Below are 55,856 nucleotides of genomic sequence, written 5' to 3'. Positions count from 1 at the left end.
TCCAGGACGAAGCCGTGCTCGCCGGTGCGGCAGGCCGTCCCGCCGACCTCGGTGACGACGCCCTCGCCCAGCGGGTCACCGCCCGGGAGCACCCGGCCGGTGAACACCGTGCCGATGACGGACTCGTGCCGCAGCGGCTCCCCCGGCGCCAGCCGTCCCTCGGCGGCGAGCACCGCGAGCCGGGCGGAGGTGCCGGAGCCGCAGGGCGAGCGGTCGATCTGCCCGTCCGCGAAGACGGTGACGTTCCGCTGGTTCAACACCCCTTCCAGCGAGGGGAGTTCGCCCGGCGGGAGTTCGTCGTACAGGATCACCCCGTACACCCCCGACAGCCGGGGGTCGGTGGGGTGCGCCACGGCCTCCGCGCCGGCCAGCGCCGCCCTGATCTCCCGCCCCAAGGCGGTGAGTTCGGGTAGCTGAGCGGGTTCCACGGCCAGCCCCAGCGAAGCGGCCGGCACCGAGGCGTAGCAGGCGCCGGAGTGCGCGACCGCGACCTCCACCGTTCCGCGCGAGGTCTCCACCGGCAGTTTCAGCGCGCTCACCCGGGTGGGCACGTTGCGGAAGGTGACGCCGGTGGTCCGCCCGCCGGCCCGGTGCACCAGCGCGGTGACCCGGCCGGAGGGCACGTCGATCCGCACCCGCGCCACGCCGTCCTCGGGGGCGGCCACCAGTCCGGAGTCGACCGCCCAGGCGCCGAGCGCGATGGTGCCGTGCCCGCAGGCCGTCGAGTAGCCGTCCTTGTGCCAGAACAGCACGCCCAGGTGCGCCTCGTCGTCGTCCGGCGGCACCAGGAATCCGCCGTACATCCCGGCGTGGCCGCGCGGCTCGCGGGTGAGCAGCTGCCGGACCTCGTCCAGCGCGCTGGGGCGGGGCGCGGTGGCGCTGCCGCCGGCGCCGAGCGCGATGGCCCGCCGTTCGGCGACGGTGTCGCCGGGGATCACGGGCGCGCCGTCCAGCACGATCCGGAACGGCTCGCCGGCGGTGTGGTAGTCGACGGTGCGGACGTACATCAGGCGCCTCCGCCGGGCAGCACGCTGACGGTCCGGCTGACGGTGTAGAAGTCCAGTGCGGCCTGGCCCTGTTCGCGTTCGCCGTGGCTCGCGCCCTTGGCCCCGCCGAAGGGCAGGTGGAAGTCGACGCCGCTGGAGGGGGCGTTGACCCGGATCATCCCCGCGTCCAGCCGGTCGGCGGCGGCCAGCGCCACGTCCAGGCTGCCGGTGTGCACCGAGGTGGAGAGGCTGTGCGGGGTGTCGTTGGCGAGCGCGATCGCCGCGTCCAGGTCGGCGGCGGCGTGCAGCACGGCGATCGGGCCGAAGAACTCCTCGCGGGCCAGCGGGTGTTCGGCCGGCACGTCGGCGAGCAGGGTGGGCTCGACGTACCAGCCGGCCCGCTCGGGCACCCCGCCGCCGGTGAGCACGTTCGCCCCGGCTTCGACGGCCGAGCCGACGGCGCGGGTGAGCCGGTCCCGGGCGCCGGAGTTGACCACCGGCCCGCACACCGAGTCGTCGACCGCCGCCAGCGCCTTGACGAGGGCCTCGCGCAGCGGCTCGTACGCGGCGCCGACCGCGATCACCCGGCTGGTGGCGGTGCACTTCTGCCCGGCGTACCCGGCGATGGCAGCCGCGATGTGGCCGGCGGCCTGGGCGATGTCGGCGTCGGGAAGCACCAACGCGGCGTTCAGTCCGCCGAGTTCGGCCTGCACCGGCACCCCGCGCTCGGTCGCGGCGCGCACCACGGCGCGGCCGACCCCGGTCGAGCCGGTGAAGGAGACCACGTCCGCCGCGTCGACCAGCGCCGTGCCCTCCTCCGCCCCGCCGGGCACCACCGTGAACACCTCGGCGGGCAGCCCGGCGGCGAGAGCCAGCTCGGCGAGCCGCAGCGCGCACGCCGTCGCCTCGGGGGCCGGCTTGAGGACCACCGTATTGCCCACCGCCAGCGCCGGAGCGGCCTTCCAACTCGGGATCGCCAGCGGGAAGTTCCACGGCGCGATCAGCCCGGCCACCCCGTACGGGCGGCGCCGGGTGAGCAGCAGGCCGGGCCCGGCGGCGGTCTCGTGCACCGCCCCGGAGGGCGCGTACGGCGCCTGCGCGTAGTAGCGCCAGATCGCGGCGGTCCGGGCGACCTCGCCGCGCGCCTCGGCGAGCGGCTTGCCGACCTCGCGCACGATCAGCGCGGTGAGTTCCTCCGCGTGCGCCTCGACCGCGTCGGCGATCCGGCCGAGTGCCGCCGACCGGGCGCCCGCGCCGGCCGCGAGCCAGCCGGCCTGCGCCGTCCGGGCCCGCCCGACGGCGGCCCGTACGGCCTCGGCGCCGGGTTCCTCGACGGCGACCACGAGGTCGTCCGGGTCGGCGGGGTTGTACGAGGTGATGGTCACGACTAGCAGCCCTTCAGGGGGGGTCAGAGCGGGAAGCCCGCCGGGTCGGAGCAGGCGGGGCTTACAGCAGGAACCCCGCCGGGAAAGGGTCGCTCGGGTCGAGGAAGTACTGGGCGGTGCCGGTGACCCAGGCCCGCCCGGTGACGGTGGGCACCACGGCGGGCCGCCCGGCCACCTCGGTGCCCTCGACCAGCCGCCCGACGAAGGTCGTGCCGATGAAGGAGTCGTTGCGGAAGTCCTGCCCGAGCGGCAGTTCCCCGCGCGCGTGCAGCTGGGCCATCCGCGCCGAGGTGCCGGTGCCGCAGGGCGAGCGGTCGAACCAGCCGGGGTGGATGGCCATGGCGTGCCGGGAGTGCTCGGCGGTGGAGCCGGGGGCGAGCAGCTGGACGTGGTGGCAGCTGTGGATGGACGGGTCCTCCGGGTGGACCGGCCGGTCGGGGCCGGCGTTGATCGCGTCCATCATCGCGAGGCCCGCGTCCAGGATCTCCTGCTTGCGCTCGCGCTCGAAGGGCAGCCCGAACTCGGCGAGCGGCAGGATGGCGTAGAAGTTGCCGCCGTACGCGAGGTCGTAGGTCACGGTGCCGTAGCCGGGCACCTCGATCTTGCGGTCCAGCGCGACCGAGTAGGAGGGCACGTTGCGGATGGTCACCGCCTTGGCGGCGCCGTCCTCGACGTGCACCTCGGCGATCACCAGCCCGGCCGGGGTGTCCAGCCGTACGGTGGTGACCGGCTCGACGACCGGCACCATCCCGGTCTCGACCAGCACGGTGGCGACCCCGATGGTGCCGTGCCCGCACATCGGCAGCAGCCCGGAGACCTCGATGTAGAGCACGCCGAAGTCGGCGTCCGGCCGGGTGGGCGGCTGGAGGATGGCGCCGCTCATCGCCGCGTGGCCGCGCGGCTCGTACATCAGCAGGGTGCGGAAGCGGTCCAGGTGCTGCTGGAAGTGCACCCGGCGCTCGGCCATGGTGGCGCCCGGGATGACGCCGAAGCCGCCGGTGATCACCCGGGTCGGCATGCCCTCGGTGTGCGAGTCGACGGCGTGGAACACGTGACGGCTGCGCATGGGTCACAACTCCCGTACAGGTTCTGGTGGTTGATGGGGGCCTGGCCGGCTGCCCCCGCAGCCGGCCGGGAAGTCCGGGGTCACCGGACCGAGCGGCAACCTCAGTCCGAGGCCACCGGACCGAGGGCAGCCTCAGGCGAGGCCCTCGGCGAGCGCCTTCTCGGTGGCCGCGCGCACGGCCGCCTCGACCTCCGGGGTGAGCGGCTGGCGCGGGGCCCGGACCGGACCGCCGGGGCGCCCGGCGAGGTCCATCGAGAGCTTGATCGCCTGGACGAACTCGGTCTTGGAGTCCCAGCGCAGCAGCGAGTGCAGCGACTTGTACAGCGGCAGCGCGGTCTCCAGGTCGTGCTTGACGGCGGCGTCGTAGAGCGCCACGGAGGCCTCCGGCAGCGCGTTCGGGTAGCCGGCGATCCAGCCGACCGCGCCGGCCAGCGCCAGCTCCAGCAGCACGTCGTCGGCGCCGATCAGCAGGTCCAGCCCGGGGGCCAGCTCGGCGATCTCGTACGCCCGGCGGACGTCCCCGCTGAACTCCTTGACCGCGACGATCGAGCCCTCGCCGTGCAGCTGGGCGAGCAGCGCGGGGACGAGGTCCACCTTGGTGTCGATCGGGTTGTTGTACGCGACGATCGGCAGGCCTGCCTTGGCGACCTCGGCGTAGTGCGCGCGCACCGAGGCGTGGTCGGCCCGGTAGGCGTTCGGCGGCAGCAGCAGGACGGAGCCGGCGCCGGCCTCGGCGGCCTGTTCGGCCCAGCGGCGGGACTCGGCGCTGCCGTACGCGGCCACACCGGGCATGACCCGCGAGCCGTCGCCGGCCGCCTCGACGGCCACCTCGACGACCCGGGCGCGCTCCTCGGCGGTGAGCGTCTGGTACTCGCCCAGCGAGCCGTTGGGGACGACGCCCTGGCAACCGGAGTCGATCAGCCAGCGGACGTGCTCGGCGTACGCGTCGTAGTCGACGGAGTGGTCCGGGCGCAGCGGGATCGTGGTGGCGACCATGATGCCGCGCCAGGGACGGGTGGTGTCGTGCGGGGTGATGGACACGGTGAACTCCTTGGTGAGGTGTGACATTTTATAAGAGCGGACAGGCCGGAGACAAGGTCCCCGGCCCGTCACGTTCGACAACGGGCCCGTTACGACTCCGGGGAGGGCCCCGCCGCCAACTGCGAGAGCGGCACCGGGCAGCCCAGCGGCCGTCGGTCCGGTCCGGGCTCACCCGAGCCGGCCAGGCAGGCCACGGCCGGACCGCACATCCGCCCCTGGCACCAGCCCATCCCGGCCCGGGTGAGCAGCTTGACGGTGCGCGGATCGCCCGCGCCCAGCTCGTCCACGGCCTCCCGGATCGCCGCGACCGGCACCTCCTCGCACCGGCAGACGTCGGTGTCCGGGCGCAGCCACCCGGTCCAGCCGGGGCCCGGCCGGTGGGCGGCGGCCATCAGCTCGGCGAAGGCCCGCAGCCGCGAGCGGCGGCGCAGCAGCGCGGCCGTCGGCAGCGCCCCGGCCACCGCGTACGCGGCCAGCTCGCCCTCGGCGAGCGCGAGGTCGGCGCCGCCGACGCCGTTGGTCTCCCCCGCCGACCAGAGGCCGGGCACGCTGGTACGCAGCCGGGCGTCGACCGCCAGTGCGACCGCGCCGTCCGGCCCGGTACGGGTCCGTGCGCCCAGTTCGGTGGCCAGGTCGATCTGCGGCAGCAGGCCGTGGCCGACGGCTAGGGCGTCGCAGTCGATCCGCCGCTCGGTGCCGGGCACCGGCCGCCACTCGGCGTCCAGCCGGGCCACCGTGACGCCGGTGACCCGGTCCGTCCCGTGAGCCTCGACCACCGCGCTGCGCGGGCGCAGCCGGACACCGTGCCGCAGCAGCGCGCCGCCGTGCCCGGCGCCCTCGACCAGCTTGCCGGGGACGCCCGCCAGCACGCCCGGCCGCCGCGCGTACCCGAGGTAGGCGGTGGCCTCGACCACCGCGGGCACCTCGGCCCCGGCGGTGACCAGCGAGGACGCCGCCGCGAGCAGCAGCGGCCCGCTCCCGGCGACCACGATCCGTCGCCCGGGCAGCACCAGCCCGGCCTTGAGCATCGCCTGCGCGCCGCCCGCGGTGACCACCCCGGGCAGGGTCCAGCCGGGGAACGGCAGCTGCCGCTCGTACGCGCCGGTGGCGAGCAGCACCGACCGGGACCGGACGGTGGCCCGGTCGTTGCTCTCGGGCCCGCGGGTGACGTGCGCCGCGAAGCCGTCCCCGGAGCGCTCCAGCGCCCAGACCTGGTGCCCGGCCCGGAAGGCGGCCCGCCCGGCCCGTTCGTGGGCGGCGAGCCGGTCGGCCAGGCCGGTGTAGGCGGACCAGTGGTGGTGCAGCCGGTCCGGCCGGGCCGCGCCGAGGCCGGGCGCCGGGTGGCGGTAGTACTGCCCGCCGGTGTGCTGCCCGCCGTCCAGCAGGACGCAGCGCAGCCCGAGGTCGGCGGCGGTGACGGCGGCGGCGAGCCCGGCCGGGCCGGCCCCGACCACCGCGAGGTCGAACGGCAGGGGGTCGAACGGCGAGGGGTCGAACGACGAGGAGTCAGACGGCGAGGTCGGCACGGCCGTGGCCCTCCTGGGTGGTGACGGTGGTGCCGGGCTCGGCGGGGAGCAGGCAGGTGCGCTGGTTGGGTCGGCCGTCCACGGTGGCCAGGCAGTCGAAGCAGCTGCCGATCCCGCAGAACGCCCCGCGCGGCTTCCCGCCGACCCGGGTGGTGCGCCAGGCGAGCACGCCGTCGGCCCAGAGCGCGGCGGCGATCGACTGCCCGGGCAGCGCGGGGACGGGCCGCCCGTCGAACTCGATGTGGTGGGCGGGCCCGGGCTCGGCCTCGACCAGCCCGGCGGGGGTGCGGCGGCGCATCGGCGGCTTCTCCAATCCAGGACGGAATCTCATGCGGGACGGAATCTCCTACGGGCCCGAGCTATGCGGAGCCCCGAGCTATGCCGGGCCCCGAGCTCACGCGGGGGCCCGAGCTCACGCGGGGTCGGTCTCAGACCGCCGGGAACCGGTCCGCGCGGAACGGCGCGAGGTCCAGCTCCGGCTGCTTGCCGGTGAGCTGTTCGCTGATCAGCAGCCCGGTCGCCGGGGCCAGCCCGATGCCGGCCCCCTCGTGCCCGCAGGCGTGGTAGAGCCCGGGCACCCGGGGGTCCGCGCCGATGGCCGGCAGGTGGTCCGGCAGGTACGGGCGGAAGCCCCGGTAGGCGCGTAGCACGGCGACGTCGGCGAGCAGCGGGAAGAGTTCCGCCGCCTGGCCGGCCAGGCGGCGCAGCACTTCCTGGGAGAGCGTGCGGTCGAAGCCGACCCGCTCCCGGCTGGCGCCGATCAGCACCGGTCCGCCCGGGGTGCCCTCGATCACGGCGGAGGTCTCCAGCCCGGCCGATCCGCTGGCCACGTTGGCCACGTAGTCAGCGGCGTAGACCTTGTGCCGGACGACCCGCGGCAGCGGCTCGGTGACCAGGACGAAGCCGCGCCGGGGCATCACCGGCAGGTGCACTCCGGCCAGCGCGGCCAGTTCGCCGCCCCAGGTGCCGGCCGCGTTCACCACGGCGGGCGCGGCCAGTCGGCGGCGGTCGGTCCGTACGCCGCGCACGGCGCCGTCCGGCCCCCGGTCGACGGCGGTCACGGTCTCCCCGGTGATCAGCTCGGCGCCGGCCCGGCGGGCCTCGCGCAGCAGGTGGGCGGCGGCCAGGGCGGGCTGGACCTGGGCGTCCTGCGGGTAGTGGAAGCCGCCGGCCAGGCCGGGGGCGAGGTGCGGTTCCAGTTCTCGCAGCCGCTCGCCGGGCACCTCCTCGGCGACCACTCCGACGGCGCGCTGCCCGGCGGCGAAGGCCCGCAGCGCGTCCTGTCCGGCGGCGGTGGAGGCGACCACCACGCCGCCCTTGGGCTCGTACTCGACGGCCGCGCCGAGGTCCTCGGCGAGCTCGCCCCAGAGCCGGGTGCTGAGCAGGGCGAGGTCGAGTTCGGGCCCGGGCTCCTTGTCGGAGACCAGCAGGTTGCCCTCGCCCGCGCCGGTGGTGCCGCCGGCCACCGGCCCGCGGTCCACGACGGCGACGGCGAGCCCGGCGCGGGCGGCGTAGTAGGCGCAGGCGGCGCCGACCACACCGGCGCCGACCACGACGACATCCAGGGGAGGTCTCTCGGTCTTCAGCACGTCAGTAATATGTCACATGCCATCCACCCTGCCAAGACCGCGCGGCCGAAACCCCCGCTAGCGCCCGGCCGGCACCCGGAAGGCCCCGGAAAGGGCCCCGGAAAGGGCCCCGACCAGCGGAAAGCCCCGGCGCGCCGCTCGCGAGCGACGGGCCGGGGCTCCCTCAGGACAGGTCGGCTCAGGTGATGTCGTCCATCTGCTCGTGGCGCGCGGCCGGCACCGGGGCGGCGGTGGCCGCCGGAGCCGCCGAGGCCTCGACGGTCTCCGCACCGGCCACCGGCTGGACGGTGAGGTCCAGGTGCGAGGCCTCCTCGTCGTCCAGCCCGGCGTCCGGGTTGCGGCGCGCCTTCCGCCGGTCGTTGAGCAGCGAGATGGTGACCGCGAGGAAGTACAGCGCCCAGATCGGCGCGGCCAGCAGCAGCATGCTGAACGGGTCGGCACCCGGCGTGGCGAACGCGGCGAACACGGTGATGCCCATGACCATCCCGCGCCACCAGCTGAGCAGCCGCTTGCCCGTCACGATGCCGACCTGGTTCAGCATCACCAGCAGCAGCGGGAACTCGAAGGCCAGGCCGAAGACCAGCACCATCCGGGTGGCGATGTCGAGGTAGTCCTCGGGCGGCAGGATCGGCGTGGTGTTGTTCGGCGTGAACGAGAGCAGCACGTCGACCGTGACCGGCAGCACCATGATCGCGGCGCCCACGCCGGCCAGGAAGAGCGGGGCCCCGCAGGCGATGAAGACGGCCGCGTACTTCTTCTCGTGCCGGTGCAGGCCGGGCGCCACGAAGGCCCAGACCTGGTAGAGCCAGACCGGCACGGCCCCGACCACGCCGGCGGTCAGCGAGACCTTCAGCATCCAGGTGAAACCGGCGGTCAGACCGATGTTGGAAACGAGGGCGCACTTGCCGTGGAACTGGTCGGCGGTGTCCTTCGTGCAGCGCGGCAGCGGCTTCAGCAGGAATTCCTCGAGCTGCTTGTGGTAGACCGCCGCGACGATCGTGATCACCAGGATGGCCAGGACCGACTTGACCACGCGGTTGCGCAGTTCCCGCAGATGGTCGGCGAGGGCCATCCGCCCCTCAGGGTCCTTCGACGCCTTGGACGCCGTCGGCGCCTTGGAGAGCTTGCTCAACCCCGGTCCTCACATCGTGCGTCGAGGCCCGCCGGTCGACGGGCCTCCATGGATAGTCGCGTGCGTCACGTGCGCCGTGTGCGCCGCGTTCAGTGCGGGCGGTCGCCGTCGGACGCCGACGGCCCGGCGCCGGGCTCCGCCACCGGACGGGCCGTGGCCGACGCGCCCGGAGCGGCCTGGACGGTCCTGACCGCGCCGCCGTCCACCTGCCCGGGAGCAGCCGGCGCCGCCGGGGCGCTCCCCTCGGACTCGCCGTCCGTGCGCATCGCCTTGGCCTCGCTCTTCAGGATCCGCAGCGACTGTCCCAGCGACCGCGCCAGCTCCGGCAGCCGCTTGGCTCCGAACAGCACGATGGCGAGGACCACGATCACCACGATCCCGGTCATCGAGATACGCATGCGCGACCACCTTCAGTCATGGCGGCCCGACGGGCCGTCCGCTGCGGATGGTAACCGCTGCGGATGACGCCACGACGACGGCCGCCCGAACAGGACAGCGACCCCCGGTACACGGTTTCAGGAGCCATCTGAGAGCGTAACCCGCCCCTGCCCGCGCGCAGCAGCCCCCGTACCGCCGACGCCCCGGCCGGGCCGGACCGCGGAGGCGCTACGACCGGCTCGGCACCGCGTCCGCCAGCTCTTCCGCCGCCGTGGCCAGCGCCCGCGAGGCGGTGTCCACGCCCTTGGCGAGCGCCCGCACGTCCAGCCACAGCCGGATCGCGAGGATCCCCAGGACCAGCAGGCCCGCGGTGGCGAGCAGGACGGCGGCGACGAGCATCCAGGACATGCGCCCCACCCTATACGGGCCCTACCCCTCGGCCGGGACGAGCCGCATGGTGCGGACCCCGGCCCCGACCAGCGCCTCGACGATCTTCTCCCCGGCCGGCTTGCGCACCGCCGCCCCGCACAGCGGGCAGCCGAAGCTGTAGTGCGCCTGGGCGGGGGTGCGACCGAGGGTGAGCCGGAACTCCTCGGCCGGGAGCTCCACCTTCTCCCGGCACTCCGAGCAGTACACCTTGAATCTGGTCCCGGGTTCCACCGCTCAGACCTGCCCCTCCCCGTAGGCGGCCAGCGCCTCCCGCGCAGCCCAGCGCGCCTGCTCGGCCAGTTCGGGCGGCGAGACGATCCGGCCGTCCCGGCCCAGCCGCAGCGCCAGCGGGCGCAGCTGGGAGGGGTCGGCGCTGCGCAGGGTGATCCGCAGCCCACCGTCGGGCAGTTCCTCGGCCCGGTCGTGGGTGTAGTACTCGGCCACCCAGCGGCCACCGGAGGAGACCTCGACGACCACCTCGGGGTCGTCCGCCGCCGGGTTGACCAGCCCGCCGCTCAGGTCGCGCGGCTCGCGCCGGGGCGGGTCGGCCGGGACGTCCAGGACGCGGATCTCGGCAACCCGGTCCAGCCGGAACATCCGGTGGTCCTCGGAGGTGCGGCACCAGGCCTCGAGGTAGGTGTGGCCCTCGGTGAGCAGCCGGATCGGGTCGACCTCGCGCTCGGTCATCCCGCCGCGCCCGTGCGAGTAGTAGCGCAGCCAGAGCCGGCGGCCCTCGCTGAGCGCGCGGTCGATGTCGGCGAAGACGTGGCTCTCCGCCTCGAAGGTCACGCCGACCCGGGCGCTGCCCTCGGCGCTCTCCCCCGCCGCGTTCTCGATCTTGGCGACGGCCCGGGTGAGCGCCTCCCGGTCCCCGGCCCGCAGCCCGGGCAGCCCGGCCACCGCGCGGGCGGCCACCAGCAGCGCGGTCGCCTCGTCGGCGGCCAGCCGCAGCGGCTGGGCCACGTCGTCGACGTTGTGCCACCAGATCCGCTCGCCGTCGGTGTCGATGTCGAGCAGGTCGCCGCCGCGGAAGCTGGTGCCGCACATCGGCAGCACGTTGAGGTCCCCGATCAGCTCGCGCTCGCTGATCCCGAAGGCCCGGGCCACCTCGGCGACCTCGGCCCCCGGCCGCTCACGCAGATAGGTGACCAGTGACAGCATCCGTCGCGTCTGGTCAATGGCGTTGCTCATGCGTCCACCTCGATACCCGCGACCGCCCGCAGCCGGTCGACCACATCCGCCCGGAGCTCCTCCGGCCCGAGCACCAGCACGTCCGGCCCGAACTCCGCCAGGTCGGCGCCCAGCCCGTTGCCGTACGGGATCTCCAGCTCGTCCCAGACCTCGTCCACCCGGGTGCTGTTCAGCGCCTTGGTGCGCAGCGGGAAGCCGGCGCCCCGGCGGACCCGGACGGTCGCGGTGGCGGTGGCGCCCTCCCCCGCGAACTTCGCCACGGTGGCCCGGACGTCCACGTGCTCGGGCACGGTGCCGAGGAAGGCCCCGTTCTTGGCCCGCACCTTGCCGGTGATCCGGCTGAGCCGGAACACCCGGGCGTCGCCGCGGTCGCGGTCGTACCCGGCCAGGTACCAGTGCCCGCGCCAGCACTCCAGCGCCCACGGCTCGACGCTGCGCTGCTCGACGGCGGCGGCGCCGGCCTTGCGGTACTCGAAGGTGACCGGACGGCGGTCCCGGGCGGCGGTGAGCAGCGGCTCGAACGCGGCCTCCCGGGCGGGGATGCGCGGCTCCAGGGCGGTACGGCCCTCGGGCTCGGCGAACGGCACCCCGGCCGCGCGCAGCTTCTGCAGCGCGCCGCTGGCCGCGCCGGACATCTTGGCCTGCTGCCAGACCCGGGCGGCCAGGGTCAGCGCGGCCGCCTCCTCGGCGTCCAGCGCGATCTCGGGCAGCCGGTTGCGGTCGGCGCGGGCCAGGTAGCCCAGCTCGCCGTCCAGGGCGCTCTCGTCGACGTCGATCACCAGGCCGAGCTCGCGCAGGTCGTCCTTGTCCCGCTCGAACATCCGGTTGAAGGCGTCCTCGCTGCTGCCCTGCCAGGCCTCGCGGTACGCCTCGATGGATTCCCGCAGCTCCTTCTTGGAGAGCGGACGTCTGGTGTTCATCAGGCACAGGGCGAGATTCATCAGCCGCTCTGCCTTGGCGATCGCCATCGCTGACCCTTCCGGTGTGCCGCGCCGCGCGCGGGGTGCGCCAACCGGGCGATCACCACCCGGCGGGACCGACCGTACCGGTAGCGGTACGCAGTGCAAAAGCGGCGTCCCACACCCGGTCCCGGAGCCGTGCCCGCCGGGCCCGGACATGCCCGTGGGCCGGGCCCCCGGAGGGGTCCGGCCCACGGCGCGAGCAGGCTCAGACAGCCAGCAGGTCGACCACGAAGATCAGGGTCGAGCCCTTCGGGATGAGCGGGGTCGGCGACTGGTCGCCGTAGGCCAGGTGCGACGGGATGGTCAGCTCGCGGCGACCGCCGACCTTCATGCCGACGACGCCCTGGTCCCAGCCCTTGATGACGCGGCCGGCACCCAGCGGGAAGCGGAACTCGTTCGGGCTCCGGTTCCAGCTGGCGTCGAACTCCTCGCCCGTCTCGAAGGTCACGCCGACGTAGCGGACGCTGACGTTCTGACCCTTCTTGGCCTCCGCGCCGTCACCGACGACGATGTCGCGGATCTGCAGCTCCGTCGGGGCGTCGCCGATCGGGAAGTCGATCTCGGGCTTCTCGTTGAGGTTGACGCTCACAGTCCCTCTTCTCACGTTTCGCGTTGCATTCCGACCCGAAGGTCACACTCCACCATTGTCACCCGAAAGTGGATCAGCCCTGACCGGCGTCCAGGATGTCCACCACGAAGACCAGCGTCGCGCCGGGCGGGATGTCGCCCTGGCCCTTGTCGCCGTAGCCCAGCGCCGCCGGGACCACCAGCTCGACGCGGCTGCCCACGGTCTGGCCCTCCAGGCCCTGGTCCCAGCCCGGGATGACCTGGCCGCCGCCGAGCGGGAAGGCGTACGCCTGGCCCTTGCCGAGCGAGGAGTCGAACATTTTGCCGTCCTTGAACAGCGCGCCGGTGTACTGGACGACGATCTTCTCGCCCTTCTCCACCTTCGGCCCGGTGCCCTTGATCAGGACGTGGCTCTTCAGCTCGGTCGGGTCCTTGGCACCGGCCACCGGCGTGATGTCGGCCGGCTTCTTGCCGTTGTCCTTGACCTGCGGGAAGTCCGCCGGCGGCGGGGTGACCGTGCCGCTGACCGTCGAGTCGGGCGCGTTGGCGTTGCGGATGTCGATCACGAAGATCAGGTTGTCCTTGGGCCCGATCGACATGTCGGCCTTGCCGTGGGAGCCGAACGCGGCGGCCGGCGGGGCCACCACCAGCAGCCGGCTGCCGGCCTTCTTCCCCATCACGGCCTGGTCCAGCGCCGGGATCAGCGAGTCGGTGCCCGCCTGGAAGATCTGCGGCTTGGCGTCCGCGTCGTACGAGCTCGGGATGTCCTTGCCGGTGTTCCAGTCCTTGGCGGTGTAGTCCACCGAGGTCCAGGAGTTCTTGTCCACCTTGGCGCCGGTGCCCTCGGAGAGCACCTTGACCACGAAGGTGCCGTCCGACGCCTCGCCCGGCACCTGGATGTCGGCCTTCTTACCGAAGTCGCCGGTGACGGTCGGCAGCACCTTGGCGCTGTCCTTGATCGGCGGCACCGGCTCGGCGCTCGGCGTGGGCGGCGCGGTCTTGGCGGCGTCCGGCTGGGCGGCGTTGGTGTCCTTGCTGCCGTCCTTGTTGACCATGTACAGCGTCACGGCGCTGCCGGCCAGCAGAACGGCCAGCACCGTGCCGAGGATCACACCGAGCCGGCCGACGCCGGGCGGGTTCTCGTCGTACCCGGCCTCGGAGGTGTCGGCCTTGCGCACGTTGGAGGCGAAGATCTGCGGGGTGTCGTCGGTCTTGGTCCCGCCCGCGGCACGCGGCGCCTCGCCGGGCTGCGCCCAGCCGGCCTGCTGCTTCAGGATCGACGGCGGGACGACGATCGACTCGCCGTCCCCCGGAAGCGGGCCGCCGGGGCGAGAGGCGGCCGGGTCACCCGCAGAGCTGTCGTTCGCCGCGGTGCCGGCCCCGCCCGGGCTCGGCGTCTTCTCAGTCATGACTCCCCATCCATCTCGCCACAGGTCTTTCAGGTCTGCGCCCGGCGTGCTGAGCGCCGGCCTGCCGCCGCACGGCCCGCCCCCGACCTGGCGCCGGGCGGCGCCTGCCACAGCGCGAGGGCAGTATGACAGCTCAGGATGAGGGCGGACGCTTCGTTGTACGAGCGTCCGCCCAAGCGTACGGAATCTTCCGGGTGACTTCCTAGACCGCTTCCAGAATGTCGATCACGAAGACCAGCGTGGAGTTCGCCGGGACCGCGCCCTGCGGCTTGTCCTGGTACCCGAGCGCGGGCGGCACCACGAGCAGGACCCGGCTGCCCACGTTCTGCCCGACCAGGCCCTTGTCCCAGCCCTCGATCACACTGCCGGTGCCGATCTGCACCGCCTGCGCGCCGCCGTGCGTCCAGGAGGAGTCGAACTGCTGGCCATTGCTCCACAGCACCCCGGTGTACTGCACCACCAGGGTCTGCCCGCTCTTGACCTGCTTGCCCTCGCCCTTGATCAGCACCGCCTGCTGCAGGTCGGTGGGCGCGGCCTGACCGGCCGGGATCGTGATCGTCACCGGCGCCTTGCCGTTGTCCTTGACCTGCGGCAGCGTCGCGGCCGGCTGGGTCATGTTCCCGGTGAGCGTGGAGTCCTGCGGCAGGCTCTCCATGATGTCCAGCACGAACACCACGGTGTCGTTCTTGTTGACGCCCAGCTGGCCGGAGCCCTGATCGCCGAAGGCCGCCGCCGGCGGGGCCACCACCAGCAGCCGGGTGCCCACCTTCTTGCCGATCACGCTCTGGTCGAACGCCGGCACCAGTTGCCCGCTGCCCGCCTGGTAGAGCTGCGGCTTCCCGCCCGGGTCGTACGAACTGGGCAGGTCCTTGCCGGTGGTCCAGTCCTTCGCGGTGTAGTTGACCGTCACCCAGTCGCCCTTGTTGACGGTCGAGCGCTCGCCCTCGCTGACCGTGTTCACCACGAACTGGCCGCTGGGCTGCTGCCCCTCGGGGATGGTGATGGTGGCCTTGCTGCCGAATCCGCCCCCCGAAAGGGTGGGCATCGGCGACGCCTCGCCGACCGGCGCCGGCACCGTCGGGGCGGCGCTCGCCGCGGACGGCGTCGCCGGACCGGCCGCCTTGGGGGTACTGCTGCAGGCGACCGCCAGCAGCAACGGCAGGGTGAGTAGCAAACCGGCGTTGCGGCGCACGGTGGTCCTAACTGTCGGTCGAAGTCGGCTCTCCTGACTCGACGGACAGCGTATGCCCGGCATGCGTCCGGCCCCGGTAGACACCACCGGGGCCGGCCGCACCGTGATCACGACGCCTTGATCACGACGCCGTGATCACGATCGGGGCATCACATCCCCGCGATGAGCTTCTCCACCCTCTCGTCCACCGAACGGAACGGGTCCTTGCACAGCACCGTGCGCTGCGCCTGGTCGTTCAGCTTCAGGTGCACCCAGTCCACCGTGAAGTCCCGGCGCTGCTCCTGCGCCCGGCGGATGAAGTCCCCGCGCAGCCGGGCCCGGGTGGTCTGCGGCGGGATCGACTTGGCCTCGAAGGTCTTGAGGTCGGTGGTCATCCGCTGCGCCTGGCCCTTGCCCTGGAGCAGGTAGAACAGACCGCGACGGCGGTGGATGTCGTGGTAGGCGAGGTCGATCTGGGCCACCCGCGGGTTGGACATGCTCATCTGGTGCTTCTCGCGGTAGCGCTCGATGAGCTTGTACTTCATGATCCAGTCGATCTCGGTGGCGACCCCGTCCAGCCGCTCGCTGCGGACGGCCTCCAGGGTGCGGCCCCACAGGTCGAGGACCCGGGCGATCGTGCCGGTGTTGATGCCCTTGCGGTCGGCGAACTCCAGGGCCTTGCTGTAGTACTCCTCCTGGATGTCCAGCGCGCTGGCCTCGCGGCCGTTGGCGAGCCGCACCTGGTGGGTGCCGGTGAGGTCGTGGCTGACCTCGCGGATCGCCCGGATCGGGTTCTCCAGGGTGAGGTCGCGCAGCACCACGCCGGCCTCGATCAGCCGCAGCACCAGGTCGGTGGCGCCGACCTTGAGCAGCGTCGTGGTCTCGGACATGTTGGAGTCGCCGACGATCACGTGCAGCCGGCGGTAGCGCTCGGCGTCCGCGTGCGGCTCGTCCCGGGTGTTGATGATCGGCCGCGAGCGGGTGGTGGCGGAGCTGACGCCCTCCCAGATGTGCTCGGCGCGCTGGCTGACGCAGAACACCGCGCCGCGCGGGGTCTGCAGCACCTTGCCGGCGCCGCAGATCAGCTGGCGGGTGACCAGGAAGGGGATCAGCACGTCGGCCAGCCGGGAGAACTCGCCGTGCCGGGCCACCAGGTAGTTCTCGTGGCAGCCGTAGGAGTTCCCGGCGGAGTCGGTGTTGTTCTTGAAGAGGTAGACGTCCCCCGCGATGCCCTCCTCGTGCAGCCGCCGCTCGGCGTCCACCAGGAGCCCTTCGAGGATGCGCTCGCCCGCCTTGTCGTGCGTCACCAGCTCGACCACGTCGTCGCACTCGGGGGTGGCGTACTCGGGGTGGGAGCCGACGTCGAGGTAGAGCCGGGCGCCGTTGCGCAGGAACACGTTGCTGCTGCGGCCCCAGGAGACGACCCGGCGGAACAGGTACCGCGCGACCTCGTCCGGCGACAGCCGCCGCTGCCCGCGGAACGTGCAGGTCACGCCGTACTCGTTCTCCAGCCCGAAGATCCGGCGGTCCATGAGCACTCCATTCTTGTCGGAGCTGTCCGAAACCGCCTCCACGACGGCCGGGCCGTCGCAGGGGCACCGGAGTCCCGTACGACGGCGGTCCGGCCGCCGTACGGGACTCCGCAGGCACTGCTACTCCGGCGTGGTACCCGCCGGGGTGTCCTCGTCGTCCGACTCGGCGGACTGGTCTCCGTCGAGCAGTCGGCTGAGCTGGTTGCCGAGGATCCGCTTGAACTTGCGCTGCTGGAACCGCTGGCGGTCGAGGACCGCTACCTCCAGCTGCTCCGGGGTGAGGCTGCGCGGGCTGCCGCCGTTGGGGTCGCGGGCGAGCGAGTCGACCGCGACCTTGACCGCCTCGGTGAGGCTCAGGCCGACGCGGTGGCGCTGGCCGAGGTAGTTGCCGATCGAGTCGGCGTTGCCGCCGACCACCACGTAGTTCTTCTCGTCGACGACCGAGCCGTCCGGCGTCAGCCGGTAGATCTGGTCGTTGTCGGCGCCGCGGCCGACCTCGGCCACGATCAGCTCGACCTCGTACGGCTTGTCCCCGACCGAGGAGAAGATGGTGCCCAGGGTCTGGGCGTACACGTTGGCCAGGCCCCGGGCCGTGACGTCGGCCCGGTCGTAGGAGTAGCCGCGCAGGTCGGCGTAGCGGACGCCGCCGATGCGCAGGTTCTCGAACTCGTTGTAGCGCCCGACCGCCGCGAAGGCGATCTTGTCGTAGATCTCGGAGACCTTGTGGAGCGCTCTGGAGGTGTTCTCCGCGACGAAGACGATGCCGTCGGCGTAGGTGAGCACGACCACGCTGCGGCCGCGCGCGATGCCCTTGCGGGCGTACTCCGCGCGGTCCGCCATGGCCTGCTGGGGTGAGACGTAGAACGGTGTCGACACCGGCGGTCGTCCCCTTCCTGTGAGGTGATGGCTAGATCAGCGGGGCCTGCGGGCCATTGGGGTGGATCAGGCGCTCGTCGGTGATGGCGACGGCGACCTCCGCGACCTCCGCCTCGGTGAGCCGGCGGAAGCCGTCCTCGGTGATCAGCGAGACGATCGGGAAGATCTTGCGGGAGAGGTCCGGACCGCCGGTGGCGGAGTCGTCGTCCGCCGCGTCGTAGAGCGCCTGGACGACCAGGGTGACGGCCTGGTCGGCCGTCAGGCCGTCGCGGTAGAGCTTCTTCATCGAGCCGCGGGCGAAGACCGAGCCCGAGCCGGTGGCGGCGAAGCCGCGCTCCTCGGAACGCCCGCCGGTGACGTCGTAGTTGAAGATCCGGCCGCGGCCGAGGTCCAGGTCGTAGCCGGCGAACATCGGCACGACCGCGAGCCCCTGCATCGCCATGCCCAGGTTGCCCCGGATCATGCTGGTGAGGCGGTTCGCCTTGCCCTCCAGGGAGAGCGTGGTGCCCTCGATCTTCTCGTAGTGCTCCAGCTCCAGTTGGAAGAGCCGGACCATCTCGACCGCGAGGCCGGCGGTGCCGGCGATGCCGACCGCGCTGTACTCGTCGGCCGGGAAGACCTTCTCGATGTCGCGCTGGGCGATGACGTTGCCCATCGTCGCCCGGCGGTCACCGGCGATCACCACGCCGCCGTCGAAGATCGCGGCCACGATCGTGGTGCCGTGCGGGGCCTCGACCACGGAGCCCTCGGGGAGCCCGCGGTGGCCGGGGATCAGCTCCGGCCTGTGCTCGGCGAGGAAGTCGAGGAACGAGGACGACCCCGGGGTCAGGAAGGCAGCCGGTAGACGCCCGGTGCCGAGAGTGTTGGCTTCCACACGATTCCTTCCAGGTAGCTTGAAGCGCGCGCTGCCCGCACCCTACCCGCCCGACGATCACTGCCCGGGCGTGGAGGTGAGGTGCCGGACGGCCGGGCGGCGAGTGCCGCCCGACCGCCCTCGACGGTCACGACGTGAATTCCCGAATACCGGGACCGGACTATTGCCCGCCCTTCTGCACGAAGCCGCGCACGAAATCTTCCGCGTTCGATTCCAGGACCTCATCGATTTCGTCCAGCACCGCGTCGACGTCGTCGCCCAGCTTTTCCTGGCGTTCCTTGAGGTCGTCGGAATTCTGCGTTTCCGCGGCCTGCTCCTCGACCTCCTCGGAGGAACGGTTTGCCCGCTGCTGGCCGCCGCCGGTGTCCTTGCTCGCCATTTCCCTCACCCCGCTCGATTCGTCTGGCACGGTTTGGTCGGTAGGGTCGTTGCCGGTTGACACCGACCCTATACACAAGGTGCGACTGCCGCTCCCGGTTTGCCGGTGGCGCTTCCTGTCCAACACCCGCTGCCACCCCGGATGATTCCCATTCGGCGGACGTTCACCCGTGGTGATCGAAAAGTTACCCGCCGGACAGCACCCGGAGCAGGTCCTCCGCCGTGCGGCAGCGGTCCAGCAGCTCCTTGACGTGGTTGCGGGTGCCGCGCAGCGGCTCCAGCGTGGGCACCCGCTGCAGCGAGTCCCGGCCGGGCAGGTCGAAGATCACCGAGTCCCAGGAGGCCGCCGCGACGTGCTCGGCGTACTGCTCCAGGCAGCGCCCGCGGAAGTACGCCCTGGTGTCCTCCGGGGGCTTGGAGACGGCCCGCTCGACCTCGTCCTCGGTCAGCAGCCGCTCGAAGCGCCCGCGGGCCACCAGGCGGTTGTAGAGGCCCTTCTCGGGCCGCACGTCGCTGTACTGGAGGTCGACCAGGTGCAGCCTCGGGTTGTCCCACTCCAGGGCGTCCCGGCTGCGGTAGCCCTCCAGGATCTCCCGCTTGGCGACCCAGTCCAGCTGCTTCGAGAGCGACATCGGGTCGCGCTCCAGCCGGCCCAGGACGTCCTCCCAGCGTGTCAGCACGTCCACCGTCTGCTCGTCCGCGTCGGTGCCGAAGCGGTCCTCGACGTACTTGCGGGCCAGTTCGAAGTACTCGAGCTGGAGCTGGACGGCGGTGAGCTTGCGCCCGTTGCGCAGGGTGATCAGGTACTTGAGCGTCGGGTCGTGGGAGACCCGGTGCAGGGTGCGCACCGGCTGGTCGACGGCGAGGTCGGAGGCGATGAAGGAGTCCTCGATCATCGACAGGACCAGCGAGGTGGTGCCCAGCTTGAGGTAGGTGGAGATCTCGGAGAGGTTGGCGTCCCCGATGATCACGTGCAGTCGGCGGTACTTCTCGGCGTCGGCGTGCGGCTCGTCCCGGGTGTTGATGATCGGGCGCTTGAGGGTGGTCTCCAGGCCGACCTCGACCTCGAAGTAGTCCGCCCGCTGGCTGAGCTGGAAGCCGTGCGCCGAGCCGTCCTGGCCGATGCCGACCCGGCCGGCCCCGGCGACCACCGGGCGGGAGACGAAGAACGGGGTCAGGTGGCGGACGATGTCGGCGAACGGCGTCGCCCGCTTCATCAGGTAGTTCTCGTGGGTGCCGTAGGAGGCGCCCTTGTTGTCGGTGTTGTTCTTGTACAGGTGGATGTTCTGCCCGTTGGGCAGCTCGAGCGCGCGCTGCGCGGCGGCCGCCATGATCCGTTCGCCGGCCTTGTCCCACAGCACGGCGTCGCGCGGGTTGGTCACCTCGGGCGAGCTGTACTCGGGATGCGCGTGGTCCACGTAGAACCGGGCCCCGTTCGTGAGGATGACGTTGGCCAGGCCGATGTCCTCGTCGGTCAGCTGGCTGGCGTCCGCCACCTCGCGCGCCAGGTCGAAGCCCCGCGCGTCGCGCAGCGGATTCTCCTCCTCGAAGTCCCAGCGGGCCCGCCGTGCCCGGTGCATCGCCGCCGCGTAGGCGTTGACGATCTGGGACGAGGTGAGCATGGCGTTGGCGTTGGGGTGCCCGGGCACGGAGATCCCGTACTCGGTCTCGATGCCCATCACGCGCCGTACGGTCATGCGGCCCTCCTTGCCCGGTGCGCCGCCCCCGGCGGGCGGAACACGCTGACGTACCGCTGGACAACACCGGCGCCGGCCATCTGACCGCGGACGGTGGGTCGAGCCTAGAACCCGGCCCCGATCGGCGGGCCCCGAGACGCGCCGTCCGGCTGCGGGGCCGCGAGGCGCCACAGCCGGACGGTGTGCGTACAGCTCCGGGGACCGCTGTCGGCCCGGGTAACCGCGTGCTTACAGGTACTGCCCCGTGTTGGCGACAGTGTCGATCGAGCGGCCGGACTCGGCGCCCTGCTTGCCGGTGACCAGCGTGCGGATGAAGACGATCCGCTCGCCCTTCTTGCCGGAGATGCGGGCCCAGTCGTCCGGGTTGGTGGTGTTCGGGAGGTCCTCGTTCTCCTTGAACTCGTCCACGCAGGCGGCGAGCAGGTGGGAGACGCGCAGACCGCGCTGACCGTGGTCGAGGAAGTCCTTGATGGCCATCTTCTTCGCGCGGTCGACGATGTTCTGGATCATCGCGCCGGAGTTGAAGTCCTTGAAGTACAGGACCTCCTTGTCACCGTTGGCGTAGGTGACCTCCAGGAAGCGGTTCTCCTCGGTCTCGGAGTACATCCGCTCCACCACCGACTGGATCATCGCGGCCACCGTGGCCCCGACGGAGCTGTCGTGCTCCTTGAGGTCGTCCGGGTGGAACGGCAGCGAGTCCTTGAGGTACTTGGAGAAGATGTCCTTCGCGGCCTCGGCGTCCGGGCGCTCGATCTTGATCTTGACGTCCAGGCGGCCGGGCCGCAGGATCGCCGGGTCGATCATGTCCTCGCGGTTGGAGGCGCCGATGACGATGACGTTCTCCAGGCCCTCCACGCCGTCGATCTCGGCGAGCAGCTGCGGGACGATGGTGTTCTCCACGTCCGAGCTGACGCCGGAACCGCGGGTGCGGAACAGCGACTCCATCTCGTCGAAGAAGACGATGACGGGCGTGCCCTCGCTCGCCTTCTCCCGGGCCCGCTGGAAGACCAGGCGGATCTGCCGCTCGGTCTCGCCGACGTACTTGTTGAGGAGCTCGGGGCCCTTGATGTTGAGGAAGTAGCTCTTCCCCTGGGGCTGGCCGGTGACCTCGGCGACCTTCTTGGCCAGCGAGTTGGCCACCGCCTTGGCGATCAGCGTCTTGCCGCAGCCGGGCGGGCCGTAGAGCAGGACGCCCTTGGGCGGGCGCAGCTCGTACTCCTTGAAGAGGTCGGCGTGCAGGTACGGCAGCTCGACCGCGTCGCGGATCAGCTCGATCTGGTTGCTCAGGCCGCCGATCTGGCGGTAGTCGATGTCCGGGACCTCTTCGAGGACCAGCTCCTCGACCTCGGCCTTCGGCACGACCTCGTACACGTAGCCGGAGCGGGGCTCCAGCAACAGGGCGTCCCCCGCCCGGATCGTGAGGTCGCGCAGCGGTTCGGCGAGGCGCACCACGCGCTCCTCGTCGGTGTGGCCGAGAACCAGGGCGCGCTCGCCGTCCTCCAGGACCTCCTTGAGGGTGACGATCTCGCCGATGCGCTCGAAGGCCATCGCGTCCACGATGTTGAGGGCCTCGTTGAGCATCACTTCCTGGCCGCGCCGCAGTTCGTCGAGTGCGACGTTGGGGCTGACGTTCACGCGGAGCTTGCGCCCGCCGGTGAAGATGTCCGCGGTCCCGTCCTCGTTCGCTTCGAGGAAGGTGCCGAAGCCGGCCGGGGGCTGTGCCAGCCGGTCCACTTCCTCCTTGAGGGCCACGATCTGGTCGCGGGCCTCACGCAGGGTGGAGGCGAGCCGTTCGTTCTGGGCGGTCACGCCGGCCAGGTTGGTCTGGAGCTCGACGATCCGCTCTTCGAGGATTCTCGAATTGCGCGGCGAGTCGGCGAGCTTGCGGCGCAGCACGGCGATTTCCTGCTCAAGGTACGAGACCTGAGCGGCCTCGTCGGAACCACGAGCGGGCCTGCCGGTGCTGCGGTTGTAGTCGTCATCGTGGGCTGCCACGGTCCTCACCTCCTCCGGGGAGCTGGACGCTTCCAGACCCTACCTGGGACCAGGGGTCCGTAAACCCCTAGATCAAGAAAGATGGAACGGGCGTGTCCGATCTTCGCCCCAGCGTGCTTCCCCTCTGCTAAGGGGATACCCACCGCGCACCGCCCAAAGCGGGCCAGATGTATCGTCGAGCGAAGTGATATCCGATCGCGACCACGACTCGAGGTCCGATCGTTGTACGAATGGCGGGATTGCTCCCAGAAATGGGCGACCCGGGACAGAAACGGCAGGGGACCATGTCGGTGACCGAGCAGACGGCGGCGACGACCGAGGAGCTGGAGGTGTGGATCGACCAGGATCTGTGCACCGGCGACGGCATCTGCGTCCAGTACGCACCGGAGGTCTTCGAGCTCGACATCGACGGCCTCGCCTACGTGAAGGGGTCGGACGACGAGCTGCGCCAGCAACCCGGGGAGACCGTCCCGGTGCCGCTGACGCTCCTTCAGGACGTGGTGGACTCGGTGAAGGACTGCCCCGGCGACTGCATCCACGTGCGCCGGGCCGCGGACCGGGTCGAGGTGTACGGACCTGACGCGGAGTGAGTAACCGCCCTCCGGCTCGGAGGCGAGCGGGCGACCCGCCCCGAGCCGAAGGGGCGCGCCGGTGCCGAAAGGGAGAAGCGAGGGAGCGAGGCACGAGCGAGGGAGCGCCGACCGTCGGCCCCGGATCCCGAGCGGGCGAACTCCCGCCCCGAGCCGAAGGGGCGCGCCGGTGCCGAAAGGGAGAAGCGAGGGAGCGAGGCACGAGCGAGGGAGCGCCGACCGTCGGCCCCGGGTCCAAGCGCCCCGGAGGCGAGCGGGCGAATAGCAGCCTCAGGTCTGGCTGAGCGGGGCGGTGGTCTGGGAGCGTTCCCAGCCGCCGCCCCGGTGCGTCCAGGTGAGTTCGAGTGAGATGTCGGGCCGGAAGCGCGGCACGTCCTCGCTCGAATACCCCTGCGCGCGGCCGGTGATGGCGCCGTCGGAGCGCACCGCGAGCCGGCTCACGGTGAGGTTCTCGCGCTCGGTGAGCAGGGTGGCCAGCACCGTCGGGCGGTCGCCGGGGCCGTAGCCGAGCAGGAAGACGGCGTCCGGCGGGGTGCCGGTCTCGGCGGCGCAGTGCGCGGCGACCACCGTGCCGGGGCGTCCGTCGCCCAGCTCGGCGGGCACGCTGAGCGCCGTCGTGACCGGGAACGGGCCGCAGTCGATCGGGAGTTGGGCCTTGGCCGGGTCGGGGGCCGCGCTCGCGGCGAGGGCCTTGGGGGTGCCGTGGGCGGGCACCGGGGTGCCCGTCGCCGGGGACGCGGCGAGGGCGGCGCCCACGACCGCGCCGCAGCCGGCCAGGGCGAGGGCCCAGTGCCAGGGGGCGGTGCGCACGTGCGCGGGCCGGGTGCGGCCCCGCGGTGTCTGCTGTCCAGCCGTCGCCGTCGTCCCGACCGCGGTCTCCACCAGGCGTCCCCTCCAGAGCTCCAGGAGCTGGTCTGCGTGAGCGAGCATCGTCCCACACCCGGTCGACGGAAATGCCAAGGGGTGGCACGAGATTGCTCGTGCCACCCCTGCGTGGTGTGCGGGCTCAGCCCAGGTCGGGCTGGTCGTCCTCGCCGCGCGCGGCCTTGCGGGCGGCGGCGCGCTCCTGCAGGCTCGGCTCGGGCGCCCCGCTGTCGTAGTCCTCGCCGTACGCGCCCTTGGCGGGGCGGCGGCGGCGCAGCGGCGGCTCGACGCCGTCGGCCAGGCGGCGGGCGGTGAGCAGGAAGCCGGTGTGGCCGATCATCCGGTGGTCCGGGCGGACGGCGAGGCCCTCCAGGTGCCAGGTGCGGACCATGGTCTCCCAGGCCTGCGGCTCGGTGAAGGTGCCGTGGTCGCGCAGCGCCTCGACGGTCTTGGACATCTGCGTGGTGGTGGCCACGTAGCAGCAGATGAGGCCGCCGGGGACGAGCGCCTTGGAGGCGACGTCCAGGCACTCCCAGGGGGCCAGCATGTCGAGGAGGACGCGGTCGACGTCGGACTCGACCAGGTTGTCCTGGAGGTCGCCGACGGTGAGCTTCCACGCCGGGTGCGGCCCGCCGAAGTAGCGCTCGACGTTGCCCTGGGCGATGTCGGCGAAGTCCTGCCGGCGCTCGTAGGAGGCCAGCATGCCGTGCTCGCCGACGGCGCGCAGCAGGTACATGCTGAGCGCGCCCGAGCCGACGCCGGCCTCGACCACGCGGGCACCCGCGAAGATGTCGGCCATCGCCAGGATCTGCCCCGCGTCCTTGGGGTAGATCACGGCGGCGCCGCGGGGCATGGACAGGACGTAGTCGGGGAGCAGGGGGCGCAGCGCGAGGTACGGGACGTTACCCGTGGTGCGCACGACCGTGCCTTCGGGAGCGCCGATCAGCTCGTCATGCGGGAACGCACCCTTGTGGGTGTGGAACTGGTTCCCGGCCTGGAGCGTGAACGTGTAGTGGCGACCCTTGGGGTCGGTCAGCTGGACCTGGTCCCCGACCTGGAAGGGCCCGCGTCGGCGGGCGGCACCGGTCGGTTCGGACATACGGACAATCCTAAGGGAAGCGGAGCCTCCCGCCCGACCACGGTGATCATTTCCCGGCGACGGCGGCGGTCAGCCGCCGCTCGATGTCGCTGAGCGCGGCGACGCCGTACACCCGGCCGTCCGCCTCGACCACCAGGTACTCCCCCGCCGGGGTGGTCTGGACGGCCCGCAGCAGGTCCTCGCCGTGCAGGTCGGCGTCCAGCCGCAGCCCGGGCTCGAGGTCGCGGGCGAGCGGGCCGACGGCCACCCAGGGGCGGCGGTGCTCGGGTACGGCCCGGACCGCGGACTCGCGCACGATCGCGATCGGCTCGCCCCGGCCGTCCACCACGACCACCGCGCCGGCCTCGGCCTCGCGGGCGCGGCGCATCGCCTCGCCGAGCGGGGTGTCGGCGGTGACCTCGACGGCCCGGCGGGCGAAGTCGCGCAGCCGCAGGCCGGGCAGCGCCTCCTTGAGCCGGGCGTTGCGCACGCTGCCGGTGGCGCCGTTCCAGATGATCGCGGCGAGCACGGCGGCCAGCACCGCGTCCACCAGGGTGTCGGTGGTGGTGCGCTCGACCCCGCGGGCGGCACTGACCAGCGGCAGGCCGAACAACACGGCGACCGCCAGCACCCGGCCGACCCAGGCGGCGGCCACCGTGCCGGTCATCGGCTTGCCGGTGATCGCCCAGACGAGGGCGCGCAGCATCCGTCCGCCGTCCAGCGGCAGGCCGGGCAGCAGGTTGAAGGCGGCGACCACCAGGTTGGACACCATCAGACCGGTGAGCAGCACCCCGGGGACGGTGGACAGCTCCACGGCCCGCACCCCGAGGTAGAACAGGCCGCCGAGCGCCAGCGAGAGCAGCGGGCCGACGAAGGCCAGCCAGAACTCGCGCCAGGGCGTGGTGGCCTCGTTCTCGATCTCGGAGACGCCGCCGAAGAACTGCAGCTGGATCCGCCGCACCCCGAGCTTGTAGCGCAGCGCGACCAGGGTGTGGGCGAGTTCGTGCACCAGGACGGAGGCGTAGAAGGCGACCGCGAAGGAGAAGGCGACCAGGTAGCGGGCGCCGCCGAGGTCGGGCAGCACGTCGCCCAGCTGTCCGCCGAACACCCAGGTGATCAGCGCGGCGATGACGAACCAGGAGGGGGTGACGTAGATCGGCACGCCGAAGGGCCGGCCCATCAGGAGGCCGCCGCGGCGCTCCGGTGGCTTCCCGGCCGGGCGCCCGCGGTCGTCCTGCGGTGGCTGGTCGGAGGTCTGCTGCCCCCTGCTGTCGCTCACCGTGATCCCTTCGGTCGTCGCCCCCGTCGTGCCCCGGTGCGCCCACGCTACGTGATCGTGGCACTCCGGGGCCGCGCGCCCCTCCTGCTGCCTTCATACCCACTGCGCGGCCTGCGCGCGCCTCGGTGGCAGCACGGTGGCAGCGGGATGACAGCAAAGGGCAATAGGGTCGTAGTCATGCAGCAGACCGACACCACCAGCGTCACCGGGGCCCCGGTGCGCCCGGCGGCGGCGCCGACCGGCCTGTCCCCGTCCCGGGCGGGGGACTTCCTCACCTGTCCCCTGCTGTACCGGCTGCGGGTGATCGACCGGCTGCCCGAGCCGCCGAGCTCGGCGGCCACCAGGGGCACCCTGGTGCACGCCGTGCTGGAGCGGCTGTTCGACAGCCCGGCGGCCGAGCGCACGCCGGAACGGGCACTGGGCCTGCTGCGCCCGCAGTGGGAGCGGCTGCTGGGTGAACGGCCGGAGCTGGGCTCGTTGTTCCCGGACGACCCGGACGGCGCGGCGCTCACCCGCTGGCTGGCGGACGCCGAGAAGCTGGTCGGCCAGTGGTTCCGGCTGGAGGACCCGACCCGGCTGCATCCGGTGGAGCGGGAGCTGTACGTGGAGACGGCCCTGGACTCGGGGCTGCTGCTGCGCGGCTACATCGACCGGGTGGACGTCGCCCCGACCGGCGAGGTCCGGCTGGTGGACTACAAGACCGGCCGGGCGCCCTCGCGGGACTTCGAGGGCAAGGCGATGTTCCAGATGAAGTTCTACGCACTGGTGGTGTGGCGCTGGAAGGGCGTGATCCCCAAGCGCCTCCAGCTGGTCTACCTCGGCGGGGGCGGGGACGTGGTCAGCTACGACCCGGACCAGGCCGATCTGCTCGCGGTGGAGCGCAAGCTGCGGGCGTTGTGGGAGCGGATCGGCCACGCGGTGGCCACCGGGGACTTCCCGGCCACCCGCAACCGCCTCTGCGACTGGTGCGACCACCAGGCCAGCTGCCCGGAGTTCGGCGGTACTCCGCCGCCGTACCCCTTGCCGCTGGCCCGTACGTCTGATGAGGACGATCCCACGGGGGATCCGAGGAGCAAGGAGTCCTAGTGACGATCCGAGTGCTGCTGGTCGACGACCAGCCGCTGCTGCGCACCGGTTTCCGGATGATCCTGGAGGCCGAGTCCGACCTGGTGGTGGTCGGTGAGGCCGGCGACGGTCAGCAGGCGCTGGACCAGGTGCGGGCGCTGCAGCCCGACGTGGTGCTGATGGACATCCGGATGCCGAGGATGGACGGTGTCGAGGCGACCCGGCGGATCGCCGGCCCGGGGCGGGACGGCCCGGCCAAGGTGCTGGTGCTGACCACCTTCGACCTGGACGAGTACGTGGTGGAGGCCCTGCGCGCGGGCGCCAGCGGCTTCCTGCTGAAGGACGTCCCGGCCGAGGAGCTGGTGCAGGCGATCCGGGTGGTCGCGGACGGCGCGGCGATGCTGGCGCCGAGCATCACCCGCCGGCTGCTGGACATGTACGCCACCAAGCTGCCGTCGGGCGACGAGACGCCGCCGCAGGCGCTGGGCGCGCTGACCGACCGCGAGCTGGAGGTGCTGAAGCTGGTGGCGCGCGGGCTGTCGAACGCGGAGATCGCGGCGGAGCTGTTCGTCAGCGAGACCACGGTGAAGACCCACGTCGGCCATGTGCTGACCAAGCTCCAGCTGCGCGACCGGGTGCAGGCGGCGGTGTACGCCTACGAGAGCGGGCTGGTGCGCCCGGGCGCGCTGTAGCGGTCCCCTCCTGCGGCCCCTCCCGCACCGCGCGGTGGCCCGCAGAAACGTGACGGCGGCCCGTCCGCTCCCCGTGGTGATGTGGGGAGCGGACGGGCCGCCGTCGTCCGTGTGCTACTTGCCGGTCCGGCCGATCTCCCAGAAGCGGAAGAAGCCGGTGGTGTCGACGGTGGCCTCGACGCCGGTGACGTACGAACGCGCCGCGTAGAAGGCCTTGTTCTGGTACAGCGGGATCAGCGGCACGCTGACGGCCTCGATCTGCTGGATCTGCGCGTAGCCGGGCGCGGCGGCGCTGCGGTCGGCCTGCTTGAGGCCCTCCGGCACCAGCTTCCCGCTGATCTGCGGGTCGTCCCAACCGTGGTGGTAGGCACCGCCGTTGACCAGCAGCGGGGCGATGTAGTTGTCCGGGTCCGGGTAGTCGGCGAACCAGCCGATGACGTACGCCTGGTACTTGCTGTCGACCCAGCCCTTCTTGAAGGCCTCCCAGTCCGGCTCCTGCTGGACGGTGACCTGGAAGAGGCCGCCGGTCTCCAACTGCTTCTTCAGCGTGTCGGCCTCGTTGCTGCCGGCCCGCGAGCGGGACCAGGTGAGGGTGAGCTTGACCGGGGTCTGGACCTTGGCGTCGGTGAGGTACTTCCTGGCCTTGTTCACGTCCTGGTCGCCGTAGCGGTCGAAGAACGCGGTGGTGTGGCCGGTGACGCCGGCCGGGACCATCGCGTACAGCGGCTGGACGGTCCGGGCGAAGACGTCGCGGGCGAGCGCCTTGCGGTCCATCAGCTGCGCGGCGGCCTGGCGGACCGCGACGTTGCCGCCGACCGGGTCCTTGGTGTTGAAGACCAGCGAGCGGGTGTCGTTGCTGTCGCCCTCGGTGACCTGAAGGTCGGTCTTGCCGCCCTGCTGGTCGGAGCGGATCTGGGCGGCGGTGTTCGGCTCCAGGCTGTTGTCGGTGAGGTCGACGTCGCCCTTGTCCAGCGCCGCCTTCAGGTCCTCGGCCTTGTCGAAGTACCGCACGGTGAACTTGGTGTTGCGCAGCTTGGCGTCGCCGCCGTACTTGTCGTTGGGCGTCAGCACGACCTTGCCCAGCTGCTTGCCCGCCATCTCGACCGAGTCGATGCGGTACGGGCCGGAGCCGACCACCTTGTCGTTGGACAGGGCCTTGTCGGCCGGGAAGACCTGGTGGTCCACGATGGCGCCGGCCGGGCTGGCCAGCTTGGCCGGCAGGGTGGCGTCGGGCGTGGCGAGGTGGAACAGCACCTCGGTGTCGCCCTTGGCCTCGACGGACTTGATCGAGGAGAGCAGGGAGACCGGGCCGCCGTCGTCGTTGATCTTCTTGGTGCGCTCGATCGAGAAGACCACGTCCTCGGCGGTCAGCGGGTGACCGTTCGAGAACTTCAGCCCGGGCCGCAGGGTGCAGTGGTACTCGGTGGCATCGCCGCCGGTGAACTCGCAGGACTGCGCGGCGTCCGGGGTGGGCGTGCTGGCCGCGGCCGGGAAGGTCAGCAGCGACTGGAAGGCGTTGCGCATGACCAGCCAGGAGCCGGAGTCGTAGGAGACCGCGGGGTCCAGCACGCCGGTCAGCTGGGCGGTGCCCATGGTGATCGACTTGCCGCTGTCCCCCTTGACGGCGTCGGTCACCGATCCGCAGCCGGCCACCGTCACGGCGACCAGACCGGCACAGCCGAGTACTGCGAGGCGTTCAGCTGAAGTCTTCACGGGGCGCGTCCTTATCGGTGGCACGAAACCCGAGTAGCGTGCCATATCGAACACGCACGACCGATACCCGCGCAGATGACGTTTGGGACACGGCGGTTCAGGGCATCCCGGCGCGCTCGACGAGATGTCAGGCAATGCCCTTTTTCTCCCCCGATCCCCCCGAGTCGGAGCGCCGTCGAGCCGCTTACCGGCCGGTAGGGGCAGGCCGCAATGAGATGACAATCACACTCAAACTGGCGGTCCGTCAGACCCGCGAGGCGACCAGCGAGCGCAACAGGTCGAGGTCGACCTGCTCCAGCGAGGGCAGCACCAGCCGCCCGGGGGCCGGCTCGATCGCCGCCACCGAGGGCACCGCGATCACCGGGCAGCCGGCCGCCTCGCCCGCGCGCACCCCGGTCGGGGTGTCCTCGACGACCACGCAGCGGGCCGGCTCCGCACCCAGCCGGCGGGCCGCCTCCAGGTACGGGTCCGGGAACGGCTTGGTGCGCGGCACCTCGTCCCCGCCGATGGTGAAGGCGAAGTGGTGGGCGCCCAGCGAACGGAGCACGATGTCGATCACGTGCCGGTGCGAGGCGGACACCATGGCGGCCGGGATCCCGTGCGCGGCAAGGGTGTTGAGCAGCCGCTCGGCGCCCGGCATGAGCGGTACGCCGCCGGCCAGCAGGTCCACGAAGCGCTGGTTGACCAGCACGCCCAGGTCGGCCGGGGCGATGTCCACCCCGGTCCGGGCGACCAGGTAGTCCATCACCCGGGTCATCGGGCCGCCGACCACATGGGCGCGGTCCGCCTCGTCCAGCTCGTGGCCCAGCTCGGCGAAGAGCGAGACCTCGGCCTGCCACCAGAAGTCCTCGGTGTCCACCAGCGTCCCGTCCATGTCCAGCAGCACCGCCTGCAGACCGCGGTCGTCCCCGTGGTCCAGGACACGGGTGGCGGTGGAGCTGGTGGTCATGGTGGGATCCTTCCGGCAGGCCCCGGGCGCACCCGGGGATGGCACAGGCCGGCCCGCTGGTGAGCGGACCGGCCCGTTCAGGATCATCCAGGATACGCCCGCTTCGTCCGGAAAGAGCGAACGGAGCGGGACGGAGGGATTACCGGGCGTTGAAGTACTTCGCCTCCGGGTGGTGGATCACGATCGCGTCGGTGGACTGCTCCGGGTGCAGCTGGAACTCCTCGGAGAGCACCACGCCGATCCGCTCGGGCTTCAGCAGCTCGGCGATCTTGGCGCGGTCCTCCAGCTCCGGGCAGGCCCCGTAGCCGAGGGAGAAGCGGGCGCCCCGGTACTTGAGCGCGAACATGTCCTTGACGTCCTGCGGGTCCTCGCCGGAGAAGCCCAGCTCGTAGCGGACCCGGGCGTGCCAGAACTCGGCCAGCGCCTCGGCCAGCTGCACCGACAGGCCGTGCAGCTCCAGGTAGTCGCGGTAGGAGTTCCCGGCGAACAGCTCGTTGGCCGCCTCCGAGATCCGGTTGCCCATGGTGACCACCTGCAGGCCGACCACGTCCCGCACGCCGGACTCCTCCGGGCGGAAGAAGTCGGCCAGGCAGAGCCGACGGCCGCGCCGCTGGCGCGGGAAGGTGAAGCGGGTGCGCTCGGTGCCGTCCTCGTGGAAGACGATCAGGTCGTCGCCCTTGGAGTTGGCCGGGTAGTAGCCGTAGACCACGGCCGCCTCCAGCCAGCCCTCGGTCTGCAGCCGGTCCAGCCAGGCCCGCAGCCGCGGCCGGCCCTCGGTCTCCACCAGCTCCTCGTACGACGGCCCGTCTCCGGCGCGCGCGGCCTTCAGGCCCCACTGCCCCTTGAACAGCGCGTCCTCGTCCAGCCAGGAGGCGTAGTCGGCGAACGGGATGCCCTTGACGATCCGGTCGCCCCAGAACGGCGGGGTGGGCACGGTGTTGTCGACGGTGACGTCGGAGCGGATCTGGCCGAGGTTGACCTCGGGCTCCGGTTCCTCCACCTCGACCCGGGCGTGTCGGCGCTGCTTGAGCTCGGGCAGGGTCGCGCCGGGCACGCCGCGCTTGACCGCGATCAGCGCGTCCATCAGCCGCAGGCCCTCGAAGGCGTCCCGGGCGTAGCGGACCTCGCCCTCGTAGATCTCGTGCAGGTCCTGCTCGACGTAGGCCCGGGTGAGCGCAGCGCCGCCGAGGATCACCGGGTAGCTCGCGGCCAGCTTGCGCTGGTTGAGCTCCTCCAGGTTCTCCTTCATGATCACGGTCGACTTCACCAGCAGGCCGGACATCCCGATCACGTCCGCCTTGTGCTCCTGCGCGGCGTCCAGGATCGCCGAGACCGGCTGCTTGATGCCCAGGTTGACCACGTTGTAGCCGTTGTTGGACAGGATGATGTCGACCAGGTTCTTGCCGATGTCGTGGACGTCGCCCTTGACGGTGGCCAGCACGATGGTGCCCTTGCCCTCGTTGTCGGACTTCTCCATGTGCGGCTCCAGGTGGGCCACCGCGGTCTTCATCACCTCGGCGGACTGGAGCACGAACGGCAGCTGCATCTGGCCGGAGCCGAAGAGCTCGCCGACCACCTTCATGCCGGCCAGCAGGGTGTCGTTGATGATCTCCAGTGCCGGGCGGCCGGCCAGCGCCTCGTCCAGGTCGGCCTCCAGGCCGTTCCGCTCGCCGTCGATGATCCGGCGCTGCAGCCGCTCCTCCAGCGGGAGCGCGGCCAGCTCCTCGGCCTTGGATGCCTTGACCGAGGCCGAGGAGACGCCCTCGAACAGCTCCAGCAGGCGCTGCAGCGGGTCGTAGCCGTCCCGGCGGCGGTCGTAGACCAGGTCGAGGGCGGTCTCGCGCTGGTCCTCGGGGATCCGGGAGATCGGCAGGATCTTGGAGGCGTGCACGATCGCCGAGTCCAGGCCGGCCTCCACGCACTCGTGCAGGAAGACCGAGTTGAGCACCACGCGGGCGGCCGGGTTGAGGCCGAACGAGATGTTGGACAGGCCGAGCGTGGTCTGCACCTTCGGGTGGCGGCGCTTGAGCTCGCGGATCGCCTCGATGGTCTCGATGCCGTCCCGGCGGGACTCCTCCTGGCCGGTGGCCAGGGTGAAGGTGAGGCAGTCGACCAGGATCGAGCCCTCGTCGATGCCGTAGTCGGCGGTGAGCTCGGCGATCAGCCGCTCGGCGATCTCCACCTTGGCGTCGGCGGTGCGGGCCTGGCCCTGCTCGTCGATGGTCAGCGCGATCAGGCCGGCACCGTGCTCGCGCGCCAGCGAGGCGATCCGGCCGAAGCGCGAGTCGGGGGCGTTGCCGTCCTCGTAGTTGACCGAGTTGAGCACCGCGCGGCCGCCGAGGGCCTCCAGGCCGGCCCGCAGCACCGGCGGCTCGGTGGAATCCAGCACGATCGGCAGGGTGGAGGCGGTGGCCAGGCGGCCGGCGATCTCCTTCATGTCGGCGACGCCGTCGCGGCCGACGTAGTCCACGCAGAGGTCCAGCAGGTGGGAGCCGTCCCGGATCTGGTCACGGGCGATCTCCACGCAGGCCTGCCAGTCGCCGGCCAGCATCGACTCGCGGAACTTCTTCGAGCCGTTGGCGTTGGTGCGCTCGCCGATCGCCAGGTACGAGGTGTCCTGGCGGAACGGCACCGCCTGGTACAGCGAGGCCGCCGAGGGCTCGGGCTGCGGATCGCGCACGGCGATCTCGCGGCCCTGGACCCGCTCGACCACGGCGCGCAGGTGCTCGGGCGTGGTGCCGCAGCAGCCGCCGACCAGCGAGAGGCCGTACTCGCGGGTGAACACGTCGTGCGCGTCGGCCAGCTCGACCGGGCTGAGCGGGTAGTGGGCGCCGTCCTTGCCGAGCACCGGCAGGCCCGCGTTCGGCATGCAGGACAGGCCGATCCGGGCGTTCTTGGCCAGGTAGCGCAGGTGCTCGCTCATCTCGGCCGGGCCGGTGGCGCAGTTGAGGCCGATGTAGTCCACGCCGAGCGGCTCCAGCGCGGTGAGCGCGGCGCCGATCTCGGAGCCGAGCAGCATGGTGCCGGTGGTCTCCACCGTCACCTGCACCAGCACCGGCAGGTCCAGCCCGGCCTCGGCCAGGGCGCGCTTGGAGCCCAGGATGGCGGCCTTGGTCTGCAGCAGGTCCTGGCTGGTCTCGACCAGCAGGGCGTCGGCGCCACCGGCGATCAGGCCGGCCGCGTTCTGCTGGAAGCCGTCGCGCAGCGTCTCGTACGGGGCGTGGCCGAGGGTCGGCAGCTTGGTGCCGGGGCCGATCGAGCCGAGCACCCAGCGGGTGCGGCCGTCCGCGGCGCTGTGCGCGTCGGCGCTCTCGCGGGCGATCCGGGCGCCGGCCTCGGACAGCTCGAAGATCCGGTCGGGGATCTCGTACTCGCCGAGCGCGGAGAAGTTCGCGCCGAAGGTGTTGGTCTCCACGCAGTCCACGCCCACGCCGAAGTAGGCCTCGTGGACGGAGCGGACGATGTCGGGCCGGGTGATGTTGAGGACCTCGTTGCACCCTTCGAGGTTCTGGAAGTCCTCCAGCGTCGGGTCCTGCGCCTGGAGCATGGTGCCCATCGCACCGTCGGCGACCACCACCCTCGTGGCGAGCGCTTCACGCAGCGCGTTCGCGCGGCTCTGCGCAGTGATGGACGGATTGGCTGCAGTGGCCATGGGGCTTCTCCCTGGTGCGACGGCTGTCGGCTTTGCACCCCCGCTTGGTCGGGGAGGCACGTGGTCAGGGTATCCGGCCGACGGGTCGGTCCGGGGGCCCGTTCCGTATCCTGAGCGCTCGACCGCAAGGGGGGAGCAAGCGCATGGCCCGATTCCGGACCTGCGCGCGGCGGATCGGCGGGGCCCTGGCGGCCCCGTTCCGGGCGCTGCGCGGCCGATGGCGGGGGTGGTCCCGGTGGCGCCGGACCCTGCTGGTCCTGGCGCTGGCGGCGGCGGTGCCGGTCGCCGCGCTCGGCTCGCTGTTCGTCGCGATCCGGCTGCACTATGTGGGTGAACCGGCCGCCGAGGCCCGCACCCGGGGCCGGGACGCGGTCTGGCTCGGCCACGCCTGGGTGGACGGCCGCAAGACCGAGGCGGACGTCACGGCGCTGGTGCGGCAGCTGGCCGGCACCGGCATCCGCGACCTGTACGTGCACACCGGCCCGCTGGAGCACGACGGCTCGCTGCCGCCCGCCGTCCACCCACGGGCCCGCTGGTTCACCGACACCGTGCACCGGGCACTGCCCGACGTACGGCTGCAGAGCTGGCTGGGCGACGAGGTCAAGCCGGAGAAGGACGCCCTGGACCTCGAGGACGCCGCCACCCGGGACCGGGTCACCGGCTCCGCCCGCCAGGTGCTGGACCTCGGCTTCGACGGCGTGCACTTCGACATGGAGCCGATCCGCCCCGGTTCGGCGGGCTGGCTGGCCCTGCTCGACCAGGTCCGCCCGGTCACCGCGGCACGCGGCGCCAAGCTGTCGGTCGCGGCTCCACAGATCGACCCGGTGCCGGGCCTGCACACGGCCGGGATCCTGCTCACCGACCACGGCAAGTGGTGGGACGCGGCGTACTTCGCCGCGACCGCCCGCCGGGTCGACCAGATCGCCGTGATGACCTACGACACCTCGATGCCGACCGAACCGCTGTACGGCGGCTACGTCGCCCGGCAGACCGAACTCGCCCTGCGGGCCACCCCGGCCGACGTGGACCTGCTGATCGGCCTGCCGTTCTACTGGGACGACAAGTGGGGCCACTGGGGCGACGCCGAGACCGTCGACGCGGCCGTCCGCGGCGTCCGGCTGGGCCTGGGCCGGGAGGACCTGCGGCGGCCGAACTTCGGCGTCGCGCTGTACGTGGACTTCGCCTCGACGCCCGAGAACTGGGCGGCGTACCGGCGCGGCTGGGTGGACGTCCGGTAGCCGCCGCCCGTCAGCCGGCCAGCCGGTGGGCCAGGGCGCCCAGGTAGCGGTGGACGGTCGCGTCCTCGCCGGTCAGGTAGTGCGAGACGGCCCGGTGGATCGGCCGGCGGACCTCGCCCCGCTCGGTGACGGTCAGCGAGCAGCCCGGCCCGGCCGGGGTGAGCACGTACGTCCAGGTGCCGCCGTACGGCAGGTCCTGGTCGGCGATGCCGGTGACCAGGCGGTGCGGGGCCTCGCTCGCCACCACCTCGTACGTGGTGTGCCCGTGCCGGTCGTACTCGCGCCAGCGCACCCGGCCGCCGGCCGCGGCGGGCAGCCGCTCGACGTGGGTGAGGCCCGGGCGCCAGGCCGGGTAGAGGTCGATGTCGGTCAGCACGTCCCAGACCGCGCCGGGCGGCTGGTGGAGCTCCAGTCCGCCCTCGGTGACGTGCTCCACCGGCAGCCGGCGCCCGGCCCGGTCCACTGCCGCCACCATCAGCGCGGCACCGGTCAGCGCGGCCGCGCCCGCGCCGGTCCACAGCCATCGGTTCATCGGTCCGGCCCCTTCCGCCCGGCCCCCGTCCGTTCGTCATCGCGCCTGTTCATCATCGCGCCGCCGGGCCGTCGCGGCACGCCCGTCGCACCGCGCCACCGGGCGGACGCGGTCCGCGCCCGCCCGTCGACTGACGGCCCGTCAGTCGGCGGGGTCCCGATATCCGCTGGATCGGGGCGGCCGGCTCCCCCAGACTGTCCCGGTGCCCGGCCCCGGTGCGCATCAAAGCCCGTAGGCTGGGCAGGTAGGGACCATGGGGCGAGGCGTTCCATGGGAGACGAGAGGTTCGACAGTCGGCAGCCGGCCCGTCGGCGCCCCGGCAAACCAGCCGGGGCGGTGCCGGCCAGGCCGCCGACCGGAGGGAGACGCTGGGTGATCGAGCTGGAAGATGTTCCCGAGTTGATCGACCCGGTGATGGTCTGCGCCTTCGAGGGCTGGAACGACGCGGGCGACGCCGCCTCCGCGGCCCTGGCGCATCTGGACGAGACCTGGGGCGGCAAGGTGATCGCCGCCCTGGACGCGGAGGACTACTACGACTTCCAGGTCAACCGGCCCACGATCTGGCTGGACGGCGGCATCCGCCGGATCACCTGGCCGACCACCCGGCTCTCGGTGATCCGGGTGACCGAGCCGACGCCCCGGGACGTCGTGCTGGTCCGCGGCATCGAGCCGAGCATGCGCTGGCGCTCGTTCTGCAACGAGCTGCTGGGCTTCGCGCACGAGCTGGGCATCGAGCTGGTGGTGATCCTGGGCGCACTGCTCGGCGACACCCCGCACAGCCGCCCGGTGCCGGTCAGCGGGGTCACCTCCGACCCGGAGCTGGCCCGCCGGCTGGACCTGGAGGAGAGCCGGTACGAGGGCCCGACCGGCATCGTCGGCGTGCTCCAGGAGGCCTGCACGCACGCCGGGGTCCCGGCCGTGACGCTCTGGGCGGCGGTGCCGCACTACGTCTCGCAGCCGCCGAACCCCAAGGCGACGCTGGCCCTGCTCAACAAGCTGGAGGACCTGCTGGACCTGCGCATCCCGCCGGGCGAACTCGGCGAGGACGCCCGGGCCTGGCAGCTCGGCGTGGACCAGCTGGCCGCCGAGGACAGCGAGGTCGCCGAGTACGTCCAGCAGCTGGAGGAGGCGCAGGACACCGCGGAGCTGCCGGAGGCCTCCGGGGACGCCATCGCCCGCGAGTTCGAGCGCTACCTGCGCCGCCGGGAGAACGTCGGGCCGACCGGCGAGAAGCCGGTGTCCGGGCACGCCACGGCGGAGCGGCCGGCCGAGCCGGAGGCGCCTGGAACGGCCCGGGAGGGCCAGGACGGCGCCGAGGAGGAGTAGTCACCGGGCGTCGCCCGGAACCGCCGAAGGGGCGTCAGGACACTTGGTCCTGACGCCCCTTCGGCGTTGCGGTGCGTGACGGCAGCGGGCCTACAGCGGGACTACGGCGGGCCTACAGTGCGACGCCGAGCAGGGCGTCCACGGTGCGGGACACCAGCCCGGGTGCGCCGATGTCGGTGCCGCCCTCGGTCTCCTGCCGCTCGGCCCAGCGGTCGACGGCGGCCAGCGCGGCGGGCGCGTCCAGGTCGTTCGCGAGCGCCGTGCGGACCTCGGCGAGCAGCTGCTCGGCCGACGGGCCGTCCGGCCGGGAGACCGCGGCGCGCCAGCGGGCGAGGCGCTCGACGGCCTCGTCCAGGACGTCCTTGGTCCACTCCCAGTCCGCGCGGTAGTGGTGCGCGAGCAGCGCCAGGCGGATCGCCGCGGGGTCGACGCCATCGCGGCGCACCGCCGACACGAAGACCAGGTTGCCGCGGGACTTGGACATCTTCTGGCCGTCCAGGGCGACCATGCCGGCGTGCACGTACGCCTGGGCGTACGGGTGGGTGCCGGTGGCGACCTGGGCGTGCGCGGCGCCCATCTCGTGGTGCGGGAAGGAGAGGTCGCTGCCGCCGCCCTGGATGTCGAAGGACATGCCGAGGTACTGCAGCGCGATGGCGACGCACTCGATGTGCCAGCCGGGGCGGCCGTGGCCGAGCTCGGTGTCCCAGGCGGGCTCGCCGGGGCGGGCGGCCAGCCAGAGCAGGGCGTCCAGCGGGTTGCGCTTGCCGGGGCGGTCCGGGTCGCCGCCGCGCTCGGCGAAGACCGGGCGCATGGCCTCGCGGGTGAGGCCGGAGACCTCGCCGAAGTGCGGGTCGGCGTCGACCGAGAAGTAGATGTCGCCGTCGACCTTGTAGGCCGCGCCGGCGGCCAGCAGCTTCTGGACGATCGGGACGATCCACGGGATCGACTCGACGGCGCCGACGTAGTGGGCCGGCGGGAGCATGCGCAGTGCGGTCATGTCCTCGCGGAACAGGGCCGTCTCGCGCTCGGCCAGGGCGGTCCAGTCCTGGCCGGTCTCGACCGCGCGCTGCAGCAGCGGGTCGTCCACGTCGGTCACGTTCTGGATGTACAGGACGTCGTGGCCGGCGTCCTTCCAGACGCGCTGGACCAGGTCGAACGCGTTGTAGGTGGCGGCGTGGCCCATGTGGGTCGCGTCGTAGGGGGTGATACCGCAGACGTAGATCCGGGCGGTGCCGTCCTGCGGCACGACCTCCCGGACCGTACCCGCTGCGGTGTCGTGGATACGGAGGGGGAGACCCTGACCAGGCAGGGCGGGAACCTCGGAGGCGGGCCAGGCATGCATGGAAACAACTTTAACCTTGCGAACATTTGAAAGCCTAACCAGTGCGCAAGATCGACTGGATTCGCTTCCTGCCGTTGCTTGACCGCTTCCCGACTGGTATTGCACGGATTTTCGACCCCGCCAGGACGCCCGCCAGGGAGCCTGCCCGGGTCCGGGCAGGGTTGAGCGCCCGGCCGGCCCTGCCGCCGACCGGGCGCCCGGCTCCCCGGGGGACGCGGCCGGAGCCGCTACGACCGCTGCCAGAGGGCCGGCACGTTCGGCGGTTCCCAGCCGACCATGGCGGTGTGTGCCTGGAGGCAGACGTAGGAGACGCCGGAGTAGGTGATGCGGTCGCCCGCGCAGTAGGAGGTGCCCGGGGCCCAGCTGCCGCTCGGCGGCGTGGTGGGCGTCCCGGTGGGAGTGGGCGTGGGCGTCGGGCTCGGCGTGCCGGGGGTCTGCGGCACGTCCAGCACGAAGTCGTAGCTGCCCTCGCGAACGTTGCCGTTCTGCCGGACGTTCATCAGCAGCCGGGCGTCGTAGATGGTGTCGGTGCTGTTGCGCGGCTCACCCGGGAAGTACAGCTGGGTGGTGACGACCGGGCGGCCGGGGGCCTGGAGCTTGACGTGGATGTGCCGGGTGCGGCCCGGGTAGAGGCCGGGCACGATGGTGTCCAGCTTGAACGCGCCGCCCGCGTCGCTGAACTGGTGGCCTCGGAAGGTGTAGCCGACGTTGTCGTAGGCGCCGTTGTCGTCGGCCTGCCAGAAGTCCAGCAGCACGCCGGAGACGGGCCGGCAGGCGCGGCCGAAGACGTAGCCGCTGACGACCAACCGGGTGCCGGGGCCGTCGTCGACCATGGAGCTGCGCAGCGGGGAGTTCGGCTTGAAGTAGGGGCCTTCGGTCTGCTCGATCGTGGGGTCGTCGCCGTCGTGGCACTCGGGGGTGAGGTCCGGGGCCCGGCCGGCGCCGGCTTGCTCGCGGGCCAGTGCGGCCCCGCCGCCGACCAGCAGCGGGGCGGCCCCGAGCGCGGCGGCGGCCTTCAGGACGGTCTTGCGGCTGATCATGCCGTCGGGCGTGGGCATGCGCCGTCTCCTTCTCGTGAGGCGGGGGTCTCGCGAGGCCGGGGTTCTCGTGAGACGGGGTGCTCGTAAGGGGGGCGACCCTTGCCATGGTGGGGGCATGACAAGGACCTGACCGGTCGCCCATCCGAGGGCCCCGGGCCGGCCACCGGTGGCCAGCAGTAAAGTTACGGGCCGTCCGGCGCGACCGCGATGGACATGATCCGGGGATCGTGGTGTTTTCCGTCGACCCGCGCCCGGAACCCCCCCGGGGTCATCCCGGTCTCCCGGCGGAAGAAGCGGCAGAAGTACGCCGGGTCCGCGAAGCCCGCCTCCTTGGCTACCTGACGGATCGTCAAATCCGTGCAGGCGAGCAGCCGTTTGGCTTCCAGGGTCTGCTGGCGGCGGATCAGCCCGCCCGGCGTGCGGCCGGTGGCCTGCTTGACCAGGGTCTGCAAGTGACCCGGGGAGACGCCGATCACGCACAACTGCGGTGGCGCCAGCGGCCGGTGGACCAGGTCCAGGACGTGGGCGCCGCGGCCGCCGGTGACGTGGACGATCTCGTGGAACGAGTGCCGGTGGGGGAAGCCCGCCCGGGAGAGCGGGCCGATCGTGTCGAAGCTGCCGATGGCGAACGGGAGCAGCTGGGGCAGCGGGACCTGCAGGCGGTGCAACGGCAGGTCCGGCGAGCTGCGGGGGGTGGGGGTGGTCCGTCGCGCGTCCATCGGAGCAGTGTGCGACCTGTTCCGGGGACAGGTCCAGACCATCGACCGGCAGGCTCCGGACGTCCCTACACCGGCGGCCAGGGGATCGCGGGCCAGTCCTCGGAGGGCAGCGGATGGCGGCCGGAGCCGCGCAGCTCGGCCACCCGGGACCGGGTCGCGTCCAGCTCCGCCCCCGTCAGGTGCGGGGCGAGGCGCTCGGCGAGCTCGCCGTCCAGCTGCTCGGCGAGCCGGGCCAGCACCTCCAGCGCCTCGACGGGCAGCGGGTCCCCCGCCCAACCCCAGAGCAGGGTGCGCAACTTGCCCTCGGTGTTGAAGGTGACGCCGTGGTCGATGCCGTACACCCGGCCGTCGGCGGCCGGGATCAGGTGGCCGCCCTTGCGGTCGGCGTTGTTGAGCACCGCGTCCAGTACGGCGAGCCGGCGCAGCTGCCGGTCGTCGTGGTGCACCAGCAGCGCGGTGCGCCCGCCCTCCACCTCGGCCCGGACGATCGGCAGCCATCCCTCCTCCGGGCCACGCGGGTCCTGCAGCGCGAGCAGCGGCTCGGCCTGCGGGTCAGGCTCGACCCACAGCTGCACCATGCCGGGCCCGTGCGGGCCGTCGCGCAGGACGGTGGGCGGGATCAGCGCCCAGCCGGTCGCGGCGGACAGTTCGTACGCGGCGACCTCGCGGCCGGCCAGCGTGCCGTCCGGGAAGTCCCAGAGCGGGCGCTCGCCGGCCACCGGCTTGTAGACGGCCTGCGCGCTGAGCGAGCCGTGGGCGACCGTGCAGTACAGCGCGGCGTTGGAGGCGTCGGTGAGCCGGCCGTGCACGGTCAGCTCGCCCTGGCGCAGCAGCGCGAGGGCGGTGGGCACGTCGGCGGCCAGCGCGGCGGCGGCCGTCGGGTCGGCCTGCGGCGGGGTCTCGGTGTTCAGCGCCGGTAGCCGTTCGCGCGCGGGCACAGGTGGCCCTCCGGGTCGAGCGGCAGGTTGCAGAACGGGCAGGGCTTGCGGCCGGCCGCGACCAGGTCCAGCGCGCGTTTGGCGAACACCCGGGCCATCGCGCCGGTCAGCCGCACCCGCAGCATGTCCGGGCCGGTGTCGTCGTCGGTGAAGACCGCCTCGGCGGCGTCCTCCTCCTCTTCCTCCTCCTCGACCAGCGCCTGCGCCTCGACGACCAGGCAGCCGTCCACGCTGTCCCAGGCCAGGGCCATCGTGCCGACCCGGAACTCCTGCTCCAGCGGCAGGTCGAGCGGGGCGGTGTCGAGCAGGTCCTTCGGGGCGGCGGCCGGGATGGAGGCGTCGCCGCCGCTGCGCCGCAGCGCCTCGTCCAGGACCTCCTCGATGCGCTCGGCGAGCGCCGCGACCTGGGTCTTCTCCAGCAGCACGCTGGTGATCCGGCCCCGGGCGCTGGCCTGCAGGTAGAACGCCCTGGCGCCGGGCTGGCCGACGGTGCCGGCCACGAACCGTTCGGGCTGGTCGTAGAAGTAGACCTGACGGGTCACGCTCTCGCTCCGGATCGTGTCGGTCGGCGCGAATCCGCCGTGGGGGATCGCGGGTGTTCGGACTCGTTAGTCACCCTACGACCTTCGGGCTTCGGCCGGGGAGCCGAGCCGACGGCCGCGGGCGGGGTGACACGGGCGCCCGGGCGGTGCCGCTCGGACGGGTGCCGCGGGCTTGCGCCACGGGTCGGGCAGTGTGAGTCGGCACTGGGGGGCGGCGCCGCGGGCTCGTGCCACCGGCGGCGCCGCGGGCTCGTGCCACCGGCGGCGCCGCTCAGGCGGTGCCGCCGACCACCGCGTCGCCGGCCGGGGTGGCCGGGGCGGGGCCGGTCCTCGGCGCCAGCGAGGCGAGGTCGCCGGTGTCGCCCATCCTCAGCACGAAGGGCCGGTGCGGGGTGTAGCGGATCGCGGTGACCGAGCAGGGCTCGACGCTGATGCGCTGGAAGTGGTCCAGGTGCAGGCCGAGCGCGTCGGCCACCACCGCCTTGATCACGTCGCCGTGCGAGCAGGCGATCCAGACCGCGTCCTCGCCGTGCTCGGCGGCGACCTTCCCGTTCCACTCGCGCACCGCGCTCACCGTGCGGTGGCTCAGCTCGCGCAGCGACTCTCCGCCGGGGAAGGCCGCGGCGGCCGCGTGGTCCTGGACGGTGCGCCAGAGCGGCTCCTTGGCCAGCTCGGCCAGCGGACGACCGGTCCACTCGCCGTAGTGGCACTCCCCCAGCCGCTCGTCCTCGGTCGGCTCGGCCAGCTCGGGCCGGGCGGCCAGCAGCGGCTCCAGGGTCTGCCGACAGCGCTCCAGCGGGCTGCTGACGGCCTGCGCCAGCGGGATGCCGGCCAGCCGGTCGGCCAGCGCGGCGGCCTGCGCGCGCCCGGTGTCGTCGAGATCCACGCCGGGGGTCCAACCGGCCAGGATTCCGGCGGTGTTCGCGGTGGAGCGGCCGTGACGGACGAGCAGCAGGGTGGGCATGGGGCTCAGCCTACGGCCTCCGGGCAGGGCCGTGGGGGCCGGTTACCGTCCGGTTATCTGCCCGGTCGCGGGTCCGGCGGGCCGGGCGGTGGGGCCGTTCCGCCCCGGCTCCGGGGTGGATCAGGGGTGGATCCGGGGTGGATCCGCTCCGGATCCGTGCCGGACGGCCGCGATCGGGTGACAATGGCCCGCATGATCGTCCACTGCGCCGCCTACTGCGACGGCCACCGGATCGAGGCCCCCGACGACCTGGCCGGCGCGCTCGCCGCCGCCCGCGCGGCCGGTCCGGACGGCTTCGTCTGGATAGGCCTCTTCGAGCCGACCGCCGAGGAACTCGACCACGTCGGCCGGCAGTTCGCACTGCACCCGCTGGCCGTCGAGGACGCCGTCAGCGCCCACCAGCGCCCCAAGGCCGAGGCCTACCAGGGCTCGCTTCTCCTCACCCTGAAGACCCTCGGCTACGCCCCCGGCGCGCACGTCGTCACGATCGGCGAGGTGATGGTCTTCCTCGGCCGCGACTTCGTGATGACCGTCCGGCACGGCGAGGACAGCCCGCTCGGCGACCTGCGGGCCCGGCTGGAGAAGGAGCCCGAACTGCTCCGCTACGGGCCCAGTTCGGTGCTGCACTCGGTCGCCGACACCATCGTGGACGGCTACGTGGAGGTGGCCACCGCGCTGCAGACCGACCTGGACGAGCTGGAGTCGGACATCTTCACCCCCGGCCGGGTCGGCCGCGACACCGCCGGGCGGATCTACGGCTACAAGCGCCAGGTGATGTCCGTGCGCCGCGCCACCGGCCCGCTGCTGGAGCCGATGCTGACGCTGGAGCGCGGTGCCCGCTTCGTCCGCCCCGAGACGGCGCCCTACCTGCGGGACGTCGCCGACCACCTGGCCCGGGTCAACGACCAGGTGGACGGCATGGACCGGCTGCTGACCGACATCCTCAACGCCAACCTGGCGCAGGTCAGCGTGCAGCAGAACAACGACATGCGGAAGATCTCGGCCTGGGCGGCGCTGGCCGCCGTGCCGACGATGATCGCGGGCATCTACGGCATGAACTTCGACGACATGCCGGAACTGCACCAGCCCTGGGGGTACCCGGCGGTGCTGGCGCTGATGGCCGTGGTCTGCGTGGCCCTGCACCGGGTGTTCAAGCGGCACGACTGGCTGTAGTGCCGCCCGTTCCCCGGCGCGTCCTAAGCCAGGCCGGCGCGCTCCAGTGCCTCGACGCCCGTGCGCAGCGCCCGGATCCGCTCGTCCAGGGTGAAGCCGGAGGGCGCCAGGGTGAGCGTGGTGACGCCCGCGTCGGCGTAGGCCTGCATCCGGTCGGCGATCCGGGCGGTGTCGCCGATCAGCGAGGTGGCGTCGATCAGGTCGTGCGGGACGGCGGCCGCGGCGCCCGCGTAGTCCCTGGCCAGGTACTTCTCCTGGATCTCGTCGGCGGCCTGCTCGAAGCCCATCCGCCGGGTCAGCTGGTTGTAGAAGTTCTTCTCCTTGCTGCCCATGCCGCCGATGTAGAGCGCGGCGTACGAGCGCAGGCCGTCGACCCCGGCCTTGATGTCCTCGCCGACCGCCAGGTTCACGGTCGGGCAGAGGTCGAAGCCGTCCAGCGTCTTCCCGGCCTTGGCGCGGCCGGCCGTCAGCGGGTCGAGGGACATCGCGGCGTGCTCGGGCGAGAAGAAGATGCCGAGCCAGCCGTCGGCGATCTCGCCGGTCAGCTCCAGGTTCTTCGGGCCGATCGCGGCGATGTACAGCGGGATGTGCTCGCGCACCGGGTGCACGGTGAGCTTGATCGGCTTGCCCGGGCCACCGGGCAGCGGCAGCGTCCAGTTCGCGCCCTCGTGGACCAGGCGCTCGCGGGACATCGCCTTGCGGATGATCTCCACGTACTCGCGGGTGCGGGCCAGCGGCTTGTCGAACTTCACGCCGTACCAGCCCTCGGAGACCTGCGGGCCGGAGACGCCGAGGCCCAGGCGGAACCGGCCGCCGGAGAGGGTGTCCAGGGTCGCGGCGGTCATCGCCGTCATCGCCGGCGTGCGGGCCGGGATCTGGAAGATGGCCGAACCGACGTCGATCCGCTCGGTCTTCGCGGCGACGTAGCTGAGCACCGTCGCGGCGTCCGAGCCGTACGCCTCCGCCGCCCAGCAGACCGCGTAGCCGAGCCGGTCCGCCTCCTGGGCCACGGCGATGTTGTCGGCGTCCATGCCGAGTCCCCAGTAGCCGAGGTTGATACCGAGTCGCATCTGCCGCACCTTCCAGTGGGTTGGGGTCGGGCCGAGGGTAACCGCGCCCGCGCCGGACATGCTACTGACGAGTAGTGGTGGTCTGGGTCACACGCGCCCCGGCCGCACCGGCCGTCGACGTCCTGCGGGTCTTCGCCCCCGCCCGGGCACCGGCCGCTACGCTCAGCCGACGTGGGGAGCGCACGCCCCACCTGCGCGTTTACACGGCTACCGGAACCGCCCGGGGCCACCGGCCAGTGAAAGGCCCGCCCGATGGAACAGCGTCACCTGGGCCGTACCGGCCTACAGGTCTCCCGGCTCGGCCTCGGCACCATGACCTGGGGCCGCGACACCGACGAGCACGAGGCCGCCGAGCAGCTCAAGGAGTTCGTCGACGCCGGCGGCAACCTGGTCGACACCGCCGACGTGTACGCCGACGGCGGCGCCGAATACCTGATCTCCCGGCTCACCGACAACCTCATCCCCCGCTCCGAACTCGTCATCGCCACCAAGGCCGGCAGCGTCCCCGAGAGCGCCCGCCGCTTCGACGGCTCGCGCGGCCACCTGCTCGCCGCCCTGGACGCCTCGCTGCACCGCCTCGGCACCGACTACGTCGACCTGTGGCAGGTGCACTCCTTCGACCCGACGACCCCGGTCGAGGAGACCCTCAGCGCCCTCGACATCGCCGTCTCCTCCGGGCGCGCCCGCTACGTCGGGGTCTGCGACTTCAGCGGCTGGCAGCTTGCCAAGGCCGCCACCTGGCAGCACGCCCACCACGGACGGGGGGCGCTGGCCGGGGCACAGCTGGAGTACTCGCTGCTGCAGCGCGGGATCGAACGCGAGGCCCTGCCCGCCGCCCTGGACGCCGGGATCGGCGTGCTGGCCGGCTCGCCGCTCGGCCGCGGGGTGCTCACCGGCAAGTACCGGCACGGCGTCCCGCAGGACTCGCGCGGCGCCTCGCCGTACCTGACCGGCTTCGTCCAGCCGTACCTCGGGGAGCGCTCGCGGCGGATCGTGGACGCCCTCGCCACCGCCGCCGACGGGCTCGCCAGCAGCCCGCTGGAGGTCGCACTCGCCTGGGTCCGGGACCGGCCCGGAGTCGCGAGCGCGCTGGTCGGGGCGCGGACCGTGGCACAGCTGCAGGCGGCGTTGTCGGTGGAGGCGCTTACGCTTCCGGGTGAGATCCGCAGCGCGCTGGACGACATCTCGTCGCCCGTGCACCGCTACCCGGACCAGGGGTGGACCGAGCTGTGACGCCCGGGCCGGATCGTCGAGTGGAACGTGTAGTGGAGTGACCTTTGGAGCGGACGACGATGAGTGACACGGGGAACGGCGCTCCGGAGGCGACGGCCGGGGCCCAGCTGACCCCCGAGGAGAAGGCGGCGAAGGTCGCGGAACTGGCGCAGCGGATGCGGGAGATCGCCGCGCAGGGGTCGACGCCCCGAGCCTCGGCTCCGCAGGAACCGGTCCGGCAGCCGCCGTCGGGGCCCAAGGCTCCCGTTGCGGACGCTGCGAGCGGGAGCGGTCCGGCCGCTCCCGCTGCCCCGGCTGCGGTGGCCGCGGTGGTGCCCGGCCTTCATCCCGGTGACGCGCTCGGCGCCACCGCCGCAGTGCTGACCGCCGGCGGCGCCCCGGCCGAACTGGCGGCCGCCGCCGTGGCCGAGCTCGGCGACGACGCCGCCGAGCGGCTGCGCGAGGACCCGTGGGCGGTGCTGGGCCTGCCCGGTGTCCGTCCCGAGCAGGCGGACGGCTTCGCCCGCGGACTGCTCGGCCCCGACGCCGAGCCGGGCGACCCTCGCCGCGCCCAGGCACTGGTGCAGTGGCTGCTGGAGCAGGCGGCGCTGCGCGGGCACTCGGCCCTGGAACTGGCCGAGGTGACCGCCGGGCTCGACCGGCTCCGGATGCCGGACCCGGTCGCCGCGGTCCAGGCCGCCGTCGAGGACGGGCGGGTGCTGCCCTCCCAGGAGGAGCTCACCGGGGCCGAGGCGCACGCGGCGGGCGGCGAGGACGACGAGCCGCCGACCCGGACGCTGCTCGCGCTGGAGGGGCCGGCGATGGCGGAGGTCAGCCTCGCGGAGAAGCTGCTCCAGCTGATGGCCACCTTCGTGCCCGGCGAGGACACCGCCGAGCCCGACGCGGAGGCCGAGGCCGAGGCCGAGGCCGAGGCCGAGACGGAGGATGAGGCCGAGACCGACACGGAGACCGAGGCCGACGCGGAGACCGGAGCTGCCCCCGGCCCGGCCGCCTGGGAAGCGGCGGCCGAGGCCGCGCCCTCCTCTTCCGCGACCGCCCTCATCCGCGCCGTCGCCGACAGCGCCCTGGTGCTGCACACCGGCGGCGAGGCGGCCCGCGCCGAACCGGTGGCGCTGATCGCCGCCGCCCGGGGTCTCGGGCTGCGGGCCTGGGCCGCCACCTGGACCGACCAGGGCCGGGACTCCTTCCTCGCGCTCGCGGGGAGCGGGGCGGCCGGACTCCCCGTGGTCACCCTCGCCGACCTGCTCGCCGGCGCGGCCGGCCCCGGCCGCGCCCCGGACGGCACGCTCGCCCTGGACCTGCTGGTCGTCCTGGACGCCCCGCTGCTGGACGTCGAACTGGCCGCGACCGTCCTGGAGTCGCTCGCCGACGGCACCCGGCTGGTGCTCAGCGGCGACCCGGGCCAGCTCTGGTCGGCCGGCCCCGGCCGCTTCTTCGCCGACCTGCTGGCCGCCAAGGTCTGCCCGGCGGTCGCCTCCCGCACCCCGGACTTCGGCCCGATCGGCGAGCTGGTCTCCGGCATCGGCATCGGCGAACTCCAGCCGGTCGAGGCGCCGGACAAGGAGGTGGTCATCCTGACCGCCAAGGACGCCGGCGAGGCCGTCCACCGAGCCATCCAGCTGCTCACCGACTCCATCCCGCGCGCCCTCGGCATCCCCGCCGAGCAGGTGGTGATGCTCACCCCCGGCCACGGCGGTGCGGCCGGCACCCGGGCGCTGAACGCCGCCGCCAAGGCGCGGCTCAACCCCGGCCCCGGCCGGTTCGGCGGCTTCGACCCGGGCGACCGGGTGGTCGACTCCCCCGCACCCGGTATCACCCGCCCGGCCCGGGTGCTGGACGGCGACGCGACCGGCCTGCACCTGGAGTACGCGGACGGCTCGCGCCGGACCGTCCCGCCCGCCGAGGCCGCCCGGCTGCGGCACGGCTGGGCGCTGACGGTCCACCAGGCGCTCGGCCGTCGCTGGCCGGGCGCGGTGGTCGTGCTCCCGGAGGACGCCGCTCCGGCGCTCACCCGGCAGTGGGTCTACACCGCCTTCGGCCGGGCCGAGCGGCACCTGTCCGTGGTGCACGCGGCGGGCCCGGCCCTCGCCCAGGCCGTCGCCGAGCGCCCGGCGCAGCCGCGTACCACCCGGCTGCGGGCGGTCCTCGCCGAGAACGCCGCCCCGGAGGCTTGAGGCCGATGCACTGAGACTCGGTGCGCTGGAACCCGGTGCGCTGGAACCCGGTGCGCCGAGGCGCGGACAGGCTCAGCCGCAGAAGCGCGACGGGCGGGCCCCCGGTGGTGGGGGCCCGCCCGTCGTCCGTCCCGGACGGAGTCAGTCGTCCGGGTCCTCGTCGTCGTAGACCTCGCTCACGTCGAACCGGCAGATCAGCAGCTGCGGGTCGGCGTGCTCGAAGGGCTCCGGCAGCCACTCCCCCGGCTCGGTCGGCTCGGCCGCCGCGACCCAGAGCGTCGAGTCCCCCTCCTCCAGGCCGAACTCCTCGCTGCGGGCGGCGATCTCGTCCGGCTCGTACTCGCCGAACAGCACGCCGATCGCGGCGTTCACCCCGCCCGCACCGGCACCGCCCGGGGTCAGCGACTCGTCCAGGCGCTCGGCCTGGGCGCGCAACCGCTTCGGGTCGACGACGTGGTAGTCACGGCGGATCAGCACGCTGATCGCCTCGGGCTGTTCGGGGCCGTGGTACCCGCCGGGCCCCTCGTCCCCGGGGATCTCGAAGGGCGTGACCTCGTCGTAGGCCTCGTACAGGAGTTGGTCGTAGGCGATGGCCGCCGTCGCGAGCTGCTCGTAGGCGGCGGACACGGCGGGATCATCCGCTGCGTTGGGGCTTGACACCGCTTCCAGATGACGGTCGATGGCGGCCTTGACCGCCTCAGCGGCGGCGCGTACCTCGGCAATGGTTGGCTGCGCGGCATCAGACATGGTGCAGACGCTATCTCCCCGCGGTGTCGGTACGCACAGCGGTTGTCACCTACACCCGCGATTTCACCGCAACTTCCGCCCTGATGTCCGATCTGCACAGGTACGTCCCCCCGTGGTACCGGCGTGGGACGGGCGCAGAGGGCGCGCGGCGGGTCGGGCGGGGCCGCCCTGGCCTCGCTTCCCGCGCCGGGATCGGGGTATCCCCTCCACAGGTGCAACAGAACTGATGCACTGTCAGTCGACCGTTCAGGCCGCGAGCCCTCGGGCCGCCGCTTTCGCACCGGAGGACGGCCGGAAATACCCGGGCCGACTGTCCGGGGCAGGCCGTAGGCTTGCCCGCAGGTGATCCCCAGGAGGAGCGTTTTGATCCCAAGCAAGCCGGTCCGGCAGCCGGAGTACGAGTACCAGTCGCTGCGCATGCCGCGTGGCACCACGCGGAACGCGGCACGCCAACTGCTCACCGAGCATGCCGAGTACGGGCACTGGGAGCTCGACCGGCTGAGGCTGTTCCCCGACGGCAGCCGGACGGTCCGGCTCAAGCGGAGGATCATCCGCCAGGTCCGGAACTGGTGACGGGCGGGTCGCCTTGCCCCGGGCGGGAGCCGGCACGAAACCCTCGCGCACCCGCGGTCGCCGGATCATCCGGCGACCGCGGGTGCGTCGTTTCCGCGGCGGGTGCGCGCAGCCGCGCGTGAGGAGGCCCGGGTCCGCTATCCACCGGGTCCACGGCCTACCGGGCCCGAGGACTTACCGGCTCCACGGCCTACCGGGGCCGCGGACTACCGGTTCAGCGGGCCCCGGCGCGGGCGCGGCGGTAGAGCACGCCACCGCCGAGCAGCAGCGCCAGCCCGGCCGCGCCGAGCATCTCGACGCCGCCGGCGCCGGTGGAGGCCAGCTGGCTGTCGACGGGGGCGCCGGGCGCGGTGGCGGCCGGGGCCGACGTACGGGCGGCGGCCGGGACGGCCTGGACGCTCGGGCCGCCGTTGGCGGTGGGCGCGGCGGGGGTCGTGGTGGACGAGCCGCCGTTGCGCGGGTTGCCCGGGGGGGTCTCGCCCCCGGGCTGCGGCGGGGCCGGGTGGCTGCTCTCGGAGCAGTCGTCGCTCGGCTTCGGGGCGGGGGCCGGGGCGGGCTTCGCCACGTTGCCGCAGTCGTTGCCGAAGGCCGGGTTGCCGACGCCGGCCACGTTGACGGAGTTGCCGCAGGCGTTGACCGGGACGTGCACGGGGGCCTGGATGCTGTTGCCGGAGGCGACGCCGGGCGATCCCGCGGCGGTGCCGGAGGCGGAGGAGCCCGAGGCGGTGGTGCCCCGGTTCCCGCCGGTGCCGGAGCTCGCGGTGCCGCCGCCGGACTGACCGGGCTGACCGCCCTGGGGCGCCGCGTGACGGCCGCTGCCGGCATTGGCGCAGCGGTTGCCGAACGACGGGTTCAGCGCACCGATCACGTCGACCGTGTTGCCACAGGCGTTGATCGGCACCTCGACCGGCACCTGCACCGAGTTGCCCGAGGCGACGCCGGGTGACCCGACGGCACCCCCCTGTGCCTCGGCGCCCGCGTAGGCGTAGCCGGCGGTCGAGGCCAGCACACTGCCGGTGGCCACGGCCGTGAGGATCCCCTTCTTGGCTACATTCCTCATGTTTTCCCCTGACGTTTTCGGGACGTTTTCGAGACGACGCGTCGACGTTGACGTGAACCTTATGAAAGTCGGAATTTTGGTCTATCCATAAATCACGCAAGGTCTTCGACTGCACAGGAGTTAACGACAGGCGAACGACGAGGTTGAGCCGAACGCCGTGGCTTCACTCGATCGAGCGATCATGTCGTCGGTCGTGTATCACGGCCCCCGCGCACGCGAACGCCCCCGGTGCGGCGCGTCCGCCGCCCGGGGGCCGGGTCGAGTCCACTCAACAGGCCTCAGCGGCCCGGACGTCGGCTCAGATGTTGGCGCAGTGGTTGCCGAACGCCGGGTTCAGCACGCCGATCACGCTGACGGTGTTGCCACAGACGTTCACCGGGATGTGCACCGGAACCTGGATCTGGTTGCCCGAGGCGACACCCGGGGAACCGGCGGCCACACCCTCGGCACCCGCGTGAGCGGATGCGACACCGGCGGCGGCGAGCACCAGGCCACCGGTGGCGGCGGCGACAGCGGCGATCTTCTTGACCTTCATCATTCCTCCTGTATGGACAGCGCAACCCGTTCGGCGGGCTGCACAGGGATGAACGACGCTGCGGCAAACGGGGTACGGAACAGATTTCCCATTCACTCGCAACGGTGAGGTCTCGCACACATGATCGGCAAGCATTTCTCGGCAGAATCGTTTCTGTCGATCTCCCCGAACCCGTCCCACAATCATCAGCTCCGACAATGCGGTCGGCCCGCCCCCGGCACCCCGGGAGCGGGCCGACCCAGTCGTCTGATCAGCAGGCGCGACGCGGTGGGCGCGATCAGCAGGCGTCGATGAACCGGTCGAGCACCCGGACACCGAACTTCAGGCCGTCCACCGGCACCCGCTCGTCCACGCCGTGGAACATCCCCGCGAAGTCCAGCTCCGGCGGCAGCTGCAGCGGCGCGAAGCCGAAGCAGCGGATCCCCAGGTCCTGGAAGGACTTGGCGTCCGTTCCGCCCGACAGGCAGTACGGCACCGCGCGGGCGATCGGGTCCTCGGCCCGCAGCGCGGTCTGCATCGCCTCGACCAGCGCCCCGTCGAAGCCGGTCTCGATCGCCTTGTCCGAGTGCAGGCTCTCGCGCTTCACCCGCGGGCCGAGCACGCTGTCCAGCTCGGCCAGGAACTCCTCCTCGTAGCCGGGCAGGAAGCGCCCGTCCACGTGCGCGGTGGCCTGACCGGGGATCACGTTCACCTTGTACCCGGCGCCGAGCATGGTCGGCTGGGCGGTGTTGCGCAGCGTGGTGCCGATCATCTTGGCGATGCCGCCGAGGACGCGCAGCGTCTCGTCCATGTTCTCCGGGTCCAGCTCGACCCCGAGCGCGTCCGACAGCTCGTCCAGGAAGGCCCGGACGGTCTTGGTGATCCGCAACGGGAACTGGTGCCGGCCGAGCCGGGCGACCGCCTCGCACAGCTCGGTGATCGCGTTGTCGTCGTTCTCCATCGAGCCGTGGCCGGCCCGGCCCTCGACCGTCAGGCGCATCCAGTGCATGCCCTTCTCGGCCGTCTCCACCAGGTAGAGGCGGACCTGGTCGTTGACCGTGAAGGAGAAGCCGCCGACCTCGCCGATCGCCTCGGTCACACCCTCGAACAGCCCCGGGTGCTTGTCCACCAGGTAGCGCGCCCCGTACGTACCGCCGGCCTCCTCGTCGGCGAGGAAGGCCAGCACGATGTCACGCGGGGGCTTGCGCCCGGTGCGCAGCCGGTCCCGGATGACCGCCAGGGTCATCGCGTCCATGTCCTTCATGTCGACCGCGCCGCGGCCCCAGACGCAGCCGTCGGCGATCTCGCCGCCGAACGGGTCGTACGTCCAGTCCGCCGCGTTGGCCGGCACCACGTCGGTGTGGCCGTGGATCAGCAGGCCCGGGCGGGAACGGTCCTCGCCCTCGATCCGGACCACCGTCGAGGCGCGGCCCTTGGCCGACTCGAAGATCTTCGGCTCGATCCCGAACTCGGCGAGCTGCTCGGCCACGTACTCGGCCGCCTTGCGCTCACCCGGGCCGGAGCCGTCGCCGTAGTTGCTGGTGTCGATCCGGATCAGATCGCGACAGATCCCGGCGACTTCCGACTCAGCCGTCACCTTCGGCGCCGCCGACTCGCTCCGCTCGCTCACGGTCACTCCTCGTCTCTGGCCCGCACCGACGCACCAGCGCGCCATCCCCAGGACCTGCACCCGGGCCGTACGAGCACGTCCGTCCATCCTCCCCCAGCCCCCGACCCGGATCCACCCCCCGTACGTCCTCGAAACCCCCTGGTCACGCCCCCGCCACACGCGACCCCTTGTTCCCGCCACCCGCCCCGTACCCCGGTCCGGAACCGTTTTGGGAGCCCAAGCCGATCTTTGCTACAGTTACATCTGTCAGCGCGACGGACGAGAGATCGGAAGCCGCGAGGGCGACACCTAGTCCGGGTGGCGGAATGGCAGACGCGCTAGCTTGAGGTGCTAGTGCCCTTTATCGGGCGTGGGGGTTCAAGTCCCCCCTCGGACACCAGCAGGAACCCCAGAATCTTCTGGGGTTCTTTTGCGTTTCCCGGGGAATCCCGGAGCATCCCGAAGAATCCCGGAACGCCCCGCCGCCGCCCGGCCCGATCACCGGGCCGGGCGGCGGCGGGGTCGGCCTCAGTGCTGCCGGTCGGCGGGCTGGTGGTGCCGGGTGGGGTGCGGGACGGGGGTGCGGGTGGGGATGGTGTGGCCGGTGCGGTCGTCGGTGTGCCAGGACTGGGACTGGAAGGCGAGGAAGATCGCGGTCCAGCGGTCCAGGGCGGGCAGGTGGATGAGCAGGCCGCCGTCCTGGTAGACGCCGTCGTCGCTCGTGAAACGGCCGCTGTTGCCCTGGTTCAGGTGGATGTCGTGGACGCCGTTGCCGGGGAGGAAGCCGAACACCTTGTCGGGAACGGCCGGTTCGGGGCCGAAGCGCTGGCCGAAGACGTAGAGGGTGGCGGCCGGGTCGGCGGTGGCCTGCTGGACGTAGTGGTCGAGCAGGTCGGCGAGGTCGTTGTCCGCGCCCGGGGTGTCGGGCGGCAGGACGCGCATCGCGGCGGGGTCGAAGAGGTGCCCGCGGACGAAGTCCAGGCTCGCCGTGCCGGGCCGGGAGGGCAGCGGGTTCCAGCCGCTGCCGGCCGGCGGGAGGAGTTCGGTGACGGGGTGCCGGAAGTTCTCGGCGACGATGTAGAGCAGGTCCGAAGGGGCCTGCTGGGAGAGGACGTTGACCGCCGCGCGGTAGTCGGTGCCCTGCCCGTCGCGCAGGTGGATCTGGTAGTGCGGGGTGTCGGTGCCGCCTTCGCGGCGCCGGTCGACGGCGGTGGCGGCGAGCACGCCGTAGTTGCTGATCGGCATGGGTGGGGTCCTCGGAGTCGGAGCCGGTGGGGCAGGGATGGGGCAGGGACCCCTCCGTTATGGCGCATGCGGCGGCGCGGCCACCCGCGAATCGACGGATGTTCACTTCCTGTCCCCCGCAGGGGTTTCCAGCGCACCGAACGTGTTGGCGCGGGCCGGCGGGGTGGTTCGCGCAATGTCACCGGCCTGGTGGACACCCTGGAACGGGAGGGCCCGGCCCGTCCTGGTCCGCGCCACCCCTGAGGACCTGGCCTGGCTGGATGCCTTCCGGGTGCCGACCGAGCGTGCGATGGCCGCCGTCTTCCGTGGCTTCGACCCGGACGAGCTGGCCCAACTGCGCCACCTCTGCCTGCGGTTGGTGGAGAACCAGCAGCAGATCGAGCGCCACCTCGGGTCGGCCCCCGAAGGCTCGGAGGTCAGCTGACCCCGGCCGCCGCCGTACGGTCGTCCGGGGCGGTGTCACGTCTCGGCCGGCTCCGGAGCGCCTCGCCGGTGATGAACGCCGTCACCGTGGCGACGATCAGCAGCGGCATCGCGTTCGCCGCCTCGCCGCCGAACAGGGCGGTGGGGAGGACGGCGCTGGTGACCGGCAGGCGGCGGCGGAGGCCGCCGGCCCGACGGCGAGGGCGGGTGCGGTGCCGAAGCCGGGCAGCGGCGCGCAGGCGATGCGCGCGGGCCGTCAACCGGGCCCGGCCCGAGCGCAGTTGCGGCGTACGGGTGAGCCGAGGCACGGCCCGTCGAGCCCGCCGGTCAGGCGTGCCCGGTAAGGCCACGTCGGTCAGGCCTCGACGGTCAGGCCTGCCGGTCAGGCCACGTCGGTCGGGCCTGCCGGTCAGGCCTGCCGGGTGTCGCCGCCGAGGGCGCTCTCGATGCCCTGGACCATGCGCCACAGCGGGGCCCGCCGACTGGCGACCAGGACCACGACCTCGTCGGACTCGCCCTCGCCGGCGGTCTCGGACGGCCGGTCGCTCCAGGTGCCGGTGACGAAGGCCATCGCCGCGTCCACCTCTGCCACCCAGTCGCTCTCCCCGCCCGACCGCAGCCAGGTGCGCAGGGCGTGGTTGTGCGCGGCGACGACCGCGGCGGCGATCACGTCCGCGCGCAGTGGGCCGTCCGGGCGGTCGGCGTAGCGGTCGCGGAGGTAGGCGGCGAGGGTGTGCTCGTAGCGCCAGACCACGGACAGCTCGTACGCCCGCAGGCCGGGCACCTTGCGGGTCAGCCGGTAGCGCTGCACGGAGAAGGAGGGCTGCTCGGCGTACATCCGCAGGACCAGACGGGCGGCGTCGCAGGCGTGCTTGACCGGGTCCTCCTCGCCGCTGCCGGAGTCCAGGAACTCGGTCATCTCGGCGAGGCTGCGCTCGTGGTCGGGGAAGACCACGTCCTCCTTCGCCGGGAAGTAGCGGAAGAAGGAGCGCCGGCCGACGCCGGCCAGCGAGACGATGTCGTCGACGGTGGTCTGCTCGAAGCCGCGCTCCAGGAAGAGCTCGAAGGCCGCGGCGACCAGCGCCTCGCGCATCGCGGGCTTGGCGGGCCCGTCGTTCATGGGCAGGTCCTGCTCTTCCTTCTCGCTCATTCTCCGGAACCTAGCATCGGCGCACCGCCGTGGGCGCCGACGGCCGGGCCGCGCTGCGGTCCGGCCGTCGGTGCAGGTCAGGCCCGGATTACGGGAGGTTGCGGGCCATGACGATGCGCTGGACCTGGTTGGTGCCCTCGTAGATCTGCGTGATCTTCGCGTCCCGCATCATCCGCTC

The 55,856-nt window shown here is 72.7% G+C and carries 54 protein-coding genes and 1 tRNA gene (1 of these 55 running past the window's edge); 11 read left to right on the top strand and 44 right to left on the bottom strand.

Going from position 1 to position 55,856, the window contains the following annotated elements; genetic code table 11:
- The 22 genes from ACZ52R_RS12975 to arc form a co-directional block, all read right to left on the bottom strand.
- A protein-coding gene (locus ACZ52R_RS12975) for a proline racemase family protein (RefSeq protein WP_465625577.1) crosses the window boundary here: on the bottom strand, positions 1-1,007 show its 5' portion. Its footprint begins 37 nt before the window's first position; the window shows 1,007 of its 1,044 coding nt (coding positions 1-1,007); it begins with the start codon at positions 1,005-1,007; the stop codon falls past the left edge of the window.
- Positions 1,007-2,371 (bottom strand): aldehyde dehydrogenase family protein, encoded by a 1,365-nt coding sequence (locus tag ACZ52R_RS12970; protein WP_360498284.1) that lies wholly within the window; start codon positions 2,369-2,371, stop codon positions 1,007-1,009. The genes ACZ52R_RS12975 and ACZ52R_RS12970 overlap by 1 nt, the downstream gene beginning before the upstream one ends.
- Before the next feature lie 61 nt (positions 2,372-2,432).
- The gene (locus ACZ52R_RS12965) at positions 2,433-3,437 is read right to left on the bottom strand and encodes a proline racemase family protein (protein WP_465625574.1); all 1,005 of its coding nucleotides are present in this window, start codon (positions 3,435-3,437) and stop codon (positions 2,433-2,435) included.
- A gap of 132 nt (positions 3,438-3,569) precedes the next feature.
- The gene (locus ACZ52R_RS12960) at positions 3,570-4,505 is read right to left on the bottom strand and encodes a dihydrodipicolinate synthase family protein (protein WP_465625572.1); all 936 of its coding nucleotides are present in this window, start codon (positions 4,503-4,505) and stop codon (positions 3,570-3,572) included.
- A gap of 62 nt (positions 4,506-4,567) precedes the next feature.
- Positions 4,568-6,004, bottom strand: coding sequence for an FAD/NAD(P)-dependent oxidoreductase (locus ACZ52R_RS12955; protein ID WP_465625571.1), 1,437 nt, complete (start codon positions 6,002-6,004; stop codon positions 4,568-4,570).
- Positions 5,985-6,335, bottom strand: coding sequence for a (2Fe-2S)-binding protein (locus tag ACZ52R_RS12950; protein WP_465625570.1), 351 nt, complete (start codon positions 6,333-6,335; stop codon positions 5,985-5,987). Before ACZ52R_RS12950 ends, ACZ52R_RS12955 begins: the two co-directional genes overlap by 20 nt.
- A 97-nt stretch (positions 6,336-6,432) precedes the next feature.
- Positions 6,433-7,593, bottom strand: coding sequence for an NAD(P)/FAD-dependent oxidoreductase (locus ACZ52R_RS12945; RefSeq protein WP_465625568.1), 1,161 nt, complete (start codon positions 7,591-7,593; stop codon positions 6,433-6,435).
- A gap of 178 nt (positions 7,594-7,771) precedes the next feature.
- Positions 7,772-8,665: a twin-arginine translocase subunit TatC gene (tatC, locus tag ACZ52R_RS12940; RefSeq protein WP_465625590.1), complete on the bottom strand. Its 894-nt coding sequence runs from the start codon at positions 8,663-8,665 to the stop codon at positions 7,772-7,774.
- Positions 8,666-8,814: 149 nt separating this feature from the next.
- Complete coding sequence (tatA, locus tag ACZ52R_RS12935; RefSeq protein WP_465625566.1) at positions 8,815-9,123, bottom strand: Sec-independent protein translocase subunit TatA; 309 nt, start codon at positions 9,121-9,123, stop codon at positions 8,815-8,817.
- Positions 9,124-9,331: 208 nt separating this feature from the next.
- Positions 9,332-9,511, bottom strand: coding sequence for a hypothetical protein (locus ACZ52R_RS12930; protein ID WP_360498272.1), 180 nt, complete (start codon positions 9,509-9,511; stop codon positions 9,332-9,334).
- Positions 9,512-9,532: 21 nt separating this feature from the next.
- A complete protein-coding gene (locus tag ACZ52R_RS12925) occupies positions 9,533-9,763 on the bottom strand; it encodes a hypothetical protein (protein ID WP_360498270.1) in 231 nt (76 codons plus the stop codon).
- 3 nt (positions 9,764-9,766) lie between these two features.
- Positions 9,767-10,723 carry a helix-turn-helix transcriptional regulator gene (locus tag ACZ52R_RS12920; RefSeq protein ID WP_465625565.1) on the bottom strand — a complete coding sequence of 319 codons (957 nt, stop codon included), beginning with the start codon at positions 10,721-10,723 and terminating at the stop codon, positions 9,767-9,769.
- Positions 10,720-11,691, bottom strand: a complete 972-nt coding sequence (locus ACZ52R_RS12915) for a helix-turn-helix transcriptional regulator (protein ID WP_465625564.1) — start codon at positions 11,689-11,691, stop codon at positions 10,720-10,722. The genes ACZ52R_RS12920 and ACZ52R_RS12915 overlap by 4 nt, the downstream gene beginning before the upstream one ends.
- A 199-nt stretch (positions 11,692-11,890) precedes the next feature.
- On the bottom strand, positions 11,891-12,274 hold the full coding sequence (locus ACZ52R_RS12910) for an FKBP-type peptidyl-prolyl cis-trans isomerase (RefSeq protein ID WP_360498264.1): 384 nt from the start codon (positions 12,272-12,274) through the stop codon (positions 11,891-11,893).
- A gap of 73 nt (positions 12,275-12,347) precedes the next feature.
- Entirely contained in the window at positions 12,348-13,661 is a 1,314-nt protein-coding gene (locus tag ACZ52R_RS12905; RefSeq protein WP_360498262.1) for an FKBP-type peptidyl-prolyl cis-trans isomerase, read from the bottom strand.
- A gap of 202 nt (positions 13,662-13,863) precedes the next feature.
- Complete coding sequence (locus tag ACZ52R_RS12900; protein ID WP_465625563.1) at positions 13,864-14,853, bottom strand: FKBP-type peptidyl-prolyl cis-trans isomerase; 990 nt, start codon at positions 14,851-14,853, stop codon at positions 13,864-13,866.
- 149 nt (positions 14,854-15,002) lie between these two features.
- The gene (pafA, locus tag ACZ52R_RS12895) at positions 15,003-16,364 is read right to left on the bottom strand and encodes a Pup--protein ligase (protein WP_360498258.1); all 1,362 of its coding nucleotides are present in this window, start codon (positions 16,362-16,364) and stop codon (positions 15,003-15,005) included.
- Between the two features lie 120 nt (positions 16,365-16,484).
- Entirely contained in the window at positions 16,485-17,240 is a 756-nt protein-coding gene (gene prcA, locus ACZ52R_RS12890; RefSeq protein WP_360498256.1) for a proteasome subunit alpha, read from the bottom strand.
- Between the two features lie 31 nt (positions 17,241-17,271).
- Positions 17,272-18,114, bottom strand: a complete 843-nt coding sequence (gene prcB / locus ACZ52R_RS12885; protein WP_465625562.1) for a proteasome subunit beta — start codon at positions 18,112-18,114, stop codon at positions 17,272-17,274.
- A 160-nt stretch (positions 18,115-18,274) separates the two neighbouring features.
- Positions 18,275-18,493 carry a ubiquitin-like protein Pup gene (locus tag ACZ52R_RS12880; RefSeq protein ID WP_280681804.1) on the bottom strand — a complete coding sequence of 73 codons (219 nt, stop codon included), beginning with the start codon at positions 18,491-18,493 and terminating at the stop codon, positions 18,275-18,277.
- A gap of 184 nt (positions 18,494-18,677) precedes the next feature.
- On the bottom strand, positions 18,678-20,189 hold the full coding sequence (gene dop, locus ACZ52R_RS12875; RefSeq protein ID WP_360498252.1) for a depupylase/deamidase Dop: 1,512 nt from the start codon (positions 20,187-20,189) through the stop codon (positions 18,678-18,680).
- 228 nt (positions 20,190-20,417) lie between these two features.
- Positions 20,418-22,184, bottom strand: coding sequence for a proteasome ATPase (gene arc / locus ACZ52R_RS12870; RefSeq protein WP_360498250.1), 1,767 nt, complete (start codon positions 22,182-22,184; stop codon positions 20,418-20,420).
- Between the two features lie 284 nt (positions 22,185-22,468).
- Here arc and ACZ52R_RS12865 point away from each other — a divergent pair, with 284 nt between their 5' ends.
- Entirely contained in the window at positions 22,469-22,774 is a 306-nt protein-coding gene (locus ACZ52R_RS12865; protein ID WP_360498248.1) for a ferredoxin, read from the top strand.
- A 270-nt stretch (positions 22,775-23,044) separates the two neighbouring features.
- On the opposite strand, the gene ACZ52R_RS12860 is transcribed toward ACZ52R_RS12865, so the two are convergent.
- The 3 genes from ACZ52R_RS12860 to ACZ52R_RS12850 all read right to left on the bottom strand — a co-directional run bounded on the left by ACZ52R_RS12860 (position 23,045) and on the right by ACZ52R_RS12850 (position 25,995).
- Positions 23,045-23,704 carry a hypothetical protein gene (locus ACZ52R_RS12860; protein ID WP_465625561.1) on the bottom strand — a complete coding sequence of 220 codons (660 nt, stop codon included), beginning with the start codon at positions 23,702-23,704 and terminating at the stop codon, positions 23,045-23,047.
- Between the two features lie 76 nt (positions 23,705-23,780).
- Positions 23,781-24,737 (bottom strand): tRNA (adenine-N1)-methyltransferase, encoded by a 957-nt coding sequence (locus tag ACZ52R_RS12855; protein ID WP_360498244.1) that lies wholly within the window; start codon positions 24,735-24,737, stop codon positions 23,781-23,783.
- Positions 24,738-24,783: 46 nt separating this feature from the next.
- Complete coding sequence (locus ACZ52R_RS12850) at positions 24,784-25,995, bottom strand: site-2 protease family protein (RefSeq protein WP_360498242.1); 1,212 nt, start codon at positions 25,993-25,995, stop codon at positions 24,784-24,786.
- Positions 25,996-26,172: 177 nt separating this feature from the next.
- Between ACZ52R_RS12850 and ACZ52R_RS12845 the strand changes: the two genes are divergently transcribed.
- Positions 26,173-27,081: a RecB family exonuclease gene (locus ACZ52R_RS12845; RefSeq protein WP_465661779.1), complete on the top strand. Its 909-nt coding sequence runs from the start codon at positions 26,173-26,175 to the stop codon at positions 27,079-27,081.
- Positions 27,081-27,752, top strand: a complete 672-nt coding sequence (locus tag ACZ52R_RS12840; RefSeq protein WP_465625559.1) for a response regulator — start codon at positions 27,081-27,083, stop codon at positions 27,750-27,752. The genes ACZ52R_RS12845 and ACZ52R_RS12840 overlap by 1 nt, the downstream gene beginning before the upstream one ends.
- A 114-nt stretch (positions 27,753-27,866) precedes the next feature.
- On the opposite strand, the gene ACZ52R_RS12835 is transcribed toward ACZ52R_RS12840, so the two are convergent.
- The 3 genes from ACZ52R_RS12835 to metH all read right to left on the bottom strand — a co-directional run bounded on the left by ACZ52R_RS12835 (position 27,867) and on the right by metH (position 34,066).
- Entirely contained in the window at positions 27,867-29,465 is a 1,599-nt protein-coding gene (locus ACZ52R_RS12835) for an ABC transporter substrate-binding protein (protein ID WP_360498236.1), read from the bottom strand.
- Positions 29,466-29,709: 244 nt separating this feature from the next.
- The gene (locus ACZ52R_RS12830; RefSeq protein WP_465625557.1) at positions 29,710-30,414 is read right to left on the bottom strand and encodes an HAD family hydrolase; all 705 of its coding nucleotides are present in this window, start codon (positions 30,412-30,414) and stop codon (positions 29,710-29,712) included.
- Positions 30,415-30,553: 139 nt separating this feature from the next.
- Complete coding sequence (gene metH / locus ACZ52R_RS12825) at positions 30,554-34,066, bottom strand: methionine synthase (protein ID WP_465625556.1); 3,513 nt, start codon at positions 34,064-34,066, stop codon at positions 30,554-30,556.
- A gap of 143 nt (positions 34,067-34,209) precedes the next feature.
- Here metH and ACZ52R_RS12820 point away from each other — a divergent pair, with 143 nt between their 5' ends.
- Complete coding sequence (locus tag ACZ52R_RS12820; RefSeq protein ID WP_465753454.1) at positions 34,210-35,304, top strand: glycoside hydrolase family 18 protein; 1,095 nt, start codon at positions 34,210-34,212, stop codon at positions 35,302-35,304.
- A gap of 10 nt (positions 35,305-35,314) precedes the next feature.
- Here ACZ52R_RS12820 and ACZ52R_RS12815 read toward each other — a convergent pair whose 3' ends face one another.
- On the bottom strand, positions 35,315-35,836 hold the full coding sequence (locus ACZ52R_RS12815) for an SRPBCC family protein (RefSeq protein ID WP_465625554.1): 522 nt from the start codon (positions 35,834-35,836) through the stop codon (positions 35,315-35,317).
- Between the two features lie 372 nt (positions 35,837-36,208).
- On the opposite strand from ACZ52R_RS12815, the gene ACZ52R_RS12810 reads away from it, so the two are divergent.
- Positions 36,209-37,162 (top strand): PAC2 family protein, encoded by a 954-nt coding sequence (locus ACZ52R_RS12810; RefSeq protein WP_360498226.1) that lies wholly within the window; start codon positions 36,209-36,211, stop codon positions 37,160-37,162.
- 112 nt (positions 37,163-37,274) lie between these two features.
- Here ACZ52R_RS12810 and mshC read toward each other — a convergent pair whose 3' ends face one another.
- The 6 genes from mshC to ACZ52R_RS12780 form a co-directional block, all read right to left on the bottom strand.
- Entirely contained in the window at positions 37,275-38,504 is a 1,230-nt protein-coding gene (gene mshC / locus ACZ52R_RS12805; RefSeq protein ID WP_465625553.1) for a cysteine--1-D-myo-inosityl 2-amino-2-deoxy-alpha-D-glucopyranoside ligase, read from the bottom strand.
- Between the two features lie 227 nt (positions 38,505-38,731).
- Complete coding sequence (locus ACZ52R_RS12800) at positions 38,732-39,562, bottom strand: dioxygenase family protein (protein ID WP_465753453.1); 831 nt, start codon at positions 39,560-39,562, stop codon at positions 38,732-38,734.
- Positions 39,563-39,726: 164 nt separating this feature from the next.
- Complete coding sequence (locus ACZ52R_RS12795) at positions 39,727-40,263, bottom strand: helix-turn-helix transcriptional regulator (RefSeq protein WP_465753452.1); 537 nt, start codon at positions 40,261-40,263, stop codon at positions 39,727-39,729.
- A 65-nt stretch (positions 40,264-40,328) separates the two neighbouring features.
- Positions 40,329-41,126 carry an SCO1664 family protein gene (locus tag ACZ52R_RS12790; protein ID WP_360498521.1) on the bottom strand — a complete coding sequence of 266 codons (798 nt, stop codon included), beginning with the start codon at positions 41,124-41,126 and terminating at the stop codon, positions 40,329-40,331.
- 44 nt (positions 41,127-41,170) lie between these two features.
- A complete protein-coding gene (locus ACZ52R_RS12785) occupies positions 41,171-41,743 on the bottom strand; it encodes a DUF3090 family protein (RefSeq protein ID WP_360498218.1) in 573 nt (190 codons plus the stop codon).
- Positions 41,744-42,014: 271 nt separating this feature from the next.
- Positions 42,015-42,707 (bottom strand): histidine phosphatase family protein, encoded by a 693-nt coding sequence (locus ACZ52R_RS12780; RefSeq protein ID WP_465625549.1) that lies wholly within the window; start codon positions 42,705-42,707, stop codon positions 42,015-42,017.
- Positions 42,708-42,899: 192 nt separating this feature from the next.
- On the opposite strand from ACZ52R_RS12780, the gene ACZ52R_RS12775 reads away from it, so the two are divergent.
- The gene (locus ACZ52R_RS12775) at positions 42,900-43,880 is read left to right on the top strand and encodes a magnesium and cobalt transport protein CorA (protein WP_465753451.1); all 981 of its coding nucleotides are present in this window, start codon (positions 42,900-42,902) and stop codon (positions 43,878-43,880) included.
- Between the two features lie 23 nt (positions 43,881-43,903).
- Here ACZ52R_RS12775 and ACZ52R_RS12770 read toward each other — a convergent pair whose 3' ends face one another.
- On the bottom strand, positions 43,904-44,950 hold the full coding sequence (locus ACZ52R_RS12770) for an LLM class F420-dependent oxidoreductase (RefSeq protein ID WP_360498212.1): 1,047 nt from the start codon (positions 44,948-44,950) through the stop codon (positions 43,904-43,906).
- A gap of 252 nt (positions 44,951-45,202) precedes the next feature.
- Here ACZ52R_RS12770 and ACZ52R_RS12765 point away from each other — a divergent pair, with 252 nt between their 5' ends.
- Together ACZ52R_RS12765 and ACZ52R_RS12760 are read left to right on the top strand one after the other, a co-directional pair.
- Complete coding sequence (locus ACZ52R_RS12765; protein ID WP_465625547.1) at positions 45,203-46,183, top strand: aldo/keto reductase; 981 nt, start codon at positions 45,203-45,205, stop codon at positions 46,181-46,183.
- A 59-nt stretch (positions 46,184-46,242) separates the two neighbouring features.
- A complete protein-coding gene (locus tag ACZ52R_RS12760) occupies positions 46,243-48,357 on the top strand; it encodes a helix-hairpin-helix domain-containing protein (protein WP_465753450.1) in 2,115 nt (704 codons plus the stop codon).
- Between the two features lie 141 nt (positions 48,358-48,498).
- Here ACZ52R_RS12760 and ACZ52R_RS12755 read toward each other — a convergent pair whose 3' ends face one another.
- On the bottom strand, positions 48,499-49,104 hold the full coding sequence (locus ACZ52R_RS12755; RefSeq protein ID WP_465625545.1) for a hypothetical protein: 606 nt from the start codon (positions 49,102-49,104) through the stop codon (positions 48,499-48,501).
- Positions 49,105-49,470: 366 nt separating this feature from the next.
- On the opposite strand from ACZ52R_RS12755, the gene ACZ52R_RS12750 reads away from it, so the two are divergent.
- Positions 49,471-49,677, top strand: a complete 207-nt coding sequence (locus tag ACZ52R_RS12750) for a DUF5703 family protein (RefSeq protein WP_360498519.1) — start codon at positions 49,471-49,473, stop codon at positions 49,675-49,677.
- A gap of 214 nt (positions 49,678-49,891) precedes the next feature.
- Here ACZ52R_RS12750 and ACZ52R_RS12745 read toward each other — a convergent pair whose 3' ends face one another.
- The 3 genes from ACZ52R_RS12745 to ACZ52R_RS12735 form a co-directional block, all read right to left on the bottom strand.
- Positions 49,892-50,737 carry a chaplin gene (locus tag ACZ52R_RS12745; RefSeq protein WP_465625544.1) on the bottom strand — a complete coding sequence of 282 codons (846 nt, stop codon included), beginning with the start codon at positions 50,735-50,737 and terminating at the stop codon, positions 49,892-49,894.
- A gap of 298 nt (positions 50,738-51,035) precedes the next feature.
- The gene (locus ACZ52R_RS12740; RefSeq protein ID WP_465625543.1) at positions 51,036-51,272 is read right to left on the bottom strand and encodes a chaplin; all 237 of its coding nucleotides are present in this window, start codon (positions 51,270-51,272) and stop codon (positions 51,036-51,038) included.
- A gap of 277 nt (positions 51,273-51,549) precedes the next feature.
- Positions 51,550-52,926 carry a M20/M25/M40 family metallo-hydrolase gene (locus ACZ52R_RS12735; protein WP_465625588.1) on the bottom strand — a complete coding sequence of 459 codons (1,377 nt, stop codon included), beginning with the start codon at positions 52,924-52,926 and terminating at the stop codon, positions 51,550-51,552.
- Positions 52,927-53,172: 246 nt separating this feature from the next.
- Here ACZ52R_RS12735 and ACZ52R_RS12730 point away from each other — a divergent pair.
- Positions 53,173-53,260, top strand: a tRNA-Leu gene (locus ACZ52R_RS12730).
- A 128-nt stretch (positions 53,261-53,388) separates the two neighbouring features.
- On the opposite strand, the gene ACZ52R_RS12725 is transcribed toward ACZ52R_RS12730, so the two are convergent.
- Entirely contained in the window at positions 53,389-54,105 is a 717-nt protein-coding gene (locus ACZ52R_RS12725) for a DUF2278 family protein (RefSeq protein WP_465753449.1), read from the bottom strand.
- Between the two features lie 175 nt (positions 54,106-54,280).
- Here ACZ52R_RS12725 and ACZ52R_RS12720 point away from each other — a divergent pair, with 175 nt between their 5' ends.
- Positions 54,281-54,529 (top strand): hypothetical protein, encoded by a 249-nt coding sequence (locus tag ACZ52R_RS12720; RefSeq protein WP_465661770.1) that lies wholly within the window; start codon positions 54,281-54,283, stop codon positions 54,527-54,529.
- Here ACZ52R_RS12720 and ACZ52R_RS12715 read toward each other — a convergent pair.
- From ACZ52R_RS12715 to ACZ52R_RS12705, 3 genes are all read right to left on the bottom strand, one after another.
- Positions 54,522-54,836 (bottom strand): hypothetical protein, encoded by a 315-nt coding sequence (locus tag ACZ52R_RS12715; protein WP_465753448.1) that lies wholly within the window; start codon positions 54,834-54,836, stop codon positions 54,522-54,524. The genes ACZ52R_RS12720 and ACZ52R_RS12715 overlap by 8 nt on opposite strands.
- Before the next feature lie 101 nt (positions 54,837-54,937).
- Positions 54,938-55,678 carry a TetR family transcriptional regulator gene (locus tag ACZ52R_RS12710; RefSeq protein WP_360498194.1) on the bottom strand — a complete coding sequence of 247 codons (741 nt, stop codon included), beginning with the start codon at positions 55,676-55,678 and terminating at the stop codon, positions 54,938-54,940.
- Between the two features lie 88 nt (positions 55,679-55,766).
- Positions 55,767-55,856, bottom strand: a 90-nt coding sequence (locus ACZ52R_RS12705; RefSeq protein WP_144385854.1) for an acyl-CoA dehydrogenase family protein, incomplete at its 5' end; no start/stop codon positions are given.

This window comes from Kitasatospora sp. NPDC034023 (assembly GCF_055575795.1).
Note: the sequence above shows the minus strand (reverse complement) of the source record. Positions and strands in the feature narration are given on the sequence as shown.

Coding starts and splice junctions, on each gene's coding strand:
- ACZ52R_RS12965 (WP_465625574.1), bottom strand. CDS start 3,437: ATGCGCAGCCGTCACGTGTTCCACGCCGTCGACTCGCACACCGAGGGC.
- ACZ52R_RS12960 (WP_465625572.1), bottom strand. CDS start 4,505: ATGTCACACCTCACCAAGGAGTTCACCGTGTCCATCACCCCGCACGAC.
- ACZ52R_RS12950 (WP_465625570.1), bottom strand. CDS start 6,335: ATGAGATTCCGTCCTGGATTGGAGAAGCCGCCGATGCGCCGCCGCACC.
- tatC (WP_465625590.1), bottom strand. CDS start 8,665: ATGGCCCTCGCCGACCATCTGCGGGAACTGCGCAACCGCGTGGTCAAG.
- tatA (WP_465625566.1), bottom strand. CDS start 9,123: ATGCGTATCTCGATGACCGGGATCGTGGTGATCGTGGTCCTCGCCATC.
- ACZ52R_RS12930 (WP_360498272.1), bottom strand. CDS start 9,511: ATGTCCTGGATGCTCGTCGCCGCCGTCCTGCTCGCCACCGCGGGCCTG.
- ACZ52R_RS12920 (WP_465625565.1), bottom strand. CDS start 10,723: ATGAGCAACGCCATTGACCAGACGCGACGGATGCTGTCACTGGTCACC.
- ACZ52R_RS12915 (WP_465625564.1), bottom strand. CDS start 11,691: ATGGCGATCGCCAAGGCAGAGCGGCTGATGAATCTCGCCCTGTGCCTG.
- ACZ52R_RS12905 (WP_360498262.1), bottom strand. CDS start 13,661: ATGACTGAGAAGACGCCGAGCCCGGGCGGGGCCGGCACCGCGGCGAAC.
- pafA (WP_360498258.1), bottom strand. CDS start 16,364: ATGGACCGCCGGATCTTCGGGCTGGAGAACGAGTACGGCGTGACCTGC.
- ACZ52R_RS12880 (WP_280681804.1), bottom strand. CDS start 18,493: ATGGCGAGCAAGGACACCGGCGGCGGCCAGCAGCGGGCAAACCGTTCC.
- dop (WP_360498252.1), bottom strand. CDS start 20,189: ATGACCGTACGGCGCGTGATGGGCATCGAGACCGAGTACGGGATCTCC.
- ACZ52R_RS12865 (WP_360498248.1), top strand. CDS start 22,469: ATGTCGGTGACCGAGCAGACGGCGGCGACGACCGAGGAGCTGGAGGTG.
- ACZ52R_RS12860 (WP_465625561.1), bottom strand. CDS start 23,704: ATGCTCGCTCACGCAGACCAGCTCCTGGAGCTCTGGAGGGGACGCCTG.
- ACZ52R_RS12855 (WP_360498244.1), bottom strand. CDS start 24,737: ATGTCCGAACCGACCGGTGCCGCCCGCCGACGCGGGCCCTTCCAGGTC.
- ACZ52R_RS12845 (WP_465661779.1), top strand. CDS start 26,173: ATGCAGCAGACCGACACCACCAGCGTCACCGGGGCCCCGGTGCGCCCG.
- ACZ52R_RS12830 (WP_465625557.1), bottom strand. CDS start 30,414: ATGACCACCAGCTCCACCGCCACCCGTGTCCTGGACCACGGGGACGAC.
- metH (WP_465625556.1), bottom strand. CDS start 34,066: ATGGCCACTGCAGCCAATCCGTCCATCACTGCGCAGAGCCGCGCGAAC.
- ACZ52R_RS12820 (WP_465753454.1), top strand. CDS start 34,210: ATGGCCCGATTCCGGACCTGCGCGCGGCGGATCGGCGGGGCCCTGGCG.
- ACZ52R_RS12815 (WP_465625554.1), bottom strand. CDS start 35,836: ATGAACCGATGGCTGTGGACCGGCGCGGGCGCGGCCGCGCTGACCGGT.
- mshC (WP_465625553.1), bottom strand. CDS start 38,504: ATGCATGCCTGGCCCGCCTCCGAGGTTCCCGCCCTGCCTGGTCAGGGT.
- ACZ52R_RS12800 (WP_465753453.1), bottom strand. CDS start 39,562: ATGCCCACGCCCGACGGCATGATCAGCCGCAAGACCGTCCTGAAGGCC.
- ACZ52R_RS12795 (WP_465753452.1), bottom strand. CDS start 40,263: ATGGACGCGCGACGGACCACCCCCACCCCCCGCAGCTCGCCGGACCTG.
- ACZ52R_RS12780 (WP_465625549.1), bottom strand. CDS start 42,707: ATGCCCACCCTGCTGCTCGTCCGTCACGGCCGCTCCACCGCGAACACC.
- ACZ52R_RS12775 (WP_465753451.1), top strand. CDS start 42,900: ATGATCGTCCACTGCGCCGCCTACTGCGACGGCCACCGGATCGAGGCC.
- ACZ52R_RS12770 (WP_360498212.1), bottom strand. CDS start 44,950: ATGCGACTCGGTATCAACCTCGGCTACTGGGGACTCGGCATGGACGCC.
- ACZ52R_RS12765 (WP_465625547.1), top strand. CDS start 45,203: ATGGAACAGCGTCACCTGGGCCGTACCGGCCTACAGGTCTCCCGGCTC.
- ACZ52R_RS12760 (WP_465753450.1), top strand. CDS start 46,243: ATGAGTGACACGGGGAACGGCGCTCCGGAGGCGACGGCCGGGGCCCAG.
- ACZ52R_RS12755 (WP_465625545.1), bottom strand. CDS start 49,104: ATGTCTGATGCCGCGCAGCCAACCATTGCCGAGGTACGCGCCGCCGCT.
- ACZ52R_RS12745 (WP_465625544.1), bottom strand. CDS start 50,737: ATGAGGAATGTAGCCAAGAAGGGGATCCTCACGGCCGTGGCCACCGGC.
- ACZ52R_RS12740 (WP_465625543.1), bottom strand. CDS start 51,272: ATGAAGGTCAAGAAGATCGCCGCTGTCGCCGCCGCCACCGGTGGCCTG.
- ACZ52R_RS12735 (WP_465625588.1), bottom strand. CDS start 52,926: ATGGCGCGCTGGTGCGTCGGTGCGGGCCAGAGACGAGGAGTGACCGTG.
- ACZ52R_RS12725 (WP_465753449.1), bottom strand. CDS start 54,105: ATGCCGATCAGCAACTACGGCGTGCTCGCCGCCACCGCCGTCGACCGG.
- ACZ52R_RS12720 (WP_465661770.1), top strand. CDS start 54,281: ATGTCACCGGCCTGGTGGACACCCTGGAACGGGAGGGCCCGGCCCGTC.
- ACZ52R_RS12710 (WP_360498194.1), bottom strand. CDS start 55,678: ATGAGCGAGAAGGAAGAGCAGGACCTGCCCATGAACGACGGGCCCGCC.